The organism is Leptospira fainei serovar Hurstbridge str. BUT 6 (assembly GCF_000306235.2).
GTDB classification, from domain to species: Bacteria; Spirochaetota; Leptospiria; order Leptospirales; family Leptospiraceae; genus Leptospira_B; species Leptospira_B fainei.
The window spans coordinates 284,323-331,619 of sequence record NZ_AKWZ02000011.1; the positions used below are offsets into that span (position 1 = coordinate 284,323).

General features: G+C 45.1%; 42 protein-coding genes (1 of these 42 running past the window's edge). 29 read left to right on the plus strand and 13 right to left on the minus strand.

The genetic code is table 11. From position 1 onward, the window contains the following. Positions 1-888, minus strand: partial view of a putative porin gene (locus tag LEP1GSC058_RS19020; RefSeq protein ID WP_016551144.1) — the 5' portion only. The gene continues 252 nt to the left of window position 1, outside the view; only the first 888 of its 1,140 coding nucleotides appear in the window; its start codon is at positions 886-888; its stop codon lies off the left edge, out of view. Positions 889-1,078: 190 nt separating this feature from the next. On the opposite strand from LEP1GSC058_RS19020, the gene LEP1GSC058_RS19025 reads away from it, so the two are divergent. The 3 genes from LEP1GSC058_RS19025 (at position 1,079) to LEP1GSC058_RS19035 (ending at position 3,415) form a co-directional block, all read left to right on the plus strand. Next, positions 1,079-2,005 carry a ParA family protein gene (locus LEP1GSC058_RS19025; protein WP_016551226.1) on the plus strand — a complete coding sequence of 309 codons (927 nt, stop codon included), beginning with the start codon at positions 1,079-1,081 and terminating at the stop codon, positions 2,003-2,005. Continuing rightward, positions 1,989-2,690 carry a ParB/RepB/Spo0J family partition protein gene (locus LEP1GSC058_RS19030; RefSeq protein ID WP_016551259.1) on the plus strand — a complete coding sequence of 234 codons (702 nt, stop codon included), beginning with the start codon at positions 1,989-1,991 and terminating at the stop codon, positions 2,688-2,690. The genes LEP1GSC058_RS19025 and LEP1GSC058_RS19030 overlap by 17 nt, the downstream gene beginning before the upstream one ends. A 119-nt stretch (positions 2,691-2,809) precedes the next feature. Then, on the plus strand, positions 2,810-3,415 hold the full coding sequence (locus LEP1GSC058_RS19035) for an NADPH-dependent FMN reductase (RefSeq protein WP_016551129.1): 606 nt from the start codon (positions 2,810-2,812) through the stop codon (positions 3,413-3,415). A 2-nt stretch (positions 3,416-3,417) separates the two neighbouring features. Here the strand turns inward: LEP1GSC058_RS19035 and LEP1GSC058_RS19040 are convergent, their stop codons facing one another. Beyond that, the gene (locus LEP1GSC058_RS19040) at positions 3,418-4,566 is read right to left on the minus strand and encodes an acyltransferase family protein (protein ID WP_016551379.1); all 1,149 of its coding nucleotides are present in this window, start codon (positions 4,564-4,566) and stop codon (positions 3,418-3,420) included. Between the two features lie 75 nt (positions 4,567-4,641). Between LEP1GSC058_RS19040 and LEP1GSC058_RS19045 the strand changes: the two genes are divergently transcribed. Beyond that, the gene (locus LEP1GSC058_RS19045) at positions 4,642-5,037 is read left to right on the plus strand and encodes a Crp/Fnr family transcriptional regulator (RefSeq protein WP_039948831.1); all 396 of its coding nucleotides are present in this window, start codon (positions 4,642-4,644) and stop codon (positions 5,035-5,037) included. A gap of 72 nt (positions 5,038-5,109) precedes the next feature. Here LEP1GSC058_RS19045 and LEP1GSC058_RS19050 read toward each other — a convergent pair whose 3' ends face one another. Further along, positions 5,110-6,129, minus strand: a complete 1,020-nt coding sequence (locus LEP1GSC058_RS19050) for a GGDEF domain-containing protein (RefSeq protein WP_039948875.1) — start codon at positions 6,127-6,129, stop codon at positions 5,110-5,112. A 146-nt stretch (positions 6,130-6,275) separates the two neighbouring features. On the opposite strand from LEP1GSC058_RS19050, the gene LEP1GSC058_RS19055 reads away from it, so the two are divergent. The 18 genes from LEP1GSC058_RS19055 (at position 6,276) to LEP1GSC058_RS19145 (ending at position 25,274) form a co-directional block, all read left to right on the plus strand. Continuing rightward, positions 6,276-7,040 (plus strand): SDR family NAD(P)-dependent oxidoreductase, encoded by a 765-nt coding sequence (locus tag LEP1GSC058_RS19055; RefSeq protein WP_016551356.1) that lies wholly within the window; start codon positions 6,276-6,278, stop codon positions 7,038-7,040. A 9-nt stretch (positions 7,041-7,049) separates the two neighbouring features. Further along, a complete protein-coding gene (locus LEP1GSC058_RS19060) occupies positions 7,050-7,574 on the plus strand; it encodes a low molecular weight protein-tyrosine-phosphatase (protein WP_016551330.1) in 525 nt (174 codons plus the stop codon). Then, a complete protein-coding gene (locus LEP1GSC058_RS19065) occupies positions 7,564-8,868 on the plus strand; it encodes an NAD(P)/FAD-dependent oxidoreductase (protein WP_016551097.1) in 1,305 nt (434 codons plus the stop codon). The genes LEP1GSC058_RS19060 and LEP1GSC058_RS19065 overlap by 11 nt, the downstream gene beginning before the upstream one ends. Positions 8,869-8,926: 58 nt before the next feature. Then, a complete protein-coding gene (locus tag LEP1GSC058_RS19070; protein ID WP_016551183.1) occupies positions 8,927-9,739 on the plus strand; it encodes an SDR family NAD(P)-dependent oxidoreductase in 813 nt (270 codons plus the stop codon). Between the two features lie 18 nt (positions 9,740-9,757). Next, the gene (locus LEP1GSC058_RS19075; protein WP_016551276.1) at positions 9,758-10,180 is read left to right on the plus strand and encodes an SRPBCC family protein; all 423 of its coding nucleotides are present in this window, start codon (positions 9,758-9,760) and stop codon (positions 10,178-10,180) included. A 417-nt stretch (positions 10,181-10,597) separates the two neighbouring features. Continuing rightward, positions 10,598-11,713 (plus strand): alanine dehydrogenase, encoded by a 1,116-nt coding sequence (gene ald, locus LEP1GSC058_RS19080; protein WP_016551224.1) that lies wholly within the window; start codon positions 10,598-10,600, stop codon positions 11,711-11,713. Positions 11,714-12,165: 452 nt separating this feature from the next. Further along, the gene (locus tag LEP1GSC058_RS19085) at positions 12,166-12,531 is read left to right on the plus strand and encodes a PLU-1-like domain protein (RefSeq protein WP_039948876.1); all 366 of its coding nucleotides are present in this window, start codon (positions 12,166-12,168) and stop codon (positions 12,529-12,531) included. A gap of 53 nt (positions 12,532-12,584) precedes the next feature. Then, positions 12,585-13,679: a DUF1574 domain-containing protein gene (locus LEP1GSC058_RS19090; protein ID WP_016551106.1), complete on the plus strand. Its 1,095-nt coding sequence runs from the start codon at positions 12,585-12,587 to the stop codon at positions 13,677-13,679. Positions 13,680-13,965: 286 nt separating this feature from the next. After that, positions 13,966-15,252 (plus strand): LIC20035 family adhesin, encoded by a 1,287-nt coding sequence (locus LEP1GSC058_RS19100; RefSeq protein WP_016551189.1) that lies wholly within the window; start codon positions 13,966-13,968, stop codon positions 15,250-15,252. 20 nt (positions 15,253-15,272) lie between these two features. After that, positions 15,273-15,896 (plus strand): LIC20036 family protein, encoded by a 624-nt coding sequence (locus LEP1GSC058_RS19105; RefSeq protein ID WP_016551284.1) that lies wholly within the window; start codon positions 15,273-15,275, stop codon positions 15,894-15,896. A gap of 25 nt (positions 15,897-15,921) precedes the next feature. Continuing rightward, the gene (locus LEP1GSC058_RS19110) at positions 15,922-16,932 is read left to right on the plus strand and encodes an AAA family ATPase (protein ID WP_016551208.1); all 1,011 of its coding nucleotides are present in this window, start codon (positions 15,922-15,924) and stop codon (positions 16,930-16,932) included. A 1-nt stretch (position 16,933) separates the two neighbouring features. Further along, on the plus strand, positions 16,934-17,764 hold the full coding sequence (locus LEP1GSC058_RS19115) for a DUF58 domain-containing protein (protein ID WP_016551353.1): 831 nt from the start codon (positions 16,934-16,936) through the stop codon (positions 17,762-17,764). Then, positions 17,761-18,618, plus strand: coding sequence for an LB_053 family protein (locus LEP1GSC058_RS19120; protein ID WP_016551373.1), 858 nt, complete (start codon positions 17,761-17,763; stop codon positions 18,616-18,618). The genes LEP1GSC058_RS19115 and LEP1GSC058_RS19120 overlap by 4 nt, the downstream gene beginning before the upstream one ends. Continuing rightward, entirely contained in the window at positions 18,615-19,559 is a 945-nt protein-coding gene (gene batA / locus LEP1GSC058_RS19125) for a VWA domain-containing protein BatA (protein ID WP_016551268.1), read from the plus strand. Before LEP1GSC058_RS19120 ends, batA begins: the two co-directional genes overlap by 4 nt. Beyond that, complete coding sequence (gene batB / locus LEP1GSC058_RS19130) at positions 19,556-21,259, plus strand: VWA domain-containing protein BatB (RefSeq protein WP_016551337.1); 1,704 nt, start codon at positions 19,556-19,558, stop codon at positions 21,257-21,259. The genes batA and batB overlap by 4 nt, the downstream gene beginning before the upstream one ends. Then, positions 21,256-22,857, plus strand: a complete 1,602-nt coding sequence (locus tag LEP1GSC058_RS19135) for a BatD family protein (protein ID WP_084680440.1) — start codon at positions 21,256-21,258, stop codon at positions 22,855-22,857. The genes batB and LEP1GSC058_RS19135 overlap by 4 nt, the downstream gene beginning before the upstream one ends. Continuing rightward, complete coding sequence (gene htpG, locus LEP1GSC058_RS19140) at positions 22,854-24,683, plus strand: molecular chaperone HtpG (protein WP_016551151.1); 1,830 nt, start codon at positions 22,854-22,856, stop codon at positions 24,681-24,683. The genes LEP1GSC058_RS19135 and htpG overlap by 4 nt, the downstream gene beginning before the upstream one ends. Positions 24,684-24,743: 60 nt before the next feature. After that, a complete protein-coding gene (locus LEP1GSC058_RS19145) occupies positions 24,744-25,274 on the plus strand; it encodes a hypothetical protein (RefSeq protein ID WP_016551287.1) in 531 nt (176 codons plus the stop codon). On the opposite strand, the gene LEP1GSC058_RS19150 is transcribed toward LEP1GSC058_RS19145, so the two are convergent. The 4 genes from LEP1GSC058_RS19150 to LEP1GSC058_RS19165 form a co-directional block, all read right to left on the minus strand. Then, entirely contained in the window at positions 25,255-25,752 is a 498-nt protein-coding gene (locus LEP1GSC058_RS19150; RefSeq protein WP_016551258.1) for a hypothetical protein, read from the minus strand. The genes LEP1GSC058_RS19145 and LEP1GSC058_RS19150 overlap by 20 nt on opposite strands. 113 nt (positions 25,753-25,865) lie before the next feature. Continuing rightward, positions 25,866-26,210: an STAS domain-containing protein gene (locus LEP1GSC058_RS19155; RefSeq protein ID WP_039948834.1), complete on the minus strand. Its 345-nt coding sequence runs from the start codon at positions 26,208-26,210 to the stop codon at positions 25,866-25,868. Beyond that, complete coding sequence (locus LEP1GSC058_RS19160; protein WP_016551348.1) at positions 26,203-27,105, minus strand: NAD(+)/NADH kinase; 903 nt, start codon at positions 27,103-27,105, stop codon at positions 26,203-26,205. The genes LEP1GSC058_RS19155 and LEP1GSC058_RS19160 overlap by 8 nt, the downstream gene beginning before the upstream one ends. Positions 27,106-27,180: 75 nt before the next feature. Beyond that, complete coding sequence (locus LEP1GSC058_RS19165; protein ID WP_016551143.1) at positions 27,181-29,559, minus strand: SpoIIE family protein phosphatase; 2,379 nt, start codon at positions 29,557-29,559, stop codon at positions 27,181-27,183. Between the two features lie 284 nt (positions 29,560-29,843). Between LEP1GSC058_RS19165 and LEP1GSC058_RS19170 the strand changes: the two genes are divergently transcribed. Next, positions 29,844-30,332 (plus strand): hypothetical protein, encoded by a 489-nt coding sequence (locus LEP1GSC058_RS19170; RefSeq protein ID WP_016551114.1) that lies wholly within the window; start codon positions 29,844-29,846, stop codon positions 30,330-30,332. 59 nt (positions 30,333-30,391) lie between these two features. On the opposite strand, the gene LEP1GSC058_RS19175 is transcribed toward LEP1GSC058_RS19170, so the two are convergent. Continuing rightward, positions 30,392-31,198: an acyl-CoA desaturase gene (locus LEP1GSC058_RS19175; protein WP_016551098.1), complete on the minus strand. Its 807-nt coding sequence runs from the start codon at positions 31,196-31,198 to the stop codon at positions 30,392-30,394. Positions 31,199-31,951: 753 nt separating this feature from the next. On the opposite strand from LEP1GSC058_RS19175, the gene LEP1GSC058_RS19185 reads away from it, so the two are divergent. Further along, positions 31,952-32,191 (plus strand): hypothetical protein, encoded by a 240-nt coding sequence (locus LEP1GSC058_RS19185; RefSeq protein WP_016551068.1) that lies wholly within the window; start codon positions 31,952-31,954, stop codon positions 32,189-32,191. 26 nt (positions 32,192-32,217) lie between these two features. Next, the gene (locus LEP1GSC058_RS19190; protein WP_016551155.1) at positions 32,218-33,639 is read left to right on the plus strand and encodes a transglutaminase domain-containing protein; all 1,422 of its coding nucleotides are present in this window, start codon (positions 32,218-32,220) and stop codon (positions 33,637-33,639) included. A gap of 210 nt (positions 33,640-33,849) precedes the next feature. Here the strand turns inward: LEP1GSC058_RS19190 and LEP1GSC058_RS19195 are convergent, their stop codons facing one another. The 3 genes from LEP1GSC058_RS19195 to LEP1GSC058_RS19205 all read right to left on the minus strand — a co-directional run bounded on the left by LEP1GSC058_RS19195 (position 33,850) and on the right by LEP1GSC058_RS19205 (position 39,641). Continuing rightward, the gene (locus LEP1GSC058_RS19195) at positions 33,850-36,252 is read right to left on the minus strand and encodes a right-handed parallel beta-helix repeat-containing protein (protein ID WP_016551091.1); all 2,403 of its coding nucleotides are present in this window, start codon (positions 36,250-36,252) and stop codon (positions 33,850-33,852) included. Positions 36,253-36,668: 416 nt separating this feature from the next. Continuing rightward, positions 36,669-37,619 (minus strand): P-loop NTPase family protein, encoded by a 951-nt coding sequence (locus LEP1GSC058_RS19200; protein ID WP_039948880.1) that lies wholly within the window; start codon positions 37,617-37,619, stop codon positions 36,669-36,671. Positions 37,620-37,628: 9 nt separating this feature from the next. Then, the gene (locus LEP1GSC058_RS19205) at positions 37,629-39,641 is read right to left on the minus strand and encodes a protein meaA (protein ID WP_016551088.1); all 2,013 of its coding nucleotides are present in this window, start codon (positions 39,639-39,641) and stop codon (positions 37,629-37,631) included. Between the two features lie 112 nt (positions 39,642-39,753). Between LEP1GSC058_RS19205 and LEP1GSC058_RS19210 the strand changes: the two genes are divergently transcribed. Further along, a complete protein-coding gene (locus LEP1GSC058_RS19210) occupies positions 39,754-41,085 on the plus strand; it encodes a hypothetical protein (RefSeq protein ID WP_016551166.1) in 1,332 nt (443 codons plus the stop codon). Next, the gene (locus LEP1GSC058_RS19215) at positions 41,082-41,771 is read left to right on the plus strand and encodes a class I SAM-dependent methyltransferase (protein WP_016551212.1); all 690 of its coding nucleotides are present in this window, start codon (positions 41,082-41,084) and stop codon (positions 41,769-41,771) included. The genes LEP1GSC058_RS19210 and LEP1GSC058_RS19215 overlap by 4 nt, the downstream gene beginning before the upstream one ends. 62 nt (positions 41,772-41,833) lie before the next feature. Here the strand turns inward: LEP1GSC058_RS19215 and LEP1GSC058_RS19220 are convergent, their stop codons facing one another. After that, positions 41,834-43,291 (minus strand): helix-turn-helix domain-containing protein, encoded by a 1,458-nt coding sequence (locus LEP1GSC058_RS19220; RefSeq protein WP_232224752.1) that lies wholly within the window; start codon positions 43,289-43,291, stop codon positions 41,834-41,836. A gap of 328 nt (positions 43,292-43,619) precedes the next feature. Continuing rightward, positions 43,620-43,838 carry a hypothetical protein gene (locus LEP1GSC058_RS20220; protein WP_016551141.1) on the minus strand — a complete coding sequence of 73 codons (219 nt, stop codon included), beginning with the start codon at positions 43,836-43,838 and terminating at the stop codon, positions 43,620-43,622. A gap of 181 nt (positions 43,839-44,019) precedes the next feature. Between LEP1GSC058_RS20220 and LEP1GSC058_RS19230 the strand changes: the two genes are divergently transcribed. Both LEP1GSC058_RS19230 and LEP1GSC058_RS19235 read left to right on the plus strand, forming a co-directional pair. Next, a complete protein-coding gene (locus LEP1GSC058_RS19230; protein ID WP_016551267.1) occupies positions 44,020-44,985 on the plus strand; it encodes a sodium-dependent bicarbonate transport family permease in 966 nt (321 codons plus the stop codon). 181 nt (positions 44,986-45,166) lie between these two features. Further along, positions 45,167-47,140, plus strand: a complete 1,974-nt coding sequence (locus LEP1GSC058_RS19235; RefSeq protein ID WP_016551275.1) for an alginate export family protein — start codon at positions 45,167-45,169, stop codon at positions 47,138-47,140. Positions 47,141-47,297 lie beyond the last annotated feature (157 nt).

Here is a 47,297-nt window from a genome sequence, read left to right on the forward strand (position 1 = left end):
AAAATTCAAGCTCCGTTGATAATGATAATCTCTGAAATGGGAATACCATGTGCTCCCCATGAACGCTCCTTCGAACATCCATCGGCCGTCGGAATATCTATACCCGATTCCTACCGGAAGTTCCCACGTAGTATTGGTAAAGCTCAGCCCCATTCCGATAGGTCCGTAAAAGATGGGGTCGGATGCGATCCATTGGTTCACATCGTAAAGATAATATTTAAAATAAGTATAATGAATTCCGCCCGTCACGAAAAGGCCTTGGCCGTTTTTGCGCGCGTCGGGATCGCTGGATCCTAAATATCTTCGGACGGATAAGCTAAGCCTATCCTGTTTCATTTTCAATTTTCCCCTTCCGTCGGCAAAATTCTTCGAACCGCTGAACGTATAGGGTGTATCGTAAAAACTCCATTCCCGGAATCCGAACTTATCTCCCCTTTCGATGGAAAAATCAGCCAGGGCAAAATCTTCGTCCTTGCCCTGCCCTACTCTTTGGTATCGTCCGTTACTTCTGTATCCGAAGTCGAGTTCCCATTTTTGCCACCAATGTCTAAGTTCGATTCCTCCATAGGCAAAATTTCGATTATACGAGATTCTAGATCCGGCCTTTGCCCCCGAAAGATTCGGATATTTTGTACCGGATTCGAAGATATGCTCTCCTCCGTTTTCGCCCATTAGCAGGGTCGCGGAAGATCTCGCCCAAAAAGTTTGCCAAAATCCGGTTTTCCGGGACTCGGCCTGTTCATTTTGCGAGGGGACTCCGATGCCGGAATTTTCCTTAGCTGGAATTGAATCTTTTTTTTCGATTTTTTGTGAGTATATCGATGAAGTGGGGACAGGGAATATCGAAAGGAATAAGAGTGCGGCTATCGAAAGGTATTGTTTTTTCATTTGGTGTCCGGATCCGGGGAGGGTGAAACGATTTCACCCCGGTTTCGAACCCGGGAAATGGAAATACTAGGATCCTCCCCTCCCCGCCCTTGAGCAATCTCGTTTTTTCGGGCGTAAAGCGATAATGAGACATAGGTTTAGTTGACAAAACAGGTCGAAAGGGGGAACAAGAAGCAAAGGTTTCAATCGAATGAAAGCGAGGACGTTGGAAATTCATGAGATTCTTTCGGAATACGCGTTAAGCTCCGAAGAAGAGTTTCGAAAAAAAGCCGAAGCTTGGGGGATCCCCGTTCAAGGAAAAGGGAAATACAAGGAAGAAGTGTTGGATAAATACTTTCGCAAGAAAAAAACAAAAGGTTTTGAATCGGTGGTGATTGCTGTTTCCAATCAGAAAGGCGGAGAAGGCAAAACCACCGTATCTATTTGTCTCGCGGAAGCTTTGGCGAAGTCCGGGCGTCCGGTGCTTTTGATAGATTGGGATGCCCAGGCAAATATAACTCAATTATATGCCGGCCAAGTCGAAAAGTCGATATTTCATACCTTGGGCTATAGGGGTGATGAAACTGTTTCGATGTCGGAGATTATCGTAAATCTCGCGCCGAATTTGGATTTAGTTCCGTCTTCCATTCATCTTGCAAATTTCACGACGCCGTATGAAAGAGATGATTTCGAATTGTTGAAGGACGCGCTTTTACCTGTTCGATCCTCTTATGAATATATTATAATAGATTGCCCTCCGTCTCTCGGACTGATTTTAGAAAACGCTTTGATCGCCTCCGATCTTGTACTCGTTCCGATTCAAACCCGGGCGTTTAGTGTGCAAGGTCTAAAGGATCTTCATGGAACCATCGAAAAAATTCGTAAGAAAGCAAATCCTGATTTGGGACTGTTAGGCGCGGTATTGAATCAATACGAAGATTCGAGGGCTTTGTCCGGATTGGCGGACGCCATTCGGAAATATTTTCCCGTATTCGATTCGGTGGTTTACCGTCGGGAAGCTATTCCGCAATCACAGGCTAAAAGAAAATTGTTATCGGAATACGATCCCAAGGCGATGCAGATGTTTTCGGCTTTAGCCGAAGAGGTGGTAAGGAGGGCGAATGGCAAAGAGAGCTGATTTTGCTGGGATGGATCTATTGACCGCGTTCGGCGGGGAAGATTCTTCTCGAAAAGAGATCACGATTCAGGACATTCTTCCTAACCCGGAGCAGCCGCGAGTTTTCGGGAGAGAAGAAGTCGGCGATTTGACCGAATCGATGCGAAGGCTGGGATTAATCGAGCCGATCGTGGTTAGAAAAGTCGGTAAGAAGTTTCAGATAGTCGCGGGAGAAAGGCGCTATCAGGCCGCCAAATCCTTGGGCTGGAAATCCATCGCCGCGGTGGAAACGGACGCGTCGGAAGATCGATGCTACGAAATGGCCCTAGCGGAGAACGAAAAACGTAAAAGTTTGAATCCCTGGGAAGTCGGACGAGCGATTCAATATCTCCGAAAAGAAAAAAAGAAAACCGCGGATGAAGTCGCAAAATTACTCGGCTACACGGAGCGGTATGTCAAGCAATTGAGTTCCATCGCTAGATTGGACCAGAAATCCGTAGGCGACCTGCTGCGAAGCGGGAAGGACGCCTCGGTAAAGAATCTGGAAAGCCTGTTAAAGCGCAAGGAAGGCAGAGGGGGTGAAATGATTTCACCCCGGAAAACCGTCGAGAAAGTAACCTTGGATTTGAAATCCCTTCCCGTCAAAACTCGCGATTCTTTTTTGCGGGACCTCGCGGTTTTAAAGAAGAAATACGGACTAAATTGAAGGGATGTATTTTCAGTTTTGACGGTTTTTGCCCTCGGCAGAATAAATTTTCTAATTGGATAAATTGCGGGACAAAAAAGCATTCCCACTAAAGCGGACTCCGTTCGCTTAGGGACGAAATGAAAATAGGAATTATCGTAGGATCGCATCGAAAAGAATCTCAATCCGCAAAAGTGGGAGGATTTCTTGCTTTGAAGTTAAAGGAGATGTCGGTTCAAACTTGGATTTTCGATTTAGGGAAAACGAGGTTGCCGATTTGGGATGAAAGTTTTTGGGATGGCGGCCTGGAATGGGATTCTCTCTGGAAACCGATCGATACGGAACTTAGAAGCTGCGACGGCTTTGTAGTAGTTACTCCCGAGTATGCCGGGATGGCGAGTCCCGCTCTGAAGAATTTCTTTTTATACGCCGGGTTGCCCCAGCTTGGTCATAAGCCCGCGTTACTCGCCGGTGTTTCTGCCGGTCGAGGAGGAGCTTTTCCGGTGGATGAGCTTCGCTCAAGCAGTTACAAGAATAGCAAACTTTGCTATATCCCGGAACAATTGCTCTTTCGGGACGCCGAACACCTAATCAATCCTGGCGACCCTATTTCCCAAGAAGATTCGTATATACGTGAAAGAAGCGTTTTTGCGCTTAAGGTTCTTATCGCGTATTCGGAAGCCCTTTCCGAAGTCAGGGAATCGGGGGTCACGGAGGATCCTCGATTCAAAAACGGGATGTCTTGATATTAGTCCGGCGTTTGGGGTTTTTTAAAGAGACGTAATATCCTGGCTCCGCCATCCCAGATCAACCAGGGGAGCGCTAGATTTACTGCCCATGTGAAGAAGTAAAATGGGACTTGGATCCACCAAGGATCAAACGGATTTTGGGAATGAAAAAAATGAATTACGATCGGATGCAATAGGAAGATTCCTAGACTTCCTTTTCCTAAAGAGCAAAGAATGCGATAGGGGAGGGGAGGCGTTCCTTTCGCTTCGATATGATTCCCCCAATGAAATAAAATCAAAAACATTCCTAACGGATAAAAAATCAGATGATTTGAGACTTCAAAATCAAACTTGAAGGTTAATATAATGCTGACCAAGGCATAAACGAGCAAAAGGGCACCGAGCAATTTCCAAAACGGGTTCCCTTTCGGAATATTCCCGAGTATGGTTTCCAGTAGAGACGGGTGACGAAATTTCGCCGCGGAAAGAATTCCCGCCATAAAAAAGAATATAAAATGAGTCAATAAAACTGGCTCCCAGGTTTTAAATCCCAAGTCGACATAATCGAAAATATGATTGGAGATTATGTTAATCGTTAGCGAGACAGTGAAAAGAATCGCCCAAGGAATTTTATGAAGGGACCGGAGGATGAAAGGAAAGAATACGTAGGCTTGTATCATCAAGGGAACGAAATAAAACGGGGCGAACAAGGACCCTTTCAAGTAGGCTAAAATCCATTGCCGCCAATCGGGGGGGAGCCCGAATTTTACGGTCGCTCCGACGAGGAATACACAGGTGTAGGGTAAGACTAACCCCGAAAACTTGGGTTTCCAGTAAGAGGAAGGACTCGAGTACGAGAGGTAGATTCCCGATGATATTAGAAAGGCGGGAACGGAAAACCGAGCTAGATTGGACACAGACAAAGCCCAAGTCGAAAAAGGTTCATTCGGTCCGAAAAACTTGTAATAAGAAGCTAGATGGATGGCGACAATTCCGGAAATGGAAATTCCACGGATAAAATCGACGACCGCACTCCTGGCTTTCGGTTTGGCATGAGGTTGGTTAGCGCGGTGGTCGAATAGGGAACGAAAAGAAGGAATAAAAAGGAGAAGGATCGCTAGGAATAGCAATCCGACGCCTTCTAAGCTTGAGGAAAGGATAGAATTCATCGAAACGAATAGTCTATTCTATTAGAGAGTTGGCAAGCTAGATCGAAAAAGTTAGGGAGAGAAAGCAGGAATAGAATGAATAAAATTGCCGTGCAAGCAGGACAAGTGATCTTTCGAGAAGGAGATAATAACAATACGATGTATATCGTACTCTCCGGTACGGTAGAAATTTTCTTTACGCACAAAAACACCGCCACGCGGCTCGCGCTAATGAAAAAGGGGGACTTCTTCGGGGAAATGGCCTTGTTCAGGGCTAAGCCTCGGACAGCCACTGCAAGAGCCGTTTTGGCCACCGAGCTCGCCGCAATCGAGAGTAAGCAGCAATTGGAAAAGTATCTTCTTTCAAACCCGGAATTTGCCGCTAAAATGGTACGTATTTTGGCGGATCGCCTTGCGAATACGAACGAACTTTTAATCTCGAAGTTAAACGAAATTACTACGAAAGAAATAGAATATCAGATTCAGGATTGAAGAATCTATTAGAGGACTTTCTTCTTTGAATAGTCGGACGTTTAGCCGCCTAACTATAATTAATCGAATTTTCTAATAGGTGATCCGGTCTTTTCCGGCAGCCTTTGCTTCGTACAACCGAGAATCGGCAATTGAATAAAGCCGACTGCTTTCTTCCGTATCTGCAGGGTATTCCGACAGGCCCCCGGAAACGGTGACTTCTATTCCGAAGTCGTTTTTGGAAGAATTTCGAAGATAGGTTCTGAATCTCTCGATCGCAACGCTGGAGTTTTCTCGAGTCGTTTCCGGAAGGATAACGGCAAACTCCTCTCCTCCAACCCTACAGCTGATATCCTCCGTTCGAAAAGAATACATAAGGGTTCCGGCCACAAGCTTTAAGATATCGTCGCCGAATGCATGGCCCTTCGAGTCGTTGATTTTTTTAAAATCATCAAGATCGAAGAGAAAAAGACAAAAGCTACGTTTGTATCGCTTGCTTCGAGTTATCTCTTTATTTAGGACAAGATTAAAATAACGTCTATTATAGATGCCTGTGCCTTCGTCGATGACCGCGTTTAGGATAATCTCCTCGAACGAATACATGTCCACGATTTTGGGGTTCTCAATGAGACGATTCTTGAGATAAATGTAATCGAGCAACGCCACAATGAAATTCATACTTCGCCCTAATTTGAGGCTGATATCTTCCGCATGGGAATAAATTTCCTTCCATAACGTGCGGGCTTCCGATTCGGGTAGATCTAGGTTCGCGACGATTCGGAAAAAATCCGAATAGAAGTAATCGTGCTTCCTTCCCATTTCCTCGAATTTACTCGCCAATCCGGATAATGGCGTCTGTTTATCGTTTACGATTTCTAGAATAGCCGATTTGCGTTCCGAAGACAACTGGCCGAGACCTTTAAATCGATCCCGCATTTCTAAAAGTTCGGTCCTTGCCAGACTAGCCGCGTTTTCCTGAGCGTTTAGAATATTCTCGGCTTCCTTGAGCTCTTGCTCTCCGAGCTTGGAGATTCGTTCGTACAATTCTACAAGCTTTTTGAGTCTTTCGATCTCTTGGTCTTTCGAGTTCATTTCATCTTCTGGATTTCGCATTTTCGATACGGAACCGACCCTTGTTTTGTCCCAAACATCGGGCAGAGCATTATGCCTATTTTTTCCGGGGTATTTTACTGGTAAAATAATTCCTTTCCTGTCTAGCTGGTAAACCAATTAAATGAAGAAAAAGGGCGTTTCTAAAAATGTCAGAAAGCCGTGTTCATAAAAAAGTTATTATTACCGGGGCCAGTTCCGGTATCGGGAGGGAATTAGCCCTCCTCTACGGAAAGTCAGGTTGTGATTTAGCCGTAACTTCCCGCAGAAAAAAAGCCTTAGACGATCTCGCCAAGGAAATCAAGGCATTCGGGTCCGGCGGCAAAGTCATAGTGAAGGCGCTTGACGTGTCGGACTCGGAGCAAAATTTCAAGGTCTTGCCGACTTTAGTCAAAGAGTTGGGCGGCGTAGATCTTTTTATCGCTAATGCAGGCATTTCCACTACATCTTCCTTCGGCGAGAAAAGCTTCCAAGCGGACAAGAAAGTCATCGAAACGAATCTAATCGGCATGATGGCCGGTGTTTCCGCGTTGATGGGTTTTTTCAAAAAACAAAAGAGCGGTCGGATCGTAGGGATTTCGTCGGTTGCGTCCTTCCGGGGATTGCCCGGGTCGTCCAGCTATTGCGCATCCAAGGCGGCAGTGTCCACTTATTTGGAAGCGTTGCGCGGTGAAGTGAGAAATTACGGAATCAAAGTGACAGTGATTCATCCGGGCTTTATCGATACGCCCATCAATCAACAAATGGAATCTAGACCTTTCGTAATTCCCGTTTCGGTCGGTGCGCAAAAAATTTATAATAGAATCGAGTCAGGTGCCCGTTCCGCAACGGTGCCTTGGTTCCCGTGGGTGTTCGTGGGTGCGTTGATGAGGATTGTGCCCGAATTTCTCTGGGAGAAAATCGGATCTAAATAGGGGAGCGCGATGCCGTTTTCGGAAGAACAGGGCTTTGAAAATAAGATTCGGGTTTTATTCGTATGTCTCGGGAATATTTGTCGTTCTCCAGCTGCCGAAGGGGCGTTTCAGGATTTGGTCCAAAGAAGGGGAATCGAGCGACTCTTTGAAATCGATTCCTGCGGGACCTCGCAATATCATATAGGCGAATTACCGGATTTGAGAACTCGCCAGACCGCAAGGAAACGAGGAATTGAGCTCACACATCGAGCGAGGCAGTTTAAGAAATCCGATTTCGAGGATTTCGATTTTGTCTTAGCGATGGATCGCTCTAATCTGCGCGACTTATTAAGTTTAACCTCCGGAGAAGAAGAAAGGAAGAAAGTTCATCTTTTTCGTAAATTTCAAAAAGGCGAAGTAAAGGACCATGAAGTGCCGGATCCATATTATGGAACTTTAAAAGACTTCGAAGAGGTCTTGAATATCGTTTCGGAAGCCTCCGAAGGGTTTCTGGAATTTATCCTGAATAAAAACGGAGCGAGGAATGCCCAATAACAAAAAGATAAAAAAGAAAGTAGTGGTAATCGGCGCCGGATTCGGGGGATTGCAGGCGATAAAAAAACTCTCCAAAGATGAAAATCTAGACATCACCGTAATTGATAAAAAAAACCATCATTTATTCCAACCTTTGCTTTATCAAGTTGCGACCGCAGTTTTAAGTCCTGCGGATATTGCGATTCCCACCCGCTCCCTGGTCGGCGATAACGAAAACGTCACCGTTTATCTAGGAGAAGTCGACAGAATCGATATTAAAGAACGGAAAGTTTATTTCCAAGATCATTCGGAGGATTATGATTTTCTAATCCTCGCCGCCGGCGCTCGCACTAGCTACTTCGGAAACGATCATTGGAAAAGATACACCACCGGCTTAAAAAGTTTAAAGGACGCGCTTGAGATCCGGACGAAATTGCTTCTTTCCTTCGAGCGTGCGGAATTGGAAGAAGATAAGGAGATTGCCAAGTCCCTACTCAATTACGTAATCATCGGCGGCGGCCCGACAGGGGTGGAGCTCGCCGGATCCATCGCCGAACTATCTCACGAGATCGTACGGAACGAGTTTCATAGGATAGACCCGGCCTTATCTAAAATTACTTTAATCGAAGCTTCTCCACGATTATTGATGGCGTTCCATCCGAATCTGAGCGAGTTCGCTAAAACCCGTTTAGAAAAGAGAGGAGTCGAAGTTCTAATCGGAACAAAGGTAATCAATATCGATGAGGAGGGCGTACATTTAGACGGGCGCACGATTCGCTGCTCGAATATCATTTGGGCCGCCGGGGTGCAGGCAAACGCGATCAGTCAAGCGTTGGGTGTTCCGCTGGATCGGACCGGGCGCGTAATGGTCGATGAATTCTGTAATATCGAAGGCCATCCGGAAGTGTTCGTGATCGGTGATATCGCCAACTTTACCAAAAATTTGGAACGGCCTTTGCCGGGAGTCTCTCCCGTCGCGATGCAGCAAGGACGTTATGTGGCGTCTTTGATTTTTGGGGATCTGAAAGGAAAGAAGAGATCCGCCTTTAAATATGTTGATAAGGGAAGTATGGCCACAATCGGCAGGCAGGATGCGGTCGCGCAAGTCGGGCTTTGGAGAATGAAAGGGTTTTTCGGATGGGCTGCTTGGTTATTCGTGCATTTGTTTTATCAGGTCGGCTTTAAAAATAAGGTCTCGATATTAATTACTTGGTTTTGGTCCTATCTCACTTTCCGAGCGGAAGCTCGACTGATCCAAGACGAAGTAGGATCGGACGGAATTCCTAACCCTACTGCGAAAGAGAAGAGATCGTAACGAATCGAGTGAGAAAAAATCCTTGAATCTACCTTTGACCGTGGAAAGATAAACGCCAATGCAGATGGATGCCTGGAAAGGCAAAACAATCGTAATTACGGGAGGATCTTCGGGGATCGGAGCTTCTCTCCTGGAATTGCTATCGAAGATTCCATGCAAAATCATTAATCTTTCGCGCACCGAGCCTGAATTGATCAAAAAGGTCGCAAAAGGTCACGAACATCGTATAGCGGAACTCTTTCACATTTCTACGGATCTTAGTTCCGAAAAAGAAATCAATAAAGCGGCGAGTAAGCTTGCAAAGATAACCGACGGAATCGACGTCCTATTTAATAATGCGGGCATAACCGCTCATTCGCGGTTTGATCAAACTCAAATGGAAGCGTTTCGTAAAGCTTTCGAAGTGAATTTTTTCGGACCCGTCCTCTTGACTCTTCGACTGTTGCCTTATATTAAAAAGAAGAAAGGAACGGTACTTGCCACATCTACGGTTAGCGGCCTATACGGTATTCCGGGAAGGAGCGCATATTCCTCTTCCAAAGCGGCGTTGCACGCAGTGATGGAATCGGCTCGGATCGAATTAGAGGAGGAAGGATTACGGTTTATCATTTTCTGTCCTCCTTATACTAAAACGAATTTAAGAGCGAACGGTTTGGACGGAGACGGAAATCGTTTGGGCGAATCCCATTACCAAGGAAAAAGCAAATCTCCGGCCGAAGTCGCACGTAAGATGATCTCTGCGGTGGAAAATCCGAAATCGAAGTTGGTGATTATGGATAGAAGCGGATTTTTTTTAAAGTGGATGAGAAATATCTCGCCCGCTTTCTTGGAGAAAGTGTTGTTTAAGAAGTTATATAAAGATTTCCATTGAAGGAAACCCCTTTTGAGTATGGACACAAGAAGCATAATTAAGGAATTTCGATACGAATATCCTTTGGAAAAAGTATGGAGCGCCGTCACGGTGAACGAGGAACTCATTCATTGGCTCGCGGATAAGGTGACTGGCCGGCCCAAGATAGGCGCTACTTTTTCTTGGACTTGGAATCTAGGTCCGGAAGGAGAGCTAACATCCAAGGGAATATACAAGAAAATCGTTCCGTTCCAAGAATTGGTTTTGGAATGGCAGGATCATCCCGCCGGCGCGATCGAGCTGAAATTGGAATTTGAGCGAGACGGAGATGAGGCAACGATTCTTCGCTTAACGAATTCCGGATATCCTGCGGGGGAAAAATTCGAACATTGGATTGAAGCGGCCTCCGAAGGATGGGACGAGGAAAGTATGCATTTACTGGAGTACTTGAGCCGTAATTGAATGCCGGAGATATTGCTCCGGGGCCTCCGATCGATTTTGGCTCGACGGGTTTTACGCTTCGGAAAATCCGTCGAATTAACGAGAACTATTAATAACAACGTTTCAAAGCCGGTATTCTGAATCGGGATACGCAGGAGCGATTTCTATCGAATAATACTCCGCATCAATTCCGTTTAATTTCTACTAAATTTACTATAGGGATTCCGTTCTTTCCTATTTCGGAAATTCGATTTGTTTCTAACCTATCGATCGGAAGGATTCGCGGTCCATCATTGTGTTCGTAGTTCGAACGAACAAGGGAAATTCGATAAGTTCGATCCTCAATTCGCAGTTAACAGTGATTGCAATAAATTATTCGCTTATTACATTTTGTTCTACGATTAAAAATTTTCTAATAAAGATGGATTTCCGTTCAGTATGAAGATAGGAATTTTGAAAGAACTCAAAGTCGCAGAAAATCGAGTCTGTATGACACCCGCCGGCGCGGAGATCTTAAGGCATAACGGTCACGAGGTACTCGTGGAGGAAGGAGCCGGACAGAAAAGCGGCTTTACGGATCTGGAATATTCCGAGCACGGATCGAAAATCGCGAAAAAGCGGGAGGAGATTTTTAAAGAAGCGGATATTTTATTGCATGTGAAGGAGCCGCAGCCTTCCGAATACGACCTGATCCGAAAGGATCAAATATTATTTACGTTTTTGCATTTGGCCGCTTCGGAAGAACTTACAAAGGCGCTCATCAAAACTAAGTCGATCTGCTTCGCTTATGAAACGGTTCAAAAGACGGACGGTTCCCTACCTTTGCTGACCCCGATGAGCGAAATCGCCGGAAGGATGGCGGCTCAAGAGGGTGCGAAATATTTGGAAATGACTTATGGAGGAAACGGAGTTCTTCTTGGAGGAGTCCCGGGTGTGGAACCGGGAGTAGTGGTCATCATCGGTGCGGGAGTCGTCGGAACCAATGCGGCCAAGATTGCTGCAGGATTGGGAGCGAGAGTTTATATCTTGGATACTAACGTAGAGAGATTGCGTCATTTATCCGAAATCATGCCGAAGAATTGTATCACGGTAAAATCGACTCCCTCGGAAATTCGAAAGTTGATTCGAATCGCGGACGTGGTTATCGGAGCCGTTCTATTACCCGGCGCTAAGGCTCCTAGGTTGATCACGAAAGATATGCTTTCGACGATGAAAGCAGGAGCCGTGCTTTTGGATGTTTCCATAGACCAAGGCGGGTGTTTTGAAACCTCGAAGCCGACCACTCACGAGAACCCGACTTATATAATCGATTCCATCGTTCATTACTCCGTGGCGAACATGCCCGGCGCGGTTCCAAAAACTTCCACATTGGCTCTCACGAATGCGACACTCCCATACATATTAGAAATTGCGAATAAAGGATGGAGACGAGCGGTCCTTGAAAATCACGAAATATCGCTCGGAGCGAATATCATTCAAGGAAATATCACGTACAAAGCGGTTTCGGAAGCGTTCGGAATGGATTATGTTTCTGCAGAGTCGATGGCAAAATAGCCGAATAATAGTTACGATTTGCCGGCCGCATTTTTGAAACGGTTACACTCGATTCCGTCCGTCTATTTCGATAAAATGGTTCGGACATTTAACCTTGTTTGCTCCGCGGCAACGATGTGTAGGGCGGGAACCGGTCGCGGCGCGTTGCCGAAATAATTACCCTGTTTTAAGAAAAAAACGCGCTGGGACCGAAGCGAAGCGGAGCCCGAAACAGCGTGACCCGAGCTTGCGAGGGGGCCGCCCAAATTCAAAACAAAACGGTTTCGGATTTCCCGGCAAGTTCTCCTTTTTCGATCGGAGCAAAAAAGCGATTGATGCCTTGACCCCCTAAAAAAAAATGACAATTGAACCTGTTGTGAACAGGGTTTCGCGGTTCTCTCCAATCGATCTCAGGGTTTTGCCCCGTCTTAGGAAAGTCCGCGAAGGATTTCTTTTCTGAGGTGGTAGTGCCGGTGGAATATCAAGATTTAGACTCTTATTTTCAAAGTCTGACTGACATAACGGACACGATCGCTATCCTGAACTCCCCCTACGACTCCGACTTCGATGCCGACATCAATCGCATGGAAGATTTTTTCAAAGATATCCAATCCAAGGATTGGTTGTCCCAGGAGAGGGAACACTTTAATCTATTTGCGAGTCATTTCTCTTTTCACATTAAGATCGTGGAAGAGATCATTCGCGAAGCCAGAGAAATTCTGGATCCGGAGAGAAGAGTGTACGTTAAGCGTTTGGTTTCCTACCAAAAGAACGCTCAGGATTGGCTGGCCGATATTCAAAAACGTAGAAAGTCGTCCGAGACTCTTGCTACGGCTTAATCGACTTCCCGTTTAGGATTGACATCCCGGCTTGACCGGGGAGTCTTGAGTTCGTGTCCGAGCGGAAAATTGAATCCGAGGAAATTCAGAATTTCCTCACGAAACCGTATCTATTCTATCCCGTACTCCTTTTTTTATTCGTATTCTTAGTGGATAAGCTTTTCTTTTTGGAAAAGGTTCGAGACTACTTAAAAACCGAATTCACATACATTTACTACGACGTTAAGCAGGATCTGTTAAAAGAACTGATTCGCGAATACGGGAGCGGGGCCCGGGAAAAACCCAAGAAGAAATTAGTCGTGCTGATGGGTTCATCCCGGATGCTTTATTTTAAGAACCAGGAAATTTTGGATTTTTATCCGGACTGGGACGTTTACAATTTTTCTTCGGCGGTCACAACTCCGGCCTATTATCTTTATTTTTTGGAGAGAATGACGGAGGGGGGCGTTAAACCGGACCTCTTGGTTATGGAAGCGGACCCTTTCCAATTCAATGCGAATAGCACGACCTTTAAAAAATCCAATCTTGCCAATAGTTTCGATCTGAGATTTATTCTTTCTCACGCTTGGGATCTCGGTCGGGAAAACGTAAATTACTATCTCGGAAATACTCTCTTCGGAGTGAGCAAAAACAAGCCGTATCTTTCCAACGTAGTGAATCGACTCACGAATCAAAAGTTCGAGATGGCGGAACTCATTAAAAAAATGACGATCGATTCCTTATACAAGGATAAGGGTAATGCCTTCGCCCCTGCCGGCGCGTTCGTGGAACGCGATTTCGGAAAATTGGAGGATAGCTCCATTCGTACGATCGGCTGGATTTACCCCAAGTATGCTCCTTCCGAAATGCAATTTAAGTTTTACGAAGATATTCTTTCTCTCGTAAAAGAAAACCGGATACCTACGCTCGTCGTTCGTCCCGAAGTATCCCTTCCTCTGGAAAAACTTTTGGCTGAATTAAAAATTCCCGCTCCGTGGTGGGAGAGAATTCTGCCGATCAACGCTTCCTACGGGATTCCATTTCTGGATATGGCCGAGGCAAAGGATTATGATTGTAATGCGTTTGCGGACAGCGGTCATATGGCCGTCGATTGCTATCGTCCCTTTTTGAGATTTATCCGACTTCACGATCCTGATTCATCACAATAAATTCTTTCCTCTCTTTTGCATTTCTCATCGAGTCGATTCTTTCTTTGTTGGAGTTCCCGCAAGTCGGAAGGTTCGAAAAATTCTTGCGAAGAGGCCGATTTTGTGAAATACGGCAATTCCACCGCTTCGCTCCGGCCCCCGCCCACGAGGGCGGGGTATAAGGATCGTTTTCAAAATTTTCTCCCGCCGCTAGCAACGGATTCGACATTTCCTTTCGGGAAAGGAGGTTGACGGGTTTTCGGCAACGCCTTAGGTTAGGGAGTTAGATTTTTCATAAGGCAATTCCATGAAACGTATTGTAATTCTCTTTTTCGCCGCGGCGATTCTCGCTCGGTGCTCTTCACTTAACATTGCGGAAAATAAAGGCAAAGACCAGGAGTTCCAGATTTTGGATCCGAATCTGCGAGTAGAAAAGTTTAAAGAAACATTCAACTTAAAAGCCGAAGGCCCCGTTACTCTCGATTGTTCCGGCAAACCCTGCACGCCCGATCTAGTCTCGGCCCTGACTCCGGATCAAATTAAGAAACTGAAACGGAACGGAACATGGAAAGAATACGCGGAGAAGGAAGACGCTAATAAAAAGAAATTCAGCGTGCTCGCTCGCGTCGGCGACTATAAGGACGATAAGCGGGAAGGAATTTGGAAAACTCTTTACGAAACCGGAGAAACGTTGCGGGAAACTCCTTATGCAGCCGGTTTAAAAGAGGGTGAAGAAAAGAAACTGACGAAAGACGGCACTCAAACGGAGAGCACGGTATATAAAGCCGATAAGAAGAACGGACCATACTGGTCTAAATCCGAGAAAGGGTTTCTTTTGGAAGAGGGCGCTTATGCCGACGATAAGAAGGTCGGCACATGGAAAGAATATTACGCTGAAGACGGGGCCAAAAAATCCGTGACCGATTATAAGAACGGACAAAAGAGCGGCCACGAAACCAATTATCAGAAGGACGGTAACACCCTTTCTTCCGAAGGCAATTATGCCGAGGATCTAAAGATCGGGAACTGGAAGAGCTACTACGATAACGGGCAGGTTCAGGCGGATGGCGCGTATGCTCCGAAGGGCACCGGCGCGGACAGAAAATCGCTTAGGACCGGCCCCTGGAAAGAATATTACAAAAATGGAAAGGTTTTCGCGGAAGGCCAAAGGGATCATACGCGCAAAGGAGATTGGAAATTCTATTGGAGTAACGGAAACGTCGCCTACAAGGGAGCGATGTCGAACGAATTCATGATGTCGTCGGCGGAAGCATACGATAAAGAGGGACAAATGATCGGAAAAGGAAAGATGAGTTTCTCCATCCTTCTTATCGACGATAAAAACGACGAATTGAATGCGAAGTTTCGTCCGGATCTTCCGTTCACATATTATAAAAACGGCAAGAAGAGTTTCGATATCATCGATGAAAACAGAGCCATCGAATACGATGAATCCGGGGCTAAATTGGGAGAAGGTCCTATCATGGTCGGGACGAATGCCAAGAACGGATGTTGGTCCACGCCGCAGGGGAAAAAATATTTCATCAACGGTAAGGAAAACTCCAAAATGGGAGAAATGCAGAATTGTAAATAATCCTGCTTTCCCGGAGAAAGATGAACGAAACAAAACCTAAGTTTGAAATTTCGGGTCCCAAGGCAATTGCCTTGGGATTTCTCTTTGCCGCGCCGATTTTCTTTTTGCTCGGCTACTGGAGTAAAGGGTGCGGTTCCATCGGCCGTCAGGCGAAAGTTACTTACAGCGGGTCTTTTACGGAGGGGACGCTAATTTCTTTGGATGATAAGAAACTTGTTTTGAAAGACCCGGACTTTGCGCTCCCTTTGGAAACGATCGAAAAGATCGAATTTTTGGAAGACGCGCAATCCTTACAAGTTGGCCAAGTTCCGTTAACCGACGCGGAAAAAAGCTTTATCGGTACCTATAAGCTCCAAGTGGGAATGCACAAAGGCGTGCTGGTTTTATTTCCGAGAAAGACGGGAGGAATCGGAGGTACTATGCGTTTTTCCAATTGGGGGAAGGGAGTAAACGAGTCCTTGGGTCAAATCAAGGTGACCGGCAAATCCATTCGGTATGTGAGGTCCTGCTCGGGCGCGCGTTGTTCTGAAATAGGTAGTAACGTTCCGTTTAACCAAACGTATACGGGCGAGTTCGAAGGCAAAAAAATCCAGGGAGCGTACCAAGGTACCAATAGTTCTGGCCGCTGGACCGCGGAACGTTAAATTCGGATAGAACCCACGAGATCATATGGAGCCAAAATCCCTGCAAATGGAAAATAATTCCTTAATCGAATCGGACTTAGTTTTCGCAAAAGATACACTGGATAAAATTCGGGAGGAACTTTCGCGTGAGATCACGGGACAAGATGCGGTCGTTCGCAGCTTATTACTTTCCTTAACTTGTCAAGGCCACGTACTTTTGGAGGGGATGCCAGGTCTCGCAAAGACACTCTTGGCCAAGTCCTTGTCCGCAGCCTTGGACTTGGATTTTAAGAGAGTTCAATTCACTCCTGACTTACTTCCTGCCGATTTAGTCGGGACCGTGGTATTCAATCCGAAAGACGGGGATTTTAGAACTCGAAAAGGTCCGATCTTTACCGGGATTCTTTTAGCGGACGAGATTAACCGAGCTCCAGCCAAAGTTCAGTCCGCCTTATTGGAATGCATGGAAGAAAGAACAGTGACGATCGGAGAGAATACGTTTCCGTTGGAGCGCCCGTTTCTTGTTCTCGCTACCGAAAATCCGATCGATCAGGACGGGACTTATCCGTTGCCCGAAGCCCAGACGGATCGATTTTTCATGAAAGTTCTGGTGGATTATCCCGCAATGAACGAAGAGCTGGCTATTTTGGAGCAGCATGGTCGCTTATCACCAGGCGAAAAGCGAATTCGGAAAGTGGCTGGATCTAGGGAAATTCTTAAACTGTCCTCTTTAGTGGACAAAGTGCATGTGGAGCCGAAATTAAAAAGTTATATCGTAAGATTGGTTCGTAATACCCGTCCGGAGGAAAAAACGATTCCGGATCTGCTCCCGTACGTGAAACACGGAGCGTCGCCCCGGGCAAGTCTCAGTCTATTAAAAGCCGCGAAAGCTCGCGCACTCTGGGAAGGCAGGGATTACGTAATTCCGGAGGATGTGAAAGCTTCTCTGCCGGAGATTCTTCGCCATAGAATTCTTCTCACATTCGAAGCCATTTCCGAGGAAGTCGGAATCGAGTCCGTGATCCAAACGGTTTCGGAGGCCACGCAGGTCTTATAAGATGCTTCGGAAGGAGTACCAAAGTCTGGTTCGACTCCTGGAATTTAAGGAGAAAGGATTCTCTCAAAGAGAAAGACAAGGATCTGCTGCAAGTCAAAGGAAGGGTAGGGGACTCGATTTTAAGGATGTTCGTCCGTACTCTGTAGGAGACGACACTCGTCTTATCGACTGGAATGTGACCTCTCGTTTAGGAGAGCTTCACGTTCGTGAATTTTATGAAGAGAAGGAAAGGCTAGGCGTTTTTTTTCTGGACGTATCGGATTCAATGAACTGGAGTTCGGGAGACTGGACAAAAGCCGAAAATGCGTTTCAGGTTCTGGCTTTATTAGTATTACTGTATGTTCGCAAAGGGAACTTAGCGAAAATTCTTTTGTATTCGGACCGATTGGAACATGAGACCGGATATGTTCGGACGGTGGAAGAAGCGCTTCCGGTTTTGGAACGGATTCGAACGAGAACGGCTCATAGTCGTAAAACGGATCCGAATCTTCCTTTCGTCATGCTGAAAGATAGGATCAGACGTCATACCGATTCGTACATTCTATCCGATTTTGATAATATTCCTCCGCTACGTAAACTGGCCGGATTACGAAAATTTCATACTTTGCACGCTATTCGTTTCATCGATCCTTTGGAGTCCGCTCCGCCTCGGGGGTTATTTTCTTTTTTCCTAAGAAAAGATCCTGAGACCGATGGTCCATTTTGGAATAGGGGCGGCGAGAAGCACCGTCGTTCGAATTTGGAGCAGTTATTTCGGGAAAGAATTTTAGACCTTGAAGGCTCCGATGACGATCCATCCCGAATTCTTTCTTATTGGTGGAGAGAAAAATGAGAGTCGTCTTGGGTTGGCTCCTGCTATTTCTGGCGGCCGACTCCGCCTTTGCCTTCTCGGAAGAATGGAGCCCGCAAAAAGTAGTCATCGGGCAAACATCCGTTTATGTTTTAAACTTCGCGGAAGGAGAGGTCGACTCTCCCCAGGTTCCTGCTTTAGGAATACATACCGATTCCGAAGCTCCGGATCTGCCCTTATTCGAAGTCTTCTCCTCGGATATCGGACAGAATAGAATTCGTCTCGAGGTAGCTTATTATGCGAGCGGCACTTTTATTCTGCCGATTACTTGGAAGGATTCGACAGGCAAGGAAAACTCGTCTAAAGTAGGGTTGCAGGTCGAAACTTCCCTATTAGAAAAAGATAAATCGCCGGAGGACGTCCTCCCGCCCGATTCATTTTCGGGACCTTACGGGTGGAGATTAATAGGTCTCATGGCGGGAATTGCAGCTTTAATTTTAAGCGCACTTTATGCTTATTACCTGCATAGGACCAGGACAAAAGATCCGATGGACGCCATCCTACAGACCGATCCCTGGATCCAAAAAATTCTTCGGTATGAGAATCGGTTAAGCGAATTGATCGAATCTCCCCCGATTCCGGCAAGAGAGTTTTACAGATTGCTTTCCGGATATATTCGGGAAGTGGTTTCTAAAAAGCTCGGTTCGCCCACATCCCATCTTACGGAAACGGAATTATTCGCGAGGATATTCGATTCGTTTTCAATCGATGAAGAGGTGATTCGAGTCTGGGAAAGTCGCTTGCGAAAAGCGCAATATTCCTCGGAAGAATCCAGGCTCACAAAGGATGAAGCGATCGCCGCTCTGGATTTTTGGAGGGGAGCCTTCGAAAAATGAACGAGTGGGAGGCGCCGTATTATCTTTTTCTACTTTTCCCGATCTGGCTCTGGACAGCGTTCTCCTATTGGAAGAAGAACCCTGCGCTCAGGATGGAGTTGCGAATTCCCGGAGCAGATTCGGGCGGACGAAATTTTTTGCGTGAAACGGTTTCAAAATGGTTCCCGTTACTTCGACCCATCTCCTTAAGCTTGATGACGATCGCATTAGCGGGGCCTGGCCAGTATTACCGTTTTCTTCCGAACGAAACGAAAGGCGTAGATATAATGCTCGCATTAGACGTCTCCGGTTCGATGTCGAGAAGCCGGGATTTTCTTCCGGATACCCGCTTAGGAGTTTCGAAGAAATTACTGCGCGAATTTATCCGAAAAAGGGAAACCGATCGAATCGGTTTAGTGGTGTTTGCCGGAGGAGCATACTTGCAATCTCCTTTGACAAGTGACCGTGCTACGTTGGAGGAAATTTTAGGAGTCGTGGAGGAGGAAACGGTTCCGGAGCAAGGAACTGCGATTGGAGATGCGGTCATACTTTCCTCATACCGATTGAGACGTTCTCCAGCTCGATCCAGAATTATTGTTTTGATTACGGATGGAGTGTCCAATACGGGCAGGATCGATCCGGTCACTGCGACCGAAATTGCGGACCAAATCGGAATAAAAATTTATAGCATAGGAATCGGCAAGGAGGACCAATCCTACGAAATAAATTTCGATATACTTTCGGAGTTATCGGCCAAGACCGGCGGTATGTTTTACCGAGCGGAAGATACGAGCCAGCTCCGAGAGGTCCTTGCCGCCATCGATGCTTTGGAAAAAGATCCTTTAGCGCTTCCTCCGGAAGAGGTAAGAGAGACGGATGCATTATACTATTTGATTGTTTCGCTATTGCTTTTGGCCGCGGATTTGTTCGTAAGAACTTGGTTTCTGAGGTATTACGTATGACCGATGAAATTTTACGAGGATTCTTAATCGGCATCGGGTGTATCTATTGTATATACGTTCTTGCAAGAGTCGCATTTTATTTCTTTTGGCGAAACTGGGTAACTAAATATCCGGGACTGAGAAGAGAAGCGAGTCTTCCGTCCGTATTTCTTATCATATCAAGACTGATTTGTCTTGGCCTTGCGTTGATTCTTTGTGCAATGAGCTTTCAACAGAACGCGGGACCCAAGTCTAAGGAAGAGGAAACGTTGTACGGCGTGGATTTTCTTTTTTTAGTGGATGTAAGTCTTTCGATGCAGGCAATAGATACGTCGCCCACGAGACTAGTTAGGGCAAAGGAAACGATTCTACGAATTCTTCCCGGATTATCCGGGAATCGGTTCGGTATGATCGTTTTTGCGGCTACCCCGTTCGTATATTGTCCGATGACCTCGGATATAAGCGCCTTCGCCGATTACGTTCGGGGGCTGGATGTGGATATGGTCGGAGATCGGGGAACGGATTTAGACGCGGCCTTTCGGAAGGCCGAAGAAGTCTTACGATCCAATCGAGTCTTTCGCAGCCGAGTAGTTGTCTTGATTACCGATGGCGAAGATATCCAAAATCCGGGACTATTTCGGTTCCCGGCCGATTTAATCGTTTGGTCTGTGGGAACTTTGGAAGGAGGTCCGATCGCTTATAAGGAAGAGGGGGCCGTTTTAAACGGCTATCTGACTAGAGACGGCTCGCTGGCTCCCTATGAAAATTCTCCCGGAGTCGTTCAGACTAGGGCGAACGAAGCTTTCTTGAAATCATTGGCGGATGCGAACGGCGGCGAATTTCTTTCTCTCAATAGAGTCAGTCCGAGCGCGGTCGATCTCACTTCGAGAGTTCGATCCATGGACAAGAATACAAGTAGGAGAATGAAGGATTTAAGAAGGGCGGAAGGATATAGAAATTTCCTATTGCCGGCCTTCCTGTTATTATTATTCGATTTTATCGTCTTAGAGGCCTGGGGTAAATATTCCAAATTACTTCGTTGGAAGTTTTCGGCGACGGTTCTTATACTTTATAGTTTCATGATGGGCTCTGGAACTCTCGGTGCGGTGGAATTGGATCCCGGGGGGAATAGAGTTAAGGAAGGGAACGAAGCCTACGAAGAAGGAAATTTTCCGGGAGCCAGCGAACGATACAACGAAGCGGAATCCTACTTTCCTGGCGATCCTAGATTAGAATTCAATCGGGGAACTTCAAAATATAAGACCGGTGATTTGGATACGGCTTTACGACATTTCGAAAAGGCGTTAGAATCGAAAGATGCGCAACTTAGGTCCAAAGCTTATTTTAATTTGGGTAACACCTATCTAAGATTAGGCGATCGAAAAAAGGCGGCGGAAAGTTTTCTGAGATCCTTGAAGGAGAACCCAAAACAGGAGGCCGCTAGAAAAAATTTGGAGTGGTTGCGGAAGCTTCCCCCTCCGCAAAAGAAAGAGTCTTCGAATTCCGGAAATCAAAATAGCCAAGGAAAACCCAAAAACGAAAGCCGGCAACACGAGCCGGAAGAGAGCGGGACCGACGGTCAATCGGCGAGAAAGAAAGATAAAAAGCGGGATCAAAAATCCCAATCTGAATCGGACCTGGAAAGAATGATGGATTCATTGGATTTGGACGCGGTAAAACGAAAAAGCATCGGTTCCAGGAACCGGGAGGTTTTTTGGTGAATCTATATCGCATCGTTCTCTTATTCACTTTCTTTTCCTTACCCTTATTTGCGGGTGAGCCTAGATTTTATCTGAGCCAATCTCGTGCGGAGTTGGGAGATCCGGTGTTTGCCGTCTTTGAATTGGAAGGAGCTGCACAAGTTCGCATCCTAGAAAAAGAATTTCAAGGAAATGGAATCAAAGCGGTTTATTGGGGAATGGAAGATAATACGACCATCTTGAATTATAAAGCATACCGGAAAAAATTGCTGAAATACAGACTGGTCGTTTCCGCTCCGGGAAAATACTCAGTACCGGAAATCGAGTTGGAAGTGGACGGGAAACGAGTTCATTCGGGAATACTCGCAGTGGAATTCGGAGCGAAGCGTTCATCTCCTCGGGGGCCCGGTTCAATTTGGAGTCGGTTTTTTTCGAACGAAAGCGACCAAGGGCCGGCTGATGAAAATCTAAAAGTCGTCTTCCAATTAGACAAGAAAGAGGTCTGGACAGGGCAGCCAGTATTAGGATTTTTTACATTATATTATAAAGATATTGTAAGGCCCTACTTCGATCGGGATCCTGCCAGCTCGATCGAATTTCCCTATTTCAGAAGCGAGATCCTGTCAGGGATGAGCTTAAACATTCCTGAAGCGGTGGTTTACGAAGGCGTATTGTACGAAACTTTCCCTTATAATAAGGAATTCTTCATATTGACGCCTTTGAAGTCGGGAGAATATTCCTTAGGCTTAACTTCGTTTCATTTGGAAGGCCAGCTTCAATCCTATTTTCATATGAGAACTTTGCGCAGCATTCCAGGCAAAATTCATGTTAGGCCCTTGCCGAGTCCTTCGTCGGCAAACTTCGGAGGCGCCGTCGGAAAATTTCAAATCGAAGCTAAAGATGCGCCGGAAGAGGCTCGGGAAGGAGAGCCCTTCCTTTTTAAAATAGTCATTAAAGGAAAAGGAAATCTCGCACCGGTCCAGGATCCGATTCGGCAAGGATGCGGACAGGCGGATTGTTTTCCGGATATTACGCTAGTCCAATCTTCTCCACAGCGGGAATTCAGGGAATTGGATCCCGGTGAATATGGATTTAGCTTAAATTATTCTTACGTGTATTCTGTCCTGCCCGGTAAGCAGGGACTTTGGAATCCCGGAAAACTCCCGTTCGTTTTCTTTGATCCATACTCGGGAGCCTATTCCGAAGTTTCAATTCGACTACCTTCGGTAAAAATAGGCCCGCGTTCCTTGAAGGCCGCAGACCCGGTTCGGGAAACCGGCGAAATTATAAAAGTAAAGACCGTAATTATAGTCGCCCTTTTCTTCGGGCTTGCGGGTGCTGCGACGGTTTGGTTCTTCCGTCTAAGGAGAATACGGAAGCACGAAGAATTATTGAAACGACTTGACGACTGGATCGGTTCTAAAAGAGGTTTGGTATTGAAGCATTCGATTCTTGCCAAGGGCGTCTCGGAAGACGATGCTTCTTTATTGATAGGTTGGAAATCGGCATCGAGTTCGTTGGTCGCCCTATATCCGAAGCTTGATTCAATTTCAAAAACCTATCTGCTCCGGTCGGCGGAGCTTATCCTCGGCGATGCACAACAAAAGGAATCCTTATGAGCGAAGAAATTAAAGGTAGAATCTCCGTTGAAACGGAAAACATTTTCCCGATCATTAAGAAATGGTTGTATTCGGAAAAAGATATTTTTTTACGAGAACTGGTTTCCAATGCATGCGACGCGATTTCCAAACTCAGGAAAGTATCTTTAAGCGAAGAATTTGAAGGCGGCACGGATTATAAAATCGATATAGACTTCGATCAACAAGAGAGAACTCTTACGATCGAAGACAATGGAATCGGTATGACCGACGAAGAGGTCGGTAAATACATCAATCAGATCGCTTTTTCCGGCGCTGAAGAGTTCGTAAAAAAATACCAAAGCGAGGGCGACAAGCCTGAAATCATCGGGCATTTCGGTCTCGGTTTCTATTCCAGCTTCATGGTATCCGCAAAAGTAAGAATCGAAACCAAATCGTATCGAAAGGGAAGCGTCGGGGTAACCTGGGAAAGCGAATCCGGCACGGACTTTACCCTAAAGACGAACGAGAAAACGACTCGAGGCACCAAGATCACTTTATTCTTGGACGGGGATTCCGGGGAATTCCTAGATGCGTGGAAGTTAAAAGAACTAGTTCGCAAATACTGCGATTTTCTTCCGATTTCCATTTTTGTTAAAGGGGAACAAGCAAATAAGAAAACTCCTCTTTGGAGTGAGCAACCTTCCGCCGTAAAGAAGGAACAGTATGAGGAATTTTACCGGTATCTCTTTCCCTTCGCGGGCGACCCATTATTCCACGTACATTTAAACGTGGATTATCCCTTCCGTCTCCAAGGGATCCTATATTTTCCGAAGCTTAGGCATGAGCTGGATGCGAATCGTATGGGGATAAAACTCTATTGCAATCACGTATTCGTTAGTGATGAGGCAAAAGAATTGGTTCCGCAATTTTTAACCGTATTGCAGGGAACCTTGGATATACCGGATCTTCCTCTAAACGTATCCCGTTCTTATCTACAAAACGATCCTTTGGTCAAAAAAATTTCCGCTCATATCGTCAAGAAAGTCGCTGATAAACTTCAGGAGGAATTTAAAAGGGATTCGGAGACTTTTCAAAAGAATTGGGATGAGATTTCCTTATTCGTGAAATACGGTTTAATGACCGACGAAAAATTCTACGAATCTGCAAAGGATTTGGTTTTCTTTCGTTCTTCCAACGGAGAACTCACGAAATTAGAGGATTACGTTTCTCGAAACAAAGAGAAAAATTCCGGTACGGTCTATTATGCCAACGAAACCGAATTGTCATCCGTTTATATGGATCTTTTGAAATCCCAAGGACTCGAGGCGATCCTAGTGGATTCGAGAATCGACAATCACTTCCTGCAGTTTTTAGAAAGTAAAAACCAGGATTGGAAATTTCAAAGAGTCGATTCGGAGTTGGCGGAACAAACATTGGATAAGGATGCCAGTCCTAGTTTGGCCGATTCCGAAAATAAAACCGAAGAGGAACGACTAAAGGAAATCTTCAATAAAGCGATCGCTCGGGAAGGAGTGGAGATCCGTACCGAAGCCCTAAAATCCGAGGACGTTCCGGCAGTGATTTTATTGCCCGAACAATTGCGTCGATTGGCGGAAATGGGCCAAATCTACGGCCAGAAGTCCTCCGACCTATTAAAGAGTCATACTCTGCTGGTAAACCGCAAGTCTCGACTGATACGTAATATTCTAAGTACGAGTAAGGGCGTTCGTCCGGAGCGCGCAGAACAACTAGCCAGATCGGTCTATGACATGGCTCTTTTAGGAGCCAAGTTGTTAGGTGAAGAGGAAGTTTCCGAGATGCTACGTAGGGAACGTGCTCTTTTGGAAGAACTTTCCGCAGGATAAAAAGCGGGAAAAAATGGGGGGAAAAACGCCCCCCTGTCCGATATCTTTATTGATACCGGTATGCCGACACCGCTTTTATCAATCATCGCTTTAACTGCATTTCTGGGATTGTTCCCTCTTTTTGCACAAACGCAAAACCCCAAGGAAGCGAATTCTGCGGCGGAAGAAGGGGAGGAGATTCATCGGGATGGGAAGTCCTTAGACCGGGAATATTACGAACATTATTTTAAGACTCTTCCGAATACCGACATTATTGAGAAAGCCAAGTTGGAGTACAATTTAATCCGACATTTAAAGTTGGAATTGCGTAAGCGTGACTCGGAGAAAATGACTCCTGAAGAACTGAAGAAAGTTACTTCGGCAGCGGTACGATACGAAAGGGTTTTTGAAGATTCCATTTGGATGCGCGGTATTCGGCATCAAATGAAATACATAAAGTTCAAAGATTATATGTACGTAATCGTTTATGAAAAATATTATTGTTTTATTTCGTACGAAATGAATCCGTCAAGATACATACAGGAACCGTTTCAGGTCCAATTGATATTCCAGAAGGAAAATCCGTTCAATACTATTCTGCCTGCGCCTTGAAGGCTCGATAATAAAGTCCCAATCCGATTAGAACTACGGAATATAGGATTCCACCTAGGAACAATTCCTCTAAAAAGCGAAAGCTAGGTATAGGAGCCTTATTCCCTACGATTCGAGATATCACCTTGGACTTTCCTAGACTAAACCAAGTTTGTCTTCTTACCGTGATGGTATCTCCGACGCGCATTCTTCGATTCGTCATTTCGTCTACTTCTTCCGTTACCTCATGCTTTTTGCCGATTTCGTCCGGAACCAAATAAGTATAGAGATGAACGGTTCTTCCTAATTTCTCCAGACGGGTATTTTCCATCAGTACTCCGAACTCTCTTTGGCCGGACGTTGAAAGGGACGTGTACACCGCTTCCATGTTCCGGTTCTCCCAGTAAACGATTCCGAAGAGAGGTAAAAAGAATGCGAAAGAACCCCAGCCTAAAACGAAGAGAATCTTGAAAAAAGGGGTGGAGGAGGTTTTATTCATTCCGGAAAAAAAGTTCGATTTCGAAGTCAGAGTAATATTTGATACGATCGCGATTATTACAACAAAGTTTCCTGGGATGCGGAACGGAAAAAAGGTTTATGAAACGGTTGAAATTATTTCAAACAGGCGGCAATAGCGTCTTCTTCTTTTTCGAAGTGAGCAAACGGTTTCCAGAGGCCTAGAAGATTAAAGATTTGGATCACCTTTTCTCCGGCTTCCGTAAGAATCAATTTTTTCCCTTCCTGAGTTAATCGGTTCTTTAATTCGAAAATCGCACGGATTCCGGAACTGGAAATATACTTCAAATCGGAGAGATTCAAGACGGTATTATGGGCGTGTGTGACTTCCAATACCTTTTCCTTGAATTGAGGAAAGGTAGATTCGTCCAGACGACCGGAAACTAAGTACACCTTAATCGAACTTCCTGCGTCTTGTTCTAGGATGGTTAAACTATCCATTTTTTCTCACAACCACTTGCAATCGTTTAGGGGAAACGGAAAAGTCGGCTTTTGCGCCGGGTGGAAAATCATAAATTCGCTCCGCTAAGGAGTCGATCGAAATTCCGCCCCACATTTCGGAAATGAGACGAAATGATTCCTTTACCGTAAAATGATCCAATTTATATTTTATGTTTTCCTTCTTTCGAAGTTCCCTACAGTACACTTTGAAATATGGCTTCTGCTTGTCAAAACTTACGTCTCTATTTTCGCAAGACATAACCCAGCCTGTAGAACCCGCTCCAGTGTAGACCAGTAAACCGGAACATTTCTGTTCTTCGACCGATCCTTCATGAGAAATTAAGAATCGGCTGGTTAAGTCGGGGCTATTATTTCGAATCGAAATTTCGCTGATTCCTTGGAAGGTTTTAACGGTTCTTCCGTCAGGATATTCGATCCTGACATTAATCAAAGGCCACTGCTCGATTTTTACGTTCGTCCAGTTCTGCTTTAAGGACTCTTCTATATCGTTTACGTGGAAGGAAAGCAGAGCCCCCACGGAAGTTGCCGGGTCGGAATTGCAACCTAAGACTAAATTTTCCACGGTGTGATGTGCCACATACGTGAAATGATTGTCTCCTCCTAATGCGATTACGAGTTCGAAGGCCGAGATATCTATCGTATCCAAACCTTCCCGAAAAATCAGAGTTGCATTCGGGAAGAGTCGCTTTATATCCTCCCGACTCTTAACTTGCCTAACGTGGGATTCGTAGACTCTATCGAAGGAATTATTTTGAAGCGAGGCAATCCGTTTGTATTCCTCAAGCGAACCGTACGTTTCCACATCCAATTCGTATTTAGTCCGTTTAATCACGACCAGAACGGATCGCAAACGTTGTAGCGTTTCGAGCGGCATCGTTTACCAATATCAAATCGGTTTCCGCCGCTCGGAAACGAAAAAAAGTCTTTCAGGCAGAAAACTCCGGCGCTTTTACACCAGGGCAGGCTCGGTGCTATCGCTACGTTCCGGATTCTTTCGGGAAACGATTTGCTTTAGAACGGCCATAGTCGTCCTGAATTTTGCCCGGCTTCCGGTTAGTCGATATAGGGCTACTAGATGTTTCAGGTTCCGAACGTTTTCGGGCTCGCGGGAACGTAATTTTTCGGAATACTCCAGCGACTTCCAATAATCCTTGGTTTTTCTTAAGCAATACGAAGCATAAAAGATATATTCGTTATCAAAAGGAACTTTGGAGAGGTAGGCTTCGCAGTAACTCGCGCCCTCCTCGTAATCTTTCGCGTTAATGCAAATCCTCGAGAGCTGCTTATGAAGCGCGGGGTCGGAGTCGTCCAGCGCAAGAGCCTTTGTGAAAATCACTTTAGTTTTTTCGTAATTTCCTTTCTTGTATTCCCGAATCCCTTCCTGTAATAGACGATTGTATTCTTCGGGCACGATTTTTGGCTCGGAGGGCGCGACTGATTCCTTAAAGCCCACCCTCATTAAGCTTAGATCGTCCGAAACTTCTCCCGCGGCCGAAATCAATCGTTCAAGATCCTGCAAATTTCCGTTGGCAAGTTCCACAAATCGAAGAAAAAGAAACTCATCTTCGTTCATTGCGGGCTCTTCCTTATTAGGATCGGTAATTAAAATATCGTCTCGACCGTCGGAACCGATAAAAACCACGTCCCCTTTTTCCAACTTATAAACTCTGACCAGCGGCTCGGGAGAGTTCTCCGAGAAACCCAATTTTCGCAGCGCTAACTCGGGATCCAGGAAGGTCGCTTTTCCGTCCCTATATAATACCATATTGGGATGTTCCGCATTCAAGGAGTAAAGAGCGCCCGTTTCTTCATCCAATAGACAAATTAAGGCGGACACTAACATGGTCCCGTCAAATGTAACGAATACGTTTTGCAATTCAGTATAACAGTCTTTCAGCCATTTTTCGGGAGTCTTGCGTTGGTTGGTTCTGGACAGTTGAGTTCTGGTCAGAATGGCTTTGAATACCGTACCCATTACTAACGCTCCCCCTGCGCCTTGAATCGATTTACCCATAGCGTCGGAATTCATCATTACCAGATATTTTTTCCCGTACAAAGTGATTTCGCTGATGGAAACCAAATCGCCGCCGATATCGGATTCTCTTTTTCGGAATGTAAAGGTTTTCTTTTGTTTTAAGATCGATTGGATTTTCGTGGACGGTCCGTTATGATCGAGCGTCGCTAACGGACGAAGGAGTAGGGAAGTGAGATAATAATCTCCGTCTTGCTTTTCCTTCAAAGCGCGTAGGTCGGTTAAGGTTTCCTGGAGTTCGTGAGTTTTCTCCTCCACTTTCTTTTCCAAAAAGAGTTGGTGATCGAGTAAGTCTTTCTTCATTCCGACGAAGACTTCCGCCATTTCACCAAGCTCGTCGGATCTTTCCAAATCCACGATCTTTGACTCATCCTCACCGGGGTTTTTCATGGCAAAGTTTAACGCTTTAACCGCATGGATAATATCGCGAGAGAAGAAATAGGAAGTGATTAGGATTCCTCCGAACACGAAGAGTGCGATCAGTCCGCAATAGATCCAAAGATTTCGAGTCGATTCATATAGATCGGTCTCGTCGATCATCAATACGAATTCAAGTTTCAAATTGCTCAAGCCCTGATTTTCGTACGGTATTTTGGTGAGATACAGATGCTTTTCCGCGAATTTTAGGCGGGTTCCATCTTTTAAGGAGGCCAGAGGTTTCTGTTCCAAATATTTTGCAATGAAGGTGTCGGAGGATGCGACAAGCTTTCCTTTTTCGAAGATCGCCATGTGGACGTCCTCGGATCCGACAATCGATTGGAGAAATTTTTCGTTTACGACCTGTCCGACCAACATCAATCCCCCGCGAAGAGGAGCCGTGATCCGAAGACCTAAGCCGCTATGGCCGATTTCCAAAGTGGAGGCTCCTGCGCCATGCAAAGCCTCCTGCACGATTTTTTGTTTGGACTTATCGTCGCCGAAATCCTTAGGGCGATGAAACCGGAAAAAGACGACCCCTTTCGAATCCAGAAGTTCGAAAATCGAAAGATCGTATTGAGCCATAATTCCTTTGACATAATCGAAATTTGCCAAGAGCAAAGGCCGATTATTATTTAATCCGCTTTCCAGAATGGATCGAGTCTTTTGATTTCTTTCTATTTCTTTTAAAAGGAGACGTATCACCTCGTCTTTATGGTGTAGTTCTTTGCGGAATTCGAACGCTCTATCCAGAGCTCTCTTGTTTTGCGGCTCGTTTTTGACTCGATCAATCATTTGAATAAACGTAAACGCGAGTATGAGAACGAGAAGGAGCTGACTCGCTCCTAAGATGATGAAGATTTTTTGTCTAAAACTCATAAAGTTACCCGGAAGCTTGAAACTGACTGTGCAGAAATGGAATGAGGACGCTTAGAATTTTCAGCCTAGTAATTCCTCGTTTAGTTAAAGGAGTCTAGAATTTACGCTTTAATGATCCCAACGGTACTAAGGAATCGTGAAAATACCGTTACAAATACGGGTCAGAATCGCATTTTGGCGTTTAGGCGAAGGTCGATACGGTTGACATAAGATGTCGAGGTTTTCAACCTTTTCAAAAATTCGGAACGGAATATTTTCTTCCGCCGAGTACAGAGGGAAGAAAGATGGAATCGCAGGAATCTCAAAAGCAAGGATATCCGTTTCGTCCATTGCAGGACTTTGTTTTAGGGGAAGTTCTCGGCAGAACTTTGGAGAGATTAGGAACTCCCATTCAGGAAACGGAAGCCGCCATACTTTCACATTTAAATCAGGGGATCAAGGAATTTCAATTTACTCCGAACTCTAAGAAGCAGGTTCTCCTGCAGAGCATGCCTAGTCAGTTCCGTTCCTTTTTAGAGCTCGGAAAAGAGCTGGAGCTCCTGGAGGTTCTGCATAAAACCATCGCCGTCGAAGGTCGATTGGATCTGGCCCTGGAACTTATCGAATGGATTTTTACCGGATTCGAAAAAGAAGATCTGGTAAGAAGACTTTTTAAATTGGTTCTAAACGGAAAGATAGAATTGAAACCGGAATTTTATTCGGTGCTCAAAGAGGAATATGAAAAGGAAATGTTGGGCGACTTAGGAAAGTTACGGAAGGAAAATCACGAATAAAACGTTCGTTAAGAAAATCCCTCGCGGAAATTTCCGCGAAGGACAATTTGAAGAATCTTTTATGCTACGTCAGCTAGGGGGGAACGGGGAGTTCCGGGAAGTTCTTGTCTCCCTTTTTCGGTCCAGACGGCTCTTTGAATCTTGATGATTCTTAAGAAATGCAAAGCTTTCATTACTTGATAAGTGAAGTCGATTTCGAACCAACGGAACGCAAAATTCGGAGAATTAGGATGCGCATGGTGATTATTTTGGTAGAGTTCGCCTAAAATCAGGATATCGATCGGTAGGGTATTTTTCGAATTATCCGGATTCTTCGCATGGTTCCGATATCCGTACATATGCCCGCACCAGTTAACGATCGCGCCGTGAACCGGACTCATTAAGTAATGGATGGGAAGAAGCGCATAAAGCCAGAGAGCATCGCCCGGAACAAACGCCATATAAAACAATGTGTAAGAAGTTCCAAAGAATAAACGAACAAACCAAGAATCCGCAAATCGATCAAAGAAAGGCATCTCCGGATAATTCCCTTTGAAATCTTTTTCGACGTCCGTTTTATGATTTAGAATGTTTTCGTACGTGACAGCAGTAGTCCACATCATATCCAGGAAGCCGGTCGAGGCAACGGGGGAATGCGGATCTTTTACGGTATCACTATATGCATGATGTTGACGATGTAATATTGCGTACGCGCGAGGATTTAAATAAGAAGATCCTTGAACGAAGAAGGTAAAGAAATAAAAGAACTTTTCCCAGAAACGGTTTAGTTTGAACATTTGATGGGCGGAATAGCGGTGCAGGAAAAAAGACTGCACAAAGGCCGCTAAAAACCAATGTCCTGCGAAAAAGCTTAGAATGATTGCCATGAAGGGCTCCTCTCGGTTGTACCTTTTTCTTTATACGAGCCTGGGACGCCGGGTTTGTTGCGAAAAAGGAGGGTACTTTCCGAAAAAATTTTCGGTTTTATGGATCGGCGATTTCGTCGGGAACTCCCGAATTACGTGACGGAATCGCCGATAACAAACAGCGAAAAATATTACAATATGATGAATGGGAAAAATCTATGTCCCTTCAGCGTAAAAATTCTCCGTAAAGATACCCGTTTTATAAGACTTGTTTTTAGCTCGAGATTCGAGGATTTCCGTTTTTGTTTCCCGGTTTCTGGTTTTCAACCGTAAAGAATTTTCTAAACGCGTATCGGTTTTTATAGTTCGTTTGGAAGAATAATGATATCGCTCCGCTTCGTTTACATTTCCTTTTTCGGGATTTCGTGAGAACGATAAGCAGAACGGATTAATTGCAACGATAAAAGACTCTACGAAGATCGAAGTATCGTCAAAGGAATTCCGCTGGACGAGCCTATGCGGAAATTCAAGGCAGCTGCGATGTATGCGAACTTTCCACTCCATCTTTTTCCCCGGAAAATTCATTGGATGGTATGAACGCTAATGCAATTCCGAAAAGAATGATATAGATGAAAATCTGTACCAATTTCATGCAACATGAGACGTTATCTTTTTTCTAGTTCTAACAATTTCGGAAAAAAATTCCAAATTTTTAATTGAATCGATTTGTAGATAAAATGTTGACTAACTTTGATCGATCGATAACATCCCTCCATGGATTTGCAGAACGAACAAATACCTCCCGGATTCTCGACCGAATCTTGGAATGCCCTAACACCGGAACAAAAGAAACAATATCTGAACGCGACAGCCCAAACCGGGGCTCAAGGTAACGGTCAAGCACCCGCAACCCCAACACAAGGGCAGATCTATGCCGAGGTTGGAAAACAAATGCTGTTAGGAACAATCTGGAGTTTTTTTAGAAGTTTGCTTTATAGATTTCTTCGATTTTAATTTCTTCCATACGAGTTTCATAATATATGATCGGTAGATTTGCTTCCGCAATCTTACTCGTTTATTTATTCTTATTTTTGAATGCGGGCTCCGCAGTCGGAGGTTCTTCCGCAAGAAGAACCAGCATCATGGGTATCTCCTCGGGTGAACCGGTATTAAAGCGATTCCCTCAGAGATTTAAAATTACTCGTAAGCTTCGACTTGCGAGCGGTCTTCCTTCTAATCTCTCCGGGAGCGGTTTTAAAATCGAAATTCTGATTCCGATTCCACAAGACGACGAATCGAGAGAAGTATCCGGTATTAAATACAATACGGGAGATATCGTAATCTCGCCCGATTCGCAGCAAAAGTTTCTGTACATCACCTCGGGAAATTCCGCTCCCGAAGTCGAAATCACCCATTTAGTAAAGTCTTATCGAACGGACTGGGATCCGGATTTTTTTGACGCAGAAGTAAAATACGATCCGACTTCCGATTTAGTAATGCGTTATACGGGTAAGCACGAACAAATAGACCCTAATCATCCGAACATCAGGTCTTTGGTGTCTGCGGCGGCAAAGAAGACGTCGCGGCCCTTTGATTTTGCCAACGAATCAATCAAAGAAATTCAGAAAAAGTTAATATGGAAGAATACCGGAAAGTATGCGACGATCAGTCAGACCTTCGCGAACGGCGGAGGGGATTGCGGCGCCTTGAGCCGAGTTTTGCAATCCATGCTTCGAAGCCAAGGGATTCCGACTCGATTCGTTTCCGGGGGGATTCTTAAAAACGGTAAGGACTGGGATTGGCATGTTTGGACCGAATTTTACATCCCGGAAAAAGGCTGGGTACCGGCCGACCCGGCAATGTTTGAATCGGTCCCAATGGTCGGCTTTATGGATAAAAATCATATCGCATTCAATCGCGGGGAAAAGGAAGAAGTTTTTCTTCCGGACGGTCGTAAGATGGCAGTGAATTCCGGTCTCCAAAATTATCTTTATTACTATTCTTCGTACGATGGTCCCGCGATCCGTTATGATATGGATGTAAGAGTCGAGGTTCTTGATGAGGCGCCGGAAGATTCTTATTATAATTCGGATTCTTTTTTAAATAGGATTCGGAACTCGTTTTTGGAAAGGATTAACGGAGTTAGGCTGGAATCCGGGCTGCCTTTACTGACGAAATCCGATAAACTTGAAAAAGCGGCGCAGGATCTCGCAATCGGAATGGTTTCCGGAGACGAGAAGGACTATAATACTTCCTTAAAAGACCAGGGTTATTCTGCCAAAGGTTTGTTATTGGATGCTTGGATCGTGGGAGATATCGGATCGGATGCCGTCTCCACGAACACGGATCGATTGGTTAAAGACCCGAGTTTTGCGAAGACTGGATTTGCGAAAGATATGGGAGTCGGAGTCGGGTATAGGCTGGGAAGATTTTACTTTTACGTTATATTAGGAACGGAATGAGAATTGTCCGTTTTGGTCGCGGCAACGATGCGTAGGGTGCTGCGAAGTCACGGCGACAAAACGTAACGGTTTATTAAGGATCTCTAAATAAACGTCGCCGGGACCGAAGCGTTAGCGTAGCCCGAAGCAGCGTGACCCTGAACGAAGAGAAGGGGGCCGCCCTTAATTAAGAGTCTCGATATCGGTTCGAAATGTTCATGAATGAGTTTCTTACTTACAAGAACCGTTAAATTCGAAAGCCCCGATCGAATAACCGTACGCTCCCGCTGGAATAAAGGAAGGAGCCGTCACGACGACGTTTTGGGTGCGCGGCGCCGAGACGATATCTGTCGATGTGAATGCTGGGAGGACATTATCGTTGATACCCCCGTATACCGAGTAGCAGGATGAAGTCGAAGTCAGCATAAACGCGTGATATATGTCCGTTGCCGCTACGAAATTCGGCGCCTGAGCGTAATCCTGTGAAGCGGCACTAGTTCCGGAAAGATAAGTAGGCACACCGCAAGCAGTGGAACTTAATCCACCGATGATCCCGCCGGGGCATATACCGCCGTAAGAGGTGGCCGTTCCATTTTCATACGCAAGAGTGGAACAACCGTAAAAATTATTTCCTTGAATGGAGGATGCCGCGCTCGACGTAGTCGCGTGATATAGACAAGTAAATCCCGGACTAGGGGTAATCAGTTGATTATTTTCGAGCGCGATCTTGGAAGAAAGCATATTATAACTGACCGCTTTGGAATTTGCTGCTGCGCCGTTTCCGGAATAAATACTATTTCCGAGAAAAGTAATATTTGTCGTATTTACGTTGCTTGCTTGCAGGAAAATACCGAGAAAATTAGTTGCGGTAACGCTTGGATCAATATAAGCCAAAGGATTGATAGAGTTAGAGTTAACCACTAAGGTGTTTGCGAGATTCATATTACGGATGTCGATCCCGGCGGAATAATTAACCGGAAAGATTCCACCTGTGGAACTGTGACCGCTGATTCTATTCCAAGAAATAATTCCGGAGGATGCATCAGCGACGATTCCGGCAGAGGCCGATCCGCCTGTCCCTCCGGTAATGGTATTGTATTCTATGATGATATTATTACTGTTCATCATTTGGATGCCTGATAAAAGTCCGGCCGCAGCCCCGGGTTGTCCGCCGAAAATCGCGTTTTGAAAGATATATATTAATCCCGGGCTAGGAGTCGCACCGTTAAAAAGGATACCGGTCGTATATGCTTTTGTCGGATCGGCTGAAGCAACGATACCGAACCCCGATATCTTTACGACTTCGTTAGCGGTCAAGACGGGAGTCGTTACTTGAATAGGGGCGCATGGAGTTGCGTAAGCGACGCCACAGCCTGCGGTTGCATCGCTAATGATCGTCTGGTATTTCGACGGAGATCGCGTTCCGAAGCCGGGCGCAAATCCTCCCATTAAGGACGTTTTTTGCGAAAGGACGATCGGAGTTGAAACGGAATAAGTGCCTTGCGAAACGGAAACTAGGCAGGAAGTTGCGGCGCAATTCGTAACCGCTTGTTGAATCGTAGCGCAAGGAGCGATCGGCGAAGAGCAGGCGGGTGCTGCGGCGTCGGCTCCGGTGGGGGACACGTAATATTGCTGGCTTACAAGAGAAAAATTCAATTGTAAAGCCGCGCCTTCGAGCATCAAGTTTCCTCCTGAATCCGTGCAGCCCGTAACTTTTGCGTAAACGTTTAGCGGAGGCGTAAGAGTCGGACTGTAGCTTCCTGCATTGGGCGTAATCGTCAGAACGTTGCCTACAACCGACATCGTTGCATACGGTCCTAAATTCGTGGGATTCGCCGCAACAGTCGCATCTAGAACGCAACTTCCGACATTCGGATTTTCGGATAACGTGATATTAATCGTATCCGTTACTAGGATTGCAGTATTGTTTGCAGGTCGGGTTAACGTAGGGCTAAAGCAATTTAAGATAACCGTCGGAGGGGAGCCTCCGTTTACGATTCCGGTGTTCGACGGCGCAGCGCGAAAAATGCAGGTTTGGTCGGGCAACGGTTGAAAGATGTTCACGGCGAAAGATTGTTGGTCTGCTACCGTCGTTGGAAATTGATATGTTCCGTTTCCGGTGATCGACAAGTGATCCGTTCCGTTATCGGAAAGGGTCAGAGTATCGGTATTACTTGCGGATATTCCTACGACCGTAACGTTGATCGGATAAAACGCTACTCCGCACTGGACTTGAACGACGGTTGAAGGGAAAAGAACTTGGCTATTAGGATTTACGATCTGGCAAATAATTTGAGGAGTCACAACCGGTTGACTCGTTATGCTTAAATTGTAATTCGTACCGGGAAGTTGTTTTGTCGGAAACGATTGAACTCCGTTACTGTTGAAAGTAAGTATCTCTCCTAACGAATCGCTGACGCTTACGGAGGCAAGAGCCGGGAGTCCCGATACCTGTACTTGGATCGGGAGGGGAGTATTTACGTTTGTACTCAACTGGGAAAAGATTAAGAAATCCAGAGGGCCGGAATTAGGTCCTTGGTAACACCCCATCGTTAAAAAGGAGATGCAGAAGATCGGAATGATAATTTTTTTGTGCATCTCTCTCTTACTTTCTTTTGCTCGAATTTCGGACAAACAACGCCGCGATTCCGCAGGCACAGTATTTCCTCGATTTTAAGCGAGGTTCCTTAATAGATACGTATATAATAACATCTACAAAAACCGAGTTATTCATTTGATAGAAAAAAATTAAAAATGATCGATCGGATCGGCCCTAAAAACGAACTTATACGATCAATGGAAAGATTTCCGTAATTTCAGATATGCGCTTATAAATCCACGAAATTTACAAATCGGTGTAAAATCTGTGCGCGATATTTCGTCGAATCTCAGATCACACTCTTAAAATATCTCTCTTCCCGTTTTTCATTCTGTCAATAATTTATAAACGCAGGATCCTGGAATTGCAAGTAGGATTTTAGCCCGGAGTTTTCCGGATAGGAAGCCTATAAGCGATTCCAAGGAATTATCCGAAACGCGTATTCGAATATTTAGTCCTTTAATTTTTTACGTACTTCCAGTAAAGCTAAGGCTTCGCACTGCTCGAAGGATCCGCTTACCGGAAATCGAACATTGGTTAAGATTTGCAGGCCAAAATTTCCGAACTCGTTTTTTATCCATTTGCGGACCTGCATTACGGTTTCGGCGTCCCTTTTGGATCCGGGAGTTTGGGATACGATATATTGCAATAATTCTTGGATACCTCGTTTCGTTTTAACGCTGGTCATAAAGACCGGCGGTAAGGCTCCACCCGGAGTAAGGTCCCGCAAGAATTCGAGAGTATTGGTCAACGTATGATAACTAGCCATCGCTAAGGATTCTTCGTCGCATTTATTTAATATAAAGGCGTTCGGAACCTCCATGATTCCGCTTTTCATAAACTGAATTTGGTCCCCGCCTAAAGGGACGAGGACTAAAAAGGATACGTCGGCAAGCTTCGATACCTCGATCTCATTTTGTCCGATACCTACCGTCTCCACAAAAACGAAATCGAAGAAGCAGCGTAAAAGGCGAATAACGTGATACGTATAAGGATTGACTCCGCCCAATTCTAATTGGCTCGGCTGCGATCGAAAGTAAAGTCTCTTTTCCCTCGGAGGCAGAGATAGACGGGTCCTATCTCCCAAGAGAGACCCTCCGCTGATATGGCTCGAAGGATCTATGGCTACGATCGCCATTTTCCTTTCGGGAAACGCCTTCAGGAATTCGGTCGAGAATTCTCCTAATAGGGAGGATTTTCCCGCGCCGGGTGTTCCGGTTAAGCCGATGGTCAGAGCTTTTTTTTCCGTGAAGCCTTGCTCTTCCAATTCTTGAAAAAGCATTTTACGAAATTCGAATGAATCTGGCTTTTCTAATTCCGTAATCAACTTCGCCAAGGGGAATTTCTCCCCTAAAGCGGCTTCCTGGATTAAATTTTTGAGCTCGGAAGAGGTGTACCGCACCGCCATAGTTTAGGCGGCGACGGGAGCCTTAGAAAGAATATCGATGATACGTTCCATAACGTCCATTAGATCGTAATCTTTCGGCGTAAAAATCGCTTTGACTCCGATTTTGGTAAGCGTTTCAAAATCGGACTGTGGGATGATTCCGCCGAAGACGACGGGAATATCCGCTTTGTAATGCTTTAATTCTTCGAAGATCTGTCGAGCCAACTCTACGTGAGATCCTGAAAGTATGGAGACACCGATAACATTCGCGTTTTCTTCCACTGCCGATTGAACGATATCTTCGGGAGTCAGACGGATTCCGGAATAAATAACGTCGAATCCGGCATGCTTCGCAGAAACGGCAATCATTTCTGCGCCGTTGGAATGTCCGTCTAATCCCGGTTTACCGACGACTATTTTCGGGCGGGCGCCGGTATCTTTCAGAAACTTTTCCACTTTGGAACGGACACGCGTCACCTTATCCGTTTCCAAATTTAATTTCTGTCCTTCGACTCCGGTGGCCGGTCGGTATTCTCCGAACACTTTCCGTAAAACGTCGGACCATTCTCCGGTGGAGACCAAGGCTTTTGCACACTCGATCGACGCATACATTAGGTTTTTGCCGTTCTTTGCGTCGTCTTCCAATCTTGCCAAGGATTCCGCGACTCTCTTAGGATCGCGTTTCGCTTTTACGTCCGCCAGTACTTTGAGAGTTTGCTCGGCCGATTTTGGATCTACTTTGAATACTCCTCCATCGGAATCGTTCGTCAGAGGTGAAGGAGTTCCCTCTTGCCATTTGTTTTTTCCGACGATGATGAGTTCGTTATTATTAATCTTAGCTAATCTCTCCGCCTGAGATTTCACGAGCTGCGTTTTCATATACCCGTTATCGATTGCTTTGATTGCGCCGCCCATTTCTTTGATCTTTTCGATCTCTTTCGTGGCATTTTCAATCAGTTCCTGGACTTTGCTTGCTACGACTTTCGAGCCTTCGAACAAGTCGGGATATTCTAAAAGATCGGTTTCGTACGCGAGCACTTGCTGTAAACGAAGCGACCATTGCTGATCCCAAGGGCGGGGGAGTGAGAGTGCCTCGTTCCAAGCGGGAAGTTGAAGAGCGCGACAACGAGCGTCTTTGCTAAGTGTTACGCCCAGAGCTTCGATCAGAATTCTCCAAGCGTTATTTTCCGGCTGCTCTTCCGTTAAGCCCAACGAGTTCACTTGCACTCCGTAACGGAAACGGCGGAATTTCTCGCTCTTCACTTCGTAATTCTTCGCGGTGATCCGGTCCCACATTTCGGTAAAGGCGCGCATTTTGCACATTTCTTCGATAAAGCGGATCCCTGCGTTTACGAAAAAGGAAATTCGCCCGACGCATTGCTCGAACTCTTCGTGAGTAAAACAATTTCTATCTTTGATTGCGTCCAGTATCGCCATAGCGGTTGCGAGAGCAAAGGCGAGCTCTTGAACCGGAGTGGCTCCGGCCTCCTGCAAATGGTACGAACAAATATTGGAAGGATTCCATTTGGGAATTTTCTTTAAGCAATATTCGTACATATCCACGATAATCCGAATCGAATGTTCGGGTGGGAAAATGTAAGTTCCTCTTGCGAGGTATTCTTTAATTATGTCGTTTTGCGTTGTTCCCTGAAGTTTGGTGACATCTTCACCCCTTTCCTCGGCCAACGCTACGTAAAGAGATAATAGCCACATCGAAGTGCCGTTGATTGTCATCGAAGTATTCATCTCTTCGATCGGAATTTGATCGAATAAGATTCGGAAATCTTCTAGAGTGTTGATGGGAACTCCAACTTTGCCGATTTCTGGTCGCGCGATCGAGTGATCAGAGCTATAACCGCATTGGGTCGGGAGATCGAAAGCGATGGAAAGTCCGGTTTGGCCTTTCGAAAGGTTCTCGCGGAAGAGCTCGTTGGATTCCTTCGCATTCGTATGGCCGGCATAGGTTCTGAAAATCCAAGCCGGCTCCTTGCTAGGTTTCCCACTTTTATCGTAAAGGATGTGATCTTTTCTTTCCATCTTTGAGTCCTCGGGGAATATGCCTCTTAGTTTAGTTCAAAATGTGTTGGTATAATTTCACCTAAATTTTTAACGTTGCTCCGAAATCCGGCAGAACGAAAATACCGCAAAGATGGACTTGGAACGAAACAAAAAAGCAAATCCCTTCCTTATTTTGGTCTCGGTCCTTTTTCTAACCGGACTTTTGACGATTCTCTACTCTTGGCACGGAGAACCCGGCAACGGGGAATCGTATCGGGTCTTAGCAGAACTTCGATCTCTACAAGAAGACGGAGGATTCCTTTCTCCTCACGAACCTCTGGCCTTTCTTTTACTTTCTCTATGGAAGTCGGTTCTAAGTTTGAATTATAGCCCGGCTTACATATCTTTCGGCGCTTTTTTTCTGAGTGTTTCTGTCCATCTCTGCGCATATTTACTAGAAAGGGAAACCTGGAAACTGAACCAATATTTGCTTTGTTATCTTGCGGCGATAAACCCTTTGGTATACGGGGTCCCGTTCTATCATTTACCCGAATTGGTCAGTTTTAGTTTTTTACTTTTGCTTTTTTTATCTTTCCGAATGGAAACCGTAGTCGACCTGCTAGTTCTGGTTTCTTGTACTGTGCTCGGGTTGTTCTCGCATTTTACCTTCTTTCTAATAGGCTTTACGATTTTCGTAATTAAGGCCGGTACGGTCGGACTGAGAGAAAAAAAGAAAAAACAGTCCGTCTTTTTTAAACGAAGAAACATACCGAAATTATTTCTTTTCGGTTATTTATCGGTCTTTGTCGTTACGGTAATCCTTTTAGGTAATTTGGATTTTTACGGAAAACATTCCTTTGCATATATGGGGCAAAAGGCTTGGGGCTATTTGTTGGGTTTCGGAACTTTTGTTTTCATTTTGGGAGCGGGGACTTTTCTGCTTCGCTCCGAGAAGGAATTAAATTCGCTTCCGGCGTCGATCGCGATGTTTTTTCTCTTTGCAACCTCCGCATACTTTACGGTCCGTCCGATCGTCGGATTGGATTCGGTAAAACTCAATTCCTTATCTAAGGACATAGTTTCGTTGAGAGGGCGAGGGATTATCGATACCAACGAAAGAATATTCGTAAACGGTGATACTGCCGCGTATGTGTACTTTCATACGAAGCAAAAATTATCCTTTCAAGAGCGGGACGGATTTTCCGATCATGATTATATCCTAATTTCGGAAATTTGGCCGGTAGATAGAAAATTGCTACAACGGGAAGTGAAATCCAAGTCGGCTCAATATCTATTCGTTTCGGGCGATCGGATTTTGATCAACGGTCTTTTATGGAAGAGAATACAGAACGACCCGAGCTTGAAAACATTGAAGCATAAATCCGTCGTCGCTAAACAAGCGTTGGAAAGCGACTCGGGCTATGATCGCCTTCGTGCATTTTTAACCGGGACGATAACGTCGTCGAAGATCCCTCCGGCATGATTCCCGGAAAGAAGGGAAAAAAAGACAGCGATTATATCGCATACGGAGCGAACGGCCAACCTTTCGAAAAATCCTATTGGAAGGAAATCTACGGATCGGGAGTGGACGTAGACGCTTCGTTTAATGCAAGAGAACATGCGAAGTACGTAAAATCCTTGATGGAGTTGATGCAAATTCCCGTTTATAGTTTAGCCGACTTCGGTTTCGGCAAAGCCTTGCTTCTTAAGGAGATGGTGAAGGCGTTTCAGCCGGGTCGAATTTTCGGAATAGATCCTTCGGAAGAGATGATCGACGCGATCGGGGCCCAAAAGTGGATTCGCGGTTATAATCTTTCCTTTTTACACAGCACTATTCAGGATATGGATCCTAAGTATTTTGTGGGAGCTCCCTTCGACTTGGGGATTTGCAATTCGGTCGTTCAATATATAGAGAAAGGCGAGCTGAAGGGAGTATTCGGGAAACTCCATTCGATCGTTCGATATCTGTATTTTACGGTGCCGACTAAGAACGATTATACGCGTATGAAAAAAGAAATCTATTTTTCCGATCCGTTTGCGCACGAACGGAGTAAGGTTTTTTACGAAAAATTGATTCGTCCGTATTTTAGACGAGTCGCGTTCAACCTTCTGGAAAGTAGGATCGTGCAGAATTCCCAGTTTAGCGACGAATTCTTTACCGATCCTTAAAAAGTCCGATCTCTTCCGGATCAAACCCGTCGTTGTCGGCCTTTCCTGATTTTTCCTTTCTCCTAACTAAGGTTGCGTCTCCGAAACATCTTCGGATTGCTTCCGGTCATTTTCTTAAATTCGAGGTAGAATGCTGAGCGGGAGCTAAATCCCGCCATATCGCCGATATTCGCAGTAGTTTCGCTTGGAAATTCCACGAGTAGAAACTTAGCTTCCTCGACTCGGTATTGATTTAAAAGTGCCGGAAAGCTGGTTTTAAATTCTGTATTGATTATTTCGGAAAGCTGATGTACGGAAATTCCCATGATTTTTGCCACATCTTCTTCTTTAAGCGCCTTCGTTAAATAAATCTTCTCTCTTTTTAAGAGCCGCAATAAAGCTTCGACGCAGGCTTTTACGTCGATGGACGCTAAATGCGACTTCTTTATCGCGGATTTTTCGATTTCCCAGCGATGAATGATCTCTCGAGATAATAATGTGGAGCTAATGGAGAAAACGGGAAAATAAAAGATAATTCCGTAAACGGAAATCCAATTAAAAGGATAAAATTCGAAGTGGAAAGTGGTTTTAAAAATACTGAATATTAAAAATACGCTCCAAATTCCGACATAGGCGGATTCGTAATAACTTTTAAATTTAAAAAGAGAAGCGTGACTTTTGGAAAAACAGAAAAACATCAATCCGTAATTAAGGATAAGAATCCAGATTCGGTGCTCGTACCAAAAATCGGATAGAGTTATTAAAGGATAGAATATTCCTGCAAAGCAGGCTATCCAGAAGATAGGCGATTTCTGAATCGATGCAGCCTCCTCGTTTGCCCAGGAAGATAAATATAGAAAGAATGTGAAATGAGTGATTCCCAAAAACAGAAAATAATTGTGCCGGAAAAGATTGTTCTCGTTTCCGAAAAGGGAGGAGAATTCCCGACCATGCAGAAAATATAATGTGATTCCGATGGAAATCAGATGAATCGGCAGAGTAAGAAATAGCGGTTTTTTTGAATATGCAAAGCAATATATGCTGTATCCGACAGCCAATAGAATGGATAGGCATGCGATTATCAGGATGGTCGATCGAGTGCGAATTTGTATTTGGTAATCCACTTCCGGCAATAATCGAATAGGGTAGTTGATATTCTCATTGGTTTGAAGGAAGAGATAGTAAGTTCTGTCCTCTTGCGGCTGAAGATTGATTGTGAAATGCGGGAGTAGGGAACGGCTTCCCCATAAAGTTAAAGTCTCATTACCGGAATATAATCCTTCATAATTCCCTTGCGAGTCGACGGAGCAAAGCTCGGCTTCCGCAACGTTCAGCCAGTACAAGGAGAGCACCCTCGAAACGGGCTCTTTTCCAAGATTTACGATTCGGAACCTGAGCCAGTTGCCAGCAGGACTTCTCGGAACTCGGATGACCTCCCCCGTATTATGGTGCCATTCCAGCTCTCCTAGCGCTCGCACCGTTTCAGCTTTACAATGCTGGAATTTATTTCCTAAATATCTGTATTCTATTCTCGGGCTCAAATTTTCGATAGGGGAACGCGAGTAGATTTCTACAATTTCTACCGGATTAGCGAAAGCATGTCCTGTACTAAAGAATATCACGAGTGGAAGAGAAAACAGTAATCTCGATTTTAAATATGAAATAAATTTGCTGTTTTGATTCCTTTTCATTTGAAAATTCCCAAGTTTTTTAAGATCTTAATGACCTTAGCTTTATGCCATCGGAAGCCTTTGAATTTCATAAGCGGCCGAGATTCGTTAAAGTCCCATTCATCAATCGCGGATTGAGCGCGGTCTAAGTCGGCTGCTTTCGGATTAGTACATAGAATCCAATTGTTGAGCAAGGAATCTATTTGAAAGTACAAATAACTTCAGGCCCGTGATTTAAGTCTCCTTCCACCCCGACAGTCCAAACCAATGCCATAACCGCTCGATACCTCATCTGCTTCCCCTTCGCAATCGGCTTAGAAAGAGCTTTTGGCAGGAAACCTAACATTTCTTGAGCTCTCACATCTGCCAAAATGGCCTTTCTGATTATGTACAAAGCAGCTATTTTGGAAAAATACAACTAATATAATTTGTCCAATATTATAAAGTTAGAAAAAAATATAGACAGCAAATATGTCCAGAGATCTAGGTGGACAAGTTCCGATTGAAGATTAACCGCTTTCACCTCGGCCGCATTGCGGCGAGAAGAATGGAGAGGGTTTGTATCATTCGGAATACGATTCAATTCTTGGAGAATTTATATGGATCCCAAGCTTATCTTGGAAAATCTACTTAACCCGCCCGTGCTCTTTTTCTTTTTGGGGATTTCGGCAGTACTTCTGAAATCCAGCCTAGAGATTCCGGAAGCTCTATCGAAATTTTTCGGTATGTACCTGATGTTCGCCATCGGATTTAAAGGGGGGGTTGAGTTAGCCGCTGCTCATTTCACTGCCGCAAACCTTTATACTCTCTTGGCTTGTAGTGGAATGGCTTTGTTTGTTCCGTTATATTCGTTCTATATACTGAGAATCAAATTGGACGTTCATAACGCCGCCGCAATTGCAGCTACGTACGGTTCGGTAAGCGCCGGGACTTTTGTGACGGCTCATGCGTTTTTGAATAATATGAACCTTGAGTTTGACGGTTTCTTGGTGGCGGGATTGGCCTTGATGGAGTCTCCAGCCATTATCATAGGCGTTGCAATCGATAGAATTGCTAAAAAGAATTCGGGAGGAGATTTCTCCTGGAAAGAGCTGTGTCGTGAAGCTTTCTTAGGCGGATCGATCTTCCTTCTCGTCGGTTCGTTAATCATCGGAATGCTTACGGGCGAGAGCGGCTGGAAAGCCGAAAAGCCGTTCGCAGATGCGCTCTTTAAAGGGATGCTTTCCTTTTTCCTACTCGATATGGGCTTAGTTGCAGCGAAAAAGCTGAAGGACTTGAAAACTGCAGGTCCTTTCCTCGTGGTTTTTGCAATCCTGATACCGCTACTTAACGCAGCTATCGGACTAGGCTTAGCTAAGTTGATCGGAATGTCGCATACCGACGCGTTTATGTTTATAATTCTTTGCGCTTCCGCCTCTTATATCGCAGTCGGCGCAGCGATGAGAACTTCCGTCCCGGATGCAAATCCCAGTCTTTATCTTCCGATGTCTCTTGCGGTAACTTTTCCGTTCAACGTCATCGTGGGGATTCCCCTTTATTGGTATGTTGTCAAAAACTTTCTATAGTTCTCCGACTTAGTCATAATGTTTCATGTCGCCTGATGCGTCATCGGTAGCATGAAACATTGAAAACGGAAAGATAGTAAAATCGATAATCGACTTAGAATCGAAGCCATAATAAGGGAGTTTGCTTCACAGAATTCAAAATCCAATTAAAGACTTACAAAGCTTTAAGGATGTAAACACAATGAAATATTTTAATAAAGAAAATCATAAACAAATAGAGGGATGGCAATTAATCTCCGTTTTGCTTATCCTCGGATCTGCGACTGCTCTGTTGGGACAACCGACGAAGCATTCGGAGACATCCGAAATGAAATTAAAACAAATCGAGGAGAAGGAAGCTCCCGGAAGATCGGCGGATCAAAAAGATAATTCTAAATCTTCCCAAGATAACGGCGAGGAAGGGTATGTTTCTCCTTTGAAAGAGAACGGACTGACCGCCGATTATAATCGGACGATGTTTATAGATCCCGAACTCGCAAAAAAATTCAATCAGCGTAAAAAAGCTTGGGTTGGCGATTGGCTTCGAGTCGGCGCGTATATTCGTCCCCGCTGGGAAGATCGATATAATTTGAATTTCGATAAATCGAATAAAGCCGACACTTCTCGAATTCTTCAAACATCGCAATTGTTTCTTTTATTGGATCCGAGTCCTTACTTCTCGATGAAGATTAATATTCAGGACGCTAGAGTTTGGGGTGGTGGATCCACTCCTGCAAGTGTTGGGGACGTCCGTGCAAACGCCTTTGCCAATACCGGTACTACGATTACTCCGGGCGAGGCGACTAACATTCCGAGCCAAACGACAATTCGTGAAGCTTGGTTTATGATGAAGAAATTACCGTTAGATGCGAAAGTTCAAGTCGGAAGAATGGCGATGGCTTACGGGGATCAAAGAATGATCGGTAGCGCGAATTGGACGATTAACGGTCTTTCTTACGACGGCGCCAGAGTAATGTTTGATCAAGACCATTTTAATATCCATTTGTTAGGAACGAAGATCGTGGGTAATCAGAGCGGTCCGAATGGTGTTTTGTCCGCGAACGCTCCAGTCACTGTGACCGATCCTGTGACAGGAAAGACTACTACGGTTAACCCCGGGCAACCGGATAAATATTTGGTGGGATCTTATAATACGATCAAACCGAATGAATGGTTCTTAGTCGATCTGTACGCGCTCGGAATGCTTACTCATAAAGCTCCTACGTTTGCTGGGACATCCTCCACTTTTCCGGCGACGCCCGCGACTCCGGATTCGGATTTGACTCAGAATCAGTGGTCCAAGCAGCAGGATAATCTAATAACGACCGGTTTTAGAATTACGAATCGAACGGCAAAAAACTATCTTCCGACTAACGGGCCTTGGGGAAGCTGGGACTGGTCGATTGAGAGCGCTTGGCAATCCGGTTCTACGGGATCCCGGGTGAATAGACAGGTCTTAGGTCAAGATATTACTCAGCCGGTTAGCATCGACGGAGTTAGTTATAATGTAAGCGTTGCCGGTACTCAGAACCAAAAATATTCGGGGAGATTCATGTCTTTGCAAACCGGATATACATTCTTTGAAAAATTGCGCTTGGGAACCCAATACATTTTGTCTTCGGGCGATGCAAATCGCAAAGATGGAAGTAACTCTACGTTTCAAACATTGACTATGCCTCGTTTCGGAATTTTCCCGTATTGGAACAACGTTGCAGGATTATCCGAAAACACAGGTTCGAAGAATCTAAGATCTTTAACTTTTAATATAGAATATAAGTCCGAAAAATTCGGTACATTTTATGTATCATATTTTATTAATAATAAAGATAAAGTTCAGGACGCTTGGTACGCGATTAACGGGACCGCGAACACCGGATTTAGTACCGAATTAAATGCGGTCGGCCAAAAAACGGCGGTCATCGGAACTCCGGGACGTAATATATATAACGAATTCGATATTGCATGGTCCTACTTGATAAACGACTACGTTTCTCTATGGATCGGTGCTGGATTTCTTTCCGCCGGAAGCGCCGTTAAAAATCAGAGGAACGCACTGTATTCGTATGACCTCCAGACAGGAGTAATTTCTCAAGTAAATGCGAATGTTATCAACGGAACGCAAGGAGCGGCATCTCAAGCGAGAATGTTCTACATGCAGTTTAATGCGGCGTTCTAAGTGAATATGGGAGCGATATGACGATACTTGCTTATCTTGCAGTTGCAGCATCCCTTTTAGTACCCTTTCTAATAGGGAGGGTGTTAGGAGTGGATTTTTTAGGAGCCGATAGTTCGATCTTGATCGGGCTTACGCTCCAGGCTGCGTTGGGAATACC

Coding starts and splice junctions, on each gene's coding strand:
- LEP1GSC058_RS19025 (WP_016551226.1), top strand. CDS start 1,079: ATGAAAGCGAGGACGTTGGAAATTCATGAGATTCTTTCGGAATACGCG.
- LEP1GSC058_RS19030 (WP_016551259.1), top strand. CDS start 1,989: ATGGCAAAGAGAGCTGATTTTGCTGGGATGGATCTATTGACCGCGTTC.
- LEP1GSC058_RS19035 (WP_016551129.1), top strand. CDS start 2,810: ATGAAAATAGGAATTATCGTAGGATCGCATCGAAAAGAATCTCAATCC.
- LEP1GSC058_RS19040 (WP_016551379.1), bottom strand. CDS start 4,566: ATGAATTCTATCCTTTCCTCAAGCTTAGAAGGCGTCGGATTGCTATTC.
- LEP1GSC058_RS19045 (WP_039948831.1), top strand. CDS start 4,642: ATGAATAAAATTGCCGTGCAAGCAGGACAAGTGATCTTTCGAGAAGGA.
- LEP1GSC058_RS19050 (WP_039948875.1), bottom strand. CDS start 6,129: ATGCGAAATCCAGAAGATGAAATGAACTCGAAAGACCAAGAGATCGAA.
- LEP1GSC058_RS19055 (WP_016551356.1), top strand. CDS start 6,276: ATGTCAGAAAGCCGTGTTCATAAAAAAGTTATTATTACCGGGGCCAGT.
- LEP1GSC058_RS19060 (WP_016551330.1), top strand. CDS start 7,050: ATGCCGTTTTCGGAAGAACAGGGCTTTGAAAATAAGATTCGGGTTTTA.
- LEP1GSC058_RS19065 (WP_016551097.1), top strand. CDS start 7,564: ATGCCCAATAACAAAAAGATAAAAAAGAAAGTAGTGGTAATCGGCGCC.
- LEP1GSC058_RS19070 (WP_016551183.1), top strand. CDS start 8,927: ATGCAGATGGATGCCTGGAAAGGCAAAACAATCGTAATTACGGGAGGA.
- LEP1GSC058_RS19075 (WP_016551276.1), top strand. CDS start 9,758: ATGGACACAAGAAGCATAATTAAGGAATTTCGATACGAATATCCTTTG.
- ald (WP_016551224.1), top strand. CDS start 10,598: ATGAAGATAGGAATTTTGAAAGAACTCAAAGTCGCAGAAAATCGAGTC.
- LEP1GSC058_RS19100 (WP_016551189.1), top strand. CDS start 13,966: ATGAAACGTATTGTAATTCTCTTTTTCGCCGCGGCGATTCTCGCTCGG.
- LEP1GSC058_RS19105 (WP_016551284.1), top strand. CDS start 15,273: ATGAACGAAACAAAACCTAAGTTTGAAATTTCGGGTCCCAAGGCAATT.
- LEP1GSC058_RS19110 (WP_016551208.1), top strand. CDS start 15,922: ATGGAGCCAAAATCCCTGCAAATGGAAAATAATTCCTTAATCGAATCG.
- LEP1GSC058_RS19115 (WP_016551353.1), top strand. CDS start 16,934: ATGCTTCGGAAGGAGTACCAAAGTCTGGTTCGACTCCTGGAATTTAAG.
- LEP1GSC058_RS19120 (WP_016551373.1), top strand. CDS start 17,761: ATGAGAGTCGTCTTGGGTTGGCTCCTGCTATTTCTGGCGGCCGACTCC.
- batA (WP_016551268.1), top strand. CDS start 18,615: ATGAACGAGTGGGAGGCGCCGTATTATCTTTTTCTACTTTTCCCGATC.
- batB (WP_016551337.1), top strand. CDS start 19,556: ATGACCGATGAAATTTTACGAGGATTCTTAATCGGCATCGGGTGTATC.
- htpG (WP_016551151.1), top strand. CDS start 22,854: ATGAGCGAAGAAATTAAAGGTAGAATCTCCGTTGAAACGGAAAACATT.
- LEP1GSC058_RS19145 (WP_016551287.1), top strand. CDS start 24,744: ATGCCGACACCGCTTTTATCAATCATCGCTTTAACTGCATTTCTGGGA.
- LEP1GSC058_RS19150 (WP_016551258.1), bottom strand. CDS start 25,752: ATGAATAAAACCTCCTCCACCCCTTTTTTCAAGATTCTCTTCGTTTTA.
- LEP1GSC058_RS19155 (WP_039948834.1), bottom strand. CDS start 26,210: ATGGATAGTTTAACCATCCTAGAACAAGACGCAGGAAGTTCGATTAAG.
- LEP1GSC058_RS19160 (WP_016551348.1), bottom strand. CDS start 27,105: ATGCCGCTCGAAACGCTACAACGTTTGCGATCCGTTCTGGTCGTGATT.
- LEP1GSC058_RS19165 (WP_016551143.1), bottom strand. CDS start 29,559: ATGAGTTTTAGACAAAAAATCTTCATCATCTTAGGAGCGAGTCAGCTC.
- LEP1GSC058_RS19170 (WP_016551114.1), top strand. CDS start 29,844: ATGGAATCGCAGGAATCTCAAAAGCAAGGATATCCGTTTCGTCCATTG.
- LEP1GSC058_RS19175 (WP_016551098.1), bottom strand. CDS start 31,198: ATGGCAATCATTCTAAGCTTTTTCGCAGGACATTGGTTTTTAGCGGCC.
- LEP1GSC058_RS19185 (WP_016551068.1), top strand. CDS start 31,952: ATGGATTTGCAGAACGAACAAATACCTCCCGGATTCTCGACCGAATCT.
- LEP1GSC058_RS19190 (WP_016551155.1), top strand. CDS start 32,218: ATGATCGGTAGATTTGCTTCCGCAATCTTACTCGTTTATTTATTCTTA.
- LEP1GSC058_RS19205 (WP_016551088.1), bottom strand. CDS start 39,641: ATGGAAAGAAAAGATCACATCCTTTACGATAAAAGTGGGAAACCTAGC.
- LEP1GSC058_RS19210 (WP_016551166.1), top strand. CDS start 39,754: ATGGACTTGGAACGAAACAAAAAAGCAAATCCCTTCCTTATTTTGGTC.
- LEP1GSC058_RS19215 (WP_016551212.1), top strand. CDS start 41,082: ATGATTCCCGGAAAGAAGGGAAAAAAAGACAGCGATTATATCGCATAC.
- LEP1GSC058_RS19230 (WP_016551267.1), top strand. CDS start 44,020: ATGGATCCCAAGCTTATCTTGGAAAATCTACTTAACCCGCCCGTGCTC.
- LEP1GSC058_RS19235 (WP_016551275.1), top strand. CDS start 45,167: ATGAAATATTTTAATAAAGAAAATCATAAACAAATAGAGGGATGGCAA.